This window comes from Streptomyces sp. NPDC104831, from assembly GCF_055583025.1.
This window is the reverse complement of sequence record NZ_JBVJOT010000029.1, coordinates 54785-111453: the sequence shown is the minus strand read 5'-3', so window position 1 is coordinate 111453 and position 56669 is coordinate 54785. Positions and strand designations below refer to the sequence as shown.

Sequence of the window (56669 nt, the reverse complement as noted above, 5' to 3'; positions counted from 1 at the left end):
TCCGCCCCTCTCGGGGGGGGCCCAGGGGTGCGCCCCCCCCTCCCCACCCCCCTTTGGGTCCCCCCCCCCCCCCCCCCCCCCCCCCCCCGCGGCAACCTCAACCGTCCTGATCCGGCAGGGAATCGACCGGAGCGGTCAGTCCTCGACCCATCCGTGGCCCTCGGCGGACTTCACCAGCGCGGCGCGGATCGCGAGGATCTGCTCGGCGGTCAGCGAGGGGCCGGCCTCCAGCAGGAGTTCCGTCACCTCGCGCCGGTACTCCGCGGCGCCGAGCACGTCGCACATCGGATGGCCGGACTCGTCCAGCACCACCGGCCGCGGCACCGGGGCCGGCCGCCGGGGCGGGGCGGGGTCGACCCCCTCGGCGAGCCGGATGTTCGACGCCTTCGGCCCCCGCTCGCCGTCCTCCACGTCGAACTCCACGACCAGACCCGAGCGCAGGTACTCCTCGGGGATCAGCGAATCGTTCACGTGCAGGAAGACGTCCTCTCCGCCGCCCTCCGGCGCGACGAACCCGTAACCACGCGCACTGTCGAACCGGACGACACGACCCGCGACCATGCGGAACCCCCAACTCCTCGACACCACAGACCACCCGGGACCCGTCCCCGGAAACACCGTACGGATGGTAGCCGCGTCCGGCCGCCGCGCGGTGGGTTTTTCCCGTCGGGCATGATCAGGGGCATGGCGCACGCACACCTGCCGACCACCGAGGCCGCCGTCGGCGCGATACGCGAGGTCGCGGAGGAGTACGGCCTGTCCCTGTCGGTCACCGACGAGATCGGAGCGGACCGGACGTCGCGTCGCACGTCGGCTGCGCCCTTCGCGGTGCTCGACCCCGACGGCTCCCTCCCGCACGAGGCGTTCGTCGACCTGGCGGGACCGCCGGCGGTGAGCGTGCGGCTCTTCCCCGAGGACGACGCGAAGATCACCGTGGAGGGCGTGGAGTTCCACGACGTGCCCCGCGACGCGGTCCCCCCGTTCCTCCGCTCCGTCTACGGCGGTCTGGCCTTCACCAGGGGCCGGCTGTTTCCCCCCGGCCACTGGCTGGTCGTGCCGCTGCCCGGCGACGAGACGTACAAGGAATTGGTCCCCGGCCCCGCCCTGACCCCCTGGCTGTCGGGCCGCATGCGTCGCTAGCGCGTCACCGCGCCGGTCCCCCTCCCCGCCGTCCCCGTTCAGGCCGTCGCGGTGAAGCCGTGGCGGGCGGCCAGGCGCCGGAGGGAGGCGATGCCGGGTATGCCGTCGGCGGCGGCGCCGGTGTAGGAGCCGCCGGCCTTGCTGCGCTGCCAGGCCGCGTACGCCGAGACCGTCTTGGAGCCGAAGGAACCGTCGGCGTACTTGCGGTGGAGGAGACCCTCGGCGACGAGGGCGTCCTCCAGGACGCGGACCTCGGCCCGGTAGGTGGTGCGTCCGTCCGGGGCCGGCACGTCCTTCCGCGCGGCGGCGACCAGGTGGGCGACGCTGACCTTCGGCCTGTCCGGCCCCGGCGGCCTGGGGCCGGACCGGTGCAGCACCTTGGCGGTGTCGATCGCCCCCGGATCGCCGTGGTCGTTGCCGGGGACGTCGACGTGCCCGAAGTGGCCGCCCTCGGACCGCCAGACGGACCGCGAGCGGGACTTGCCCGGCCCCGGGTACGCCGCCGGCCGTCCGGCCGGGAACACGTCCGGCACGCCCCAGGAGCGGACCGCGGCCAGGATCCTCCGCCAGCCCGGCTTCTGCGCCGGATCCCAGCCGGTGGTCCAGGGTGTGCGGGCGCGGCCGAGGACCTCGATCTGGACGCACACCCTGCCCTCGCGGTTGGTCCGCCGGGCACCGTCGTTGCGCAGGGCCCGGGCACTCAGGTGGAGCGGTCCGAACTGGCCGATCCGGTCGGTCACCGGGCAGTAGATCAGTTGCGGCTCGGCGGCCACGAGCATCAGGTACGACCCGACGGACTCCAGGTACCTGCCCCCGGCCGGGGACTCGGTGGTGTGGTGCACGACCCGGGGCGGATTGCCGGGGGTGTCCATCGCCCCGCCGATGACGCCGTCGCCGAGCCGGATCGCGCCGGGGACCCACCTGGTGCCGGCGAGGCCGTGCACCGGCTCGCCGGCGAGGGGCGGGTCGCCGGGGGCGGGGCGGCCGCCGCCGGGACGGGGCCGCGGGTCCGGGTCGCGGATGACGAACGGCTCGGCGCCCACCGGCTCGTACCAGTCGAGGTCGCCGTCCTCGCGCAGCACGAAGACCGACCCGGGGCGGCGCGGGTGCCGGACGGCGGCGCGCGGGGTGGTCTCCAGGGCGGCCGTGGCGAGGGCCTCGTCGACGTGTGCCCGGCTCACCTCGCCGCAGTAGGTGACGGATCCGCCGGGGTGGACGACGGCAGCGTGGAAGGCGGTCATGGCGCTCCTCGTGGGGCGTGGAGTCGTGGATGGCGTCGAGGTGCTCGCGCGGTACGAGGCGGGAGGGCGGGCGCCGGGGAAGGCCGCCCCCGGGAATACGCGGCCGCGGCACGAGGGTGTTCGAAAACGGCGTGGTGTTCGTGGTGCCGAAGGGTCACCCGGGGCCGCGGGCGCACACCTCGGGCGGGTGGGAAAAGCCGCGGGGACTAGGTGGGGAAGGGCTGAAGCCGCGGCTGTTCGGCGCGTCCGGTACGCAGGGGCACGAGGTCGCGCAGTGAGGAGGAGGGTTCCAGCCCCAATTCCTCCCGCAGGACACGGCGGCATTGTTCGAATTGGCGCAGTGCCGCGCCCCTATTACCGGCAGCCAAATGCGCCTTGATGAGCGCGCGGTGGGCGCTTTCCCGCAAGGGCTCGCTCCGTACGGCGGCGAGTCCGGCGGCGACGGCTTCGCCGTGGCGCCGAGCCGACGTCAGCCGCTCGGTCATCGCTTCCAGGGCGTAAAGCCGCAGCTGACGGTATTGCTCCTGCTCGATCATCATCCAGTCGTTTTCCGGCCATTCCGGCAGGAGGTCCACCGACAGGTCCGCCAGCGTCTGCATGGTGAGGATGTCGTCGCACGGGCGTGAGCTGTCGAGCAGCCGGTGCGCGCGGGCCACCGCCTCGTGCAGGTCAACGACGATGTGCTGGGAGAGGGCCAGCTCGCGCGCGGTCGCGTCGATGATGGGGTGGCCCGTGCGCGCCGCTCGCCACAGGGACGATCGCAGGCTCGCGTTGGCGCGTGACGCCGTGACGTCCGGCCAGAGGATTCCGGCCACATAGGCACGGGACCGCGGCATCCCCTGTAAAGCCAGGAATGCCACGAGGCGCTGGGTGCCGGAGCACACCGGAATGCGTGCATGGTCAACCGCGAGAGTGAAGCCCTTGAGCAGCCTCAACGTAATGAGATGTGATTGTCCGTTCATCGACGCCCCCGTACCGATGCGGGTGATCTTCATTCGGATCATCGGCTTCTCGAAGCTATGTTAAGGGGAAGTTATGACCGCAGGGTCGAGAATTATCAGGACGGCGTCTCCGAGGGAACAACGGAACGTCGCCAAAACGTCACCGCTCCTGTTCCAGCAGCTGATCGAGCCAGCTTCGCAGCGCCAGGAAGACGTCGGCGGTCTGGTCCGCCGCCGCGGGAGGCTGCTGCTCTCCGTCGACGATCCGGATGATGCGCGCGCGGAAGCCGTCCGGCCTGTCGCCTTCCACCCACACCCGGAGGATGAGGACGCCGGACCGCCTTGAAGGGGTCTCCATGGGAGACCGAGTGTTCCGCACAGGTGTCACCCCGGCGTCGTCACCGCGTGTCTGGCGGCGTCACGGTACGCGGCGAGGACGCGGGGGTGACGCCGCCGCGACGGGCGGATCGCGGACGGATCACAGGGCAGCCTGCATCGTTGCCGCACACAGGGGCGGCACGGACCGGGCCAAGGGGGGTTCCGCATGGGTGACTTCGGTGTGATCGCCGATGTCTCGTCGGTCGTCGTGAGCACGCTGACGACGGCCCTGCGCGGGCTCAGCCGGGTGGAACCGCCGATCGCGGAACTGAACGACCTCTCCGAGACGGTGCAGACACCGCCCCCCAAACTCACCGTGTTCCTCTACGAGATCGCCGAGGACCCCACCTCGCGCAACCGGCCACCGGTGCGCTCCCAGCCGCCCGAGGCGCCGGCCGTCCGCAAACCGCCGATGGCCTTGCTGCTGCGGTACCTGATCACACCCTGGGGCGGCGACCAGGCGACCCAGCAGCGGATGCTCGGACGCGCCCTGCAGACCTTCTACGACGACGCGATCCTGGACGGCGCACAGCTCTCCGGCGGCCTGGCCGGCGGCGTCGACTCGCTGCACCTCACCCTGACACCGCTCACCCTCGACCAGAAGTCCTGGGTCTGGTACGCGATCCAGAAGCCGTACCGGCTCTCGCTGAACTACGAGGTCCGCGTCGTCAACCTGGACTCCGCGGTGGAGACGGCGGTGCGGCCGGTGCGGAGCCGGACCGTCGAGGGGACGGCGACGCCATGAGCGCCTTCCTGCCCCTCGCCCGGTCGACGCTCTACAGCCCCGTCTGGCTGGTGCCGTACGACGACTACGCGCGACGGGTGCGCGCCGCGGGCGTGGACGTCCGCCTCGAACGGTTCGACGAGGCGGACGGCGGCTGGCTGCCGCTGGACGACAGGGTGGTGCGCACTCCCGGCGGATCCCTCGCCTTCCCGGGGCTCGGCAGGCGCGCCGAGCCGTGGGCGGCCCGGCCGGAGCGCCACCGGGCCCGCTTCGCGGCCGCCGGCTACCAGCCGCTGTACCCGGCCGACGGCCGGCCGTTCTCGGCGGACCTCCTGGGCGTCGAGTTCCTCGTCCACCCGTACGACGACACCCGTCCGCCCGCCGCGGAGGTCTCGCCGCGGCTGGTCCGGCTGCTGCCGGCGGCCTCCTTCCCGTACCCGCCGGGCACGCGCACCGTCCACGGCGTCGTGCGCGCCGCCGCCGGCCGGACGCCGGTCGCGAACGCGCTCGTCGAGGCCGCGGGGCGCACCGGCCAGGACCTGACACCGTGGCACGAACGCACGCTCACCGACGCCCGGGGGGCGTTCCGGCTCGCCCTGCGCTGGGAGGGCGAGAGAGCCGACGAGCACGCGGCCGAGGAGACGTTCCGCCTGAGGGCCACCGAGCGGCCGGGCCGGACCGGGTCGCTCCTGGTGCACCTGCCCCAGGACGCGGGGCGTCAGCACGTCATCGAGATCCGTGAGCAGTGAGGAGCCCATGTCATGGCCGAGTATCTGAGCCCCGGGGTCTACATCGAGGAGATCGACGCGGGGCCGCGGCCGATCGCGGGGGTGAGCACCAGCACCGCGGGGATGGTCGGGGTCACCGCTCGCGGACCGTACACCGGCAAGCCCAAACTGGTGACGAACTTCCTGGAGTTCCAGAACACCTTCGGCGGCTTCCTGCCCGAGCCGGAGGCGTCCGTGCGGGACGCGTGGGCGGACAACCCCTCCGAAGGCGGCCGCTGGTGGCTGTTCCCGCTGGCCGTCAAGGGCTTCTTCGACAACGGCGGCCGGCGGCTGTACGTCAAACGGGTCGCCGCCGCACAGGCGACGCCCGCCTCGGGTGTGCTCGGCCAGGGCCTGGTGAGCCCGATCGCCACCGACGCCGCGCGCGGCGCGACCAGCCTGCACCTGGGCCACCTGGTCGGCTTCACCGGCGTCGGACAGCAGATCCAGATCTTCCGCGGCGACGACCGGCAGGCCGTCCACACGGCCACCGTCTCCGGCTACGACATGGCCAAGCGCCGCATCACGCTGGGCGCCGCCCTGCCCGCCGAGGTCAGGACGGCCCGGGGCGACTACGTCCAGGTCGGGGAGCGCGGCACCGAGCAGACGCTGCGGCTGTCGGCCAACAGCCCCGGTGCCTGGGGCCGGGGGATCCAGGTGCGGGTCCAGCCGCAGGTCGGCGCCGCACTGCCGGTGCTGCCCGACCCTCAGGAAGGCCCGCTGTTCGTCACCCGGCTCGTCGCGGACGCGGCCGCCGACGGCCAGACGGTGGAGGTGGCCGCGGCGCCCGGCCTCGACCCGGACGACCTGCCCGCCGACGTCTGGGCCCAGATCGGCACCGACCGCTACAAGGTCGAGGTGGGCCGGCCCGCGGACGGCAAGGTCACCCTGACCCTCCCGGCGGGCACCGGCCACCCGGCGTGGGACACCGGGCTCACCGTGCGCCGGGTGCGCCGGGGCAACCTCGCGGCGGGGCGCACCCTCAGGATCGGCGGCGCGAGCCGGCTGTACGAGGGGGCGGTCGTCCAGCTCGACGACGGCACCGCCCTGACCGCCGTGAGCGTCGAGACGGTCGCCGGTGACGCCGTCACCCTCGACCGCGACGTGCCGGGGACCTTCTTCGAGACCGACCGGATCCACCTGATCGAGGCCGAGGTCAGCACCCGCCTCACCGACCCGGGCGGCGCCACCGTCACCGAGACGTTCCCGGGACTGCGGCTCACCGGCGACACCCCGGCGAACCTGGTGACCGCCCTGGCCGCCCGGTCGCAACTGGTCCGGGCCACCGCCCTGCCGGGCATCTCCACCGACCCCGCCAGGTTCCCGGTGCCCGCGATCGGTTCCTGGCTGACGCTGGCGGACGGCGACGACGCGTACGCGTCCCTGAGCGTCGCCGACTTCGTCGGCACCGACGGCGGCAGCGGGCGGCGCACGGGAATCGTCGCGCTGGAGGACATCGACGAGGTCGCGGTCTGCGCGGTGCCCGGCATGTGGTCCGGCACGGTCGAATCCAGCCTGGTCACCCACTGCGAACTGCTCAAGGACCGGTTCGCGATCCTCGACCCGCGCGACGGCCTCGACCTGGAGGGGATCCAGGCGTTCCGCGAGCCGTTCGACACCAGGTACGCGGCGCTGTACTACCCCTGGCTGGTCACCCGCGACCCGTCCACCGGCCGCGACGTGGCGGTTCCGCCGTCGGGCCACATGGCCGGCGTCTACGCCCGGGTGGACGTGGAGCGGGGCGTGCACAAGGCACCCGCCAACGTCGTCGTCCGGGGCATCCGGCAGACCGACGGATTCGCCCAGGACATCACTCGGCGCCACCAGGACCTGCTGAACCCCAGGGGGATCAACGCGCTGCGGTTCTTCCCGGGCCTCGGCCACCGGGTGTGGGGCGCGCGCACGCTCTCCTCGGACACCTCGTGGAAGTACGTCAACGTCCGGCGGCTCTTCCTCTACCTGGAGGAGTCGATCGACGAGGGCACCCAGTGGGTGGTCTTCGAACCCAACGACGAGTCGCTGTGGGCCCTGGTCCGCCAGACCATCACCAACTTCCTCACCACGGTGTGGCGCAGCGGCGCGCTCGCCGGGACCACCGCCGACGAGGCGTTCTTCGTCGCCTGCGACCGCACCACGATGACCGAGGACGACCTCGCCAACGGCCGTCTCATCTGCGTCGTCGGCGTCGCGCCGGTCTTCCCCGCCGAGTTCGTGATCTTCCGGATCCAGCAGAAGACCCGCGAGACCCAGCTCGCCTGAGCATCCGACCGAGGACCGAGGAGGGGCCGCCATGCCGCCCGTGACCAGGGACGATCCATACGCGTCCTACAACTTCCAGATCATCGTGACCAACGTCAGCGACGACGGCGTCGCGGTGAGCGGGTCCTTCACCGAGGCCAGCGGCCTGGAGCTGGAGATCCCGCCGATCGAGTACCGCAACGGGAGCGAGGACATCACCGTCCGCAAGATCCCGGGGCTCAAGAAGTACACCAACCTCACCTTCAAGCGCGGCATCACCGGCCATGCCGGCTTCTGGAACTGGGTGGTCGAGGCGCTCAACGGCAAGGTCCGGCGCACCTCCGGCTCGATCGTGCTCCTCGACGAGAACCGCCAGGAGGCCATGCGCTGGAACTTCGACCGAGGCTGGCCGACCAAGTACACCGGCCCGACCCTGAGCGCCACCAAGAACGAGATCGCCATGGAGACGCTCGTCCTCGCGGTCGAGAAGCTGGAGATCGACGTCTGACATGACCAGTGAAGCGCTTCCCGGCGTGTCCCTGACGTTCGCGCCGCGCGGGTCCGGTGTGGAGCCGCTGCGCACCGACGTGGCGGCGTTCCTCGGCCGGCTCCGCAGGGGACCGGTCGGTGCTCCGGTGCGGGTGGAGAGCTGGAACGACGTCCTGGGCGCCTTCGGTCCCCCCGCGGGGCCGCCGGGCAGGGGGGAACCGCCGGACGGCGCCTTCGCCACCCCGTACGCGCTGCGCGGTTTCTTCGAGAACGGCGGCCGCACGGCCTGGGTGCTCCGCGTGTCCGGGCCGGCCAGCACGGCGTGGACGCGGTGGACGGTCGGTCCGCTCGGCGGTTTCCCCGCCACGCGCTACCGGGTGGTCGCCACCAGCCCGGGCACCTGGGCCAACGGCGTACGGGTCGCCATCCGCCACCGCGCCAGCACGGTCGCCGGTCCGCCGACGGTCGCCGTACGGGTCACCGCGCCCGGTGAGCCGCCCGAGGCGTTCCCCGGCCTGCCGCCCGCCGAGGCGGCGGACCGGCTGACCGCGTCCCGCTTCGTCCGGCTGCTCCCGGACGGGCCCCCGCCGCCGCCCGGACGGCCCGGCCCGATCTCGACGTCCTGGGACCTGACACTCGCCGGCGGCACCGAATCCGCGCCGGCCCGCGACGCCTACGCGGACGCCGTGGCCGCGCAGGCCGACCTCCCGGAACCGGCGCTGGTGGCGCTGCCGGACCTCGGCACGGACCTGTCCGGGAGCGCGCACACCGACGTGGTGCTCGCACTGCTGCGCAGCGTCGCCCCGTCGCACGACCGGCTGGCCGTCCTGGACGTGCCGCCCCGGCTGACCTCCGTGGACGAGGTGGTCGGCTGGGTGGGATCGCTCACGGCGACGGGCGACGACGGGCTCCTCGACTGCGCGGCCGTCTACCACCCGGCGCTGCGCGTCCCCGACCGGCACGGGCCGCGCACCGTACCCGCCTCCGGGCACGTCCTCGGTGTCATCGCCCGCCTGGACGGCGAACGCGGAGCGCACCACACGCCCGCCAACGCCGTCGTCCTGGAGGCGGTCGACCTGGCGGACGAGTTCCCCGAGCCGCAGCAGGCGCGGCTGTTCGACGCGGGCGTCGACCTGGTGCGGTGCACCCGCGGGCGGGGTCTGACGGTGTGGGGCGGGCGCACCCTGTCCGCCGACCCCCGCACCCGGCACATCGCCCACCGCCGCCTCGTACACCTCCTGGTGCGCGCCATCCGCAGGGTGGCGAGCCCGCTGGTGTTCGACGTCGACTCCCCCGAGCTGCGGCTGACGCTGGTGCGGGCCGTCACCTCCGTGCTGCTGTCCGCCTTCCGGGCCGGGGCGCTGGCCGGGGCCCGGCCCGAGGAGGCGTTCCGGGTGGTGTGCGACGACACCGTCAACCCGCCCGAGCAGGACCCGGGGGAACTCGTCTGCGAGATCGAGGTCGCCCCGGCCGCCCCCATGGAGTTCATCCGGCTGCGCCTGGTGCTCGGCCAGGACCGAGGACTGGAGGTGATCGAGGCATGAACGAGGATCCGCTGCCGAAGTACCGGTTCCTGGTCACCCTCGACCCCGGCGACGCCTATCTGCCCCCCGCGCAGGCGCTGTTGCTGCCGCTGGTCGCGTCCGGTGCCTTCCAGGAGGTCACCGGTCTCGGGGCGCAGCTGGAGGTGACGAGCTATCCGGAGGGCGGCCGCAACGACTCGGTGCACCAGCTGCCGCTGCGCCACTCGTGGAACCGGATCACCCTCAAGCGGGGAGTGGTGCGCGATCCGGGCCTGTGGGCCTGGTACCAGGCCGGGCTCGCCGACTCGCTGGGCGCCCGCCGGGACGGCGCGGTGATCGTCCTCGGTCCGGACGGGGTGCCCGGCGCGGCCTGGGCGTTCCACGGCGGTCTCGCCGCCAAGTGGACGGGCCCGGATCTGCACGCGGAGCAGAACGCGATCGCCGTCGAGTCGCTGGAGATCGCCCACGAGGGACTGGACAAGGTCGTGCAGGACGCCGCGGCGAGCGGCTTGCCGCGGCCCAACCGAGGGAGGTGACCGTCGTGCCGAAGGTGACCATTCACCAGCTCGAAGTGCGGTTCCAGGTCGACGGTGACGACGGTGCCGTGTTCACCCGCCTGTTCAACCAGCACATCCAGGCGTGGTCGAGGCTGTACGAGGACGCCTGCGCCCGCGCCGCGCACACCCAGGCCGAACGCCGCTTCGGCGACGGGGAGGGCCCGGCATGAGCGTGACGCCCGTGTCCTTCGCCCGCCAGGGCGCGGCCCAGGCCCGGCTGGAGATCGTCCGGCCGGTGATCGCCGACGAGCGGCGGCGGCGGATCCCGCTGCGGTTCAACCCCACCGACTACAAGCTGAGCAAGAGCAACACCTTCGCCGAGATCACCATCCCGGGCCTGGAGACCCCGCCGCTGCAGTACGTGCGCGGCGGCACCGAGACCCTCACCGTCCAGGCGCTCGTCGACACCTCCGACACCCTGGAGAACGTACGCAAGCTCTACGTCGACGCGCTGCGCGACCTCCTGCGGCCGGACAGCCGCGAACACGCGCCGCCCGTCGTGCGGTTCGTGTGGGACGAGGAGGTCTTCACCGGCGTCGTGGAGAAGCTGGACGTCAACTACCAGATGTTCCGGCCGGACGGCGTGCCGCTGCGGGCCTTGCTGGACCTCTCGCTCAAGGAGTTCCGCACCGCCGCCGTGCAGGTCGCCGCCACCCCGCGCTCCTCGCCCACGGTGGAGAAGAGCTATGTGGTGCGCCGCGGCGACACGCTCAGCTCCATCGCCGGCGCGCTGTACCGGCGGCCCGACGCCTGGCGGGAGCTGGCGCGCGCCAACGGCATCACCGATCCACGGGACCTGCGGCCGGGCCGGGTGCTGACCGTGCCCCGGCTGCCGTGAGGAGCGCGCGATGAGCACCCCCACCCCCGAGACCGCCCCGCCCGACCGGTACGCGCCCGAGTTCGAGGTGCGCATCGAGGGCCTGGAGATGGACCCGTCCACCAAGAACGACATCATCGACATCAAGGTGAACCGGGACATCGACGAGATGTCCGGCTTCGACCTGACCCTCAACAACTGGGACGACGCGGGCCTGCGGTTCAAGCACAGCGACTCGCCGGCCTTCCGGCTCGGCGGCCGGGTCTCGGTGCGGCTCGGCTACGCCGACGAGCTGCTCACCGTCGCCACCGGGACCATCTCCACGCTCAGCCCGAAGTTCACCGACAGCGCCTCGCCCACCGTCCAGGTCAGCGGCGTGGACGGGCTGCTGCGGCTCAAGGACCGCAAACCCACCGGGGACGAGACCAAGATCTACCGCAATCAGCCCGACTGGCGGATCGCCGAGCAGATCGCCCAGCGCAACCACCTGCGGGCCGAGGTCACCCGGGAGGGGCCCACGCACGACCTGGTGGTGCAGAAGAACCAGGACGACGCGACGTTCCTGCTGGAGCGGGCCAAGCGGCTGGACTTCGACTGCTACATCCTGCCGGACCCGAGGACCGGCGAGGACACGCTCCACTTCATCAAGCCGACCGACGGCCGCGACGGACGCCCCGTCCGGGTGTACCGCCTGGCCTACGCGCCGGGGCTGTCCACCGGCCCCGCCGCCCAGCCCGCGGGACTCGTCCCCAACCTGCTGGAGTTCACCCCGACCCTGACCGTGTCCCAGCAGGTCAGCAAGGTCACCGTGCGCGGCTGGGACCCGCGTACCAAACAGCCCATCGCGTTCACCGCGACCGCGGAGAACCTGCCGGCCGGACAGAACACCGCCGACGGGCAGAGCGGGCCGCAGGTCGCCGAGTCCACCCTGCAGGGGCGCCAGGAGGTGCTGGTCGACGCGCCGGTCGGCAGCGACCAGGAGGCCCGCGAACTGGCGATCAGCCTGCTGCGCGAGCGGGCGTACGAGTTCATCACCGCCACCGGCAAGGTGGCGGGCCTGCCCGAGCTGCGGCCCGGCGACAACCTGGAGATCCACGGCCTCGGGCGCCGCTTCTCCGGCATGTACTTCGTCAAACGCGTCGAGCACACCCTCAACACCAGCGGGTTCTTCACCCAGTTCACCGGCCGGCGGATCCACCAGGGGGACCAGTGACCATCAGGACCACACCGCGGGCCCGCAGCACCGACAAGCGGTACTACGGCGTCGCCTCGGCGATCGTCGTGGAGAACGACGGCGACGACGAGGGCCGGGTCAAGGTGAGGTTCCCCTGGTTCGACGACGTCACGGTCACCGACTGGATCCGCGTCAGCCAGCCGTACGCGGGCAACGGCTACGGCTCGGTGTTCGTGCCCGAGAAGGGCGACGAGGTCCTGGTGGCCTTCGTCCACGGGGACATGCGGTACCCGATCGTGCTCGGCGGCCTCTACAACGGCGAGGACAAGCCGCCGGCCGCCCGTACCCAGGGCCGCGACCGGAAGACGATCCGCACCCGCCACGGGCACGAGGTGCTCTTCGACGACACGCCGGACCAGGCCGCCGTGCGGATCACCTCGGCCGCCGGGCACGTGGTGGAGCTGGACGACCGGGGCAAGGCGATCCGCATCACCGCCGCCGAGGGCGGCAGCGTCACCGTGACCGCGCAGGGGGAGGTCACGCTCAAGGCGCCCAGGGTGACCGTCGACTCGCCCTCCATCGACCTCGGCGGCGGCGCCACCGAGCCCCTGGTGCTGGGCAACGCGCTGCTCCAGGCGTTCAACACCCACACCCACCCGTCGCCCGCCGGGCCCACCGGCCCGCCGGCCCCGCCGCTCACCCCCGCCGTACTGGCCAGGAAGGCGAGGACGGCATGAGCGAGGAGTTCCTCGGCACCGGCTGGCGCTTTCCCATCCTGCCCGACGCCTCCGGACGCCTCGGGTACGCCGTCGGCGAGGAGAGCATCGAGCACTGCCTGCGGGCGCTGCTGCTCACCGGCACCGGCGAGCGGGTCATGCGGCCCGGCCTCGGCACCCGCGCCCACGAGCTGGTGTTCGCGCCCGGCAGCGTGCAGAACCTGCGCGACCTGGAGCATTCGATCGCCGCCGCCGTCCGCGACCACGAGCCGAGGGTGGAGCTGGACGAGGTCCGCGCCGAGACCGACCCGGCCGACGAGGGGCGCGTCACCGTCTCGGTCGTCTACCGCGTCCGGCGCAGCAACACCAAGGCGAACCTCGTGTTCCCGTTCTACGCCGGGCTCACCGGCCCCGCCGGCTCCCCGGGAGGGACCCCATGACCCTGCCCGCGCCCAAGCTGGACGACCTCACCTGGGCCGACATGATGGCGGCCGTCCGCCGCCGCATCCCCGCCGAGTCGGACGGCGGCTGGACACTCCACGCGCCCGTCGACCCCGGTGTCACCCTCCTCGAACTCTTCGCCTACCTCCTCGAACAGCGGCTGTACTGGCTCGACCAGGTGCCCGACGCGCTCGTGGTCGCCCTGCTGCGCCTGCTCGGCCTGGACCCCCCGCGCCCCGCCCGGCCCGCCGCCACCGTGCTGGGCGTCGCCGCCCGCCGGGACGGCACCGCCGTGCCGGTCGTCCCGGCCGGAACGACGCTCACCCGTGACCCGGCGGGGCGGATCGTCTTCACCCTCGACGACGACGTGGCCGTCTTCCCGCTCGCCGAGGACGGCCGGGTCACCGTGTGGACCGGCCGCGACCGCACCGCGGACCTGCACGCCCGCCAGGGCGTCCCGCTGCTCGCCGCCGACGGGACCCCGGCCGAGGCCCGGTTCACCCTGCCGCTCACCGGGGCGCACCCCGCGCCCGGCCCGCTGAGCCTGCTGCTCGAACTGGACGCGCCCGCCGCGTCCGGGCCGGCCTGGCTGCCCGACGCGGTCGCCGGCGTACCGCCGCCCGCCGAGCTGACCTGGTCCTGGTTCCGGCCCGGGACCGACGCCCGCGGTCCGTTCGAGAAGGTCGAGGACGGCACGGAGGGGCTCAGACGGTCCGGGATCGTGCGCCTGCACCCGCCCGCGGGCTGGACCACCCGGGACCACGGGATCCTCGTGCCCACCGCGGCCGCGACCCACGCCGCCCCGCCGCGCCTGCTCCAGCTCGCCGTCAACGTGTCCGCCGCGCGCCACCGCCGGCGGCACACGGCGAGCGGCGGCGAACTCCAGGAGCAGGTCGACGCCTGGCTCAAGCTGCCCGGCCGGCGCCTCGTGCTGCCCGGGGCCGCCGAACGCCTGCTGGAGGCGAGCCTGCGGCTCGGCGGACAGGAGTGGCGGGCCGCGCCCGACCTCACCTTCGGCGGACCCGCCGACCGGGTCTTCGTCCTCGACCGGACCGAGGGCTCGCTGGTGTTCGGCGACGGACTCACCGGCCGCATCCCCCACCCGGGCCAGGAGGCGAGCGCCGAGTACACGACCGGAGGCGGCCGGGACGGCAACGGCGGCATGACCGCGAACTGGGTACCGGCCGACGACTCCACGGCGGCGGTCACGGCCGCCAACCTGGTGCGCGCCGAAGGCGGCGCCGACCCCGAGACCGTCGCCGGGGCCCGGCAGCGCGCGGCCGCCTCCCTCGGCGAGGTGACCCGCGCGGTCACCGCGGACGACTTCACCACCCTCGCCCTGGCCACACCGGGCGTCGCCGTCGCCCGCGCCCACACCTCCCTCGGCGAGCACCCCGGCTTCCCCTGCACTCCGGTGCCCGGCGCCGTGACCGTGCATCTCGTGCCGGCCGTGCCCCGCGCGGACCCGGACCGCGAGGACTTCGTGGCCGCGCCGCGCCCCGACCCGGGCACGCTGTGCGCGGTCGCCGCCCACCTGGAGCGGGCGCGGCTGCTCACCTCCGAGATCTTCGTCCGCGCGCCCCGCTACCGCGACGTGGTGCTGCGCGCCGACCTGTCGGGCGACCCCGCCGACCGGGCCCGGGTCTCGGCCCGGCTCACCGAGGCGCTGCGCCGCTTCCTCGACCCGCTGACCGGAGGCGACGACCGGGACGGCTGGCCGTTCGGGCAGCCGCTGCGCCCCTCGGCCCTGCTGCGGGCCGCGCACCGCGCGCTGGGGGACCTCGCGGACGTCTCGGCCGTGGCGATCGGCCTGGACGGGGAGGACCCGGACGAGGACTGCCGGGAAGTGCCGCTCGGGCCCGGCGAACTACCCGTCCTGCGGGCGGTCCGCACGCGGCTCGTGACCGCCGTCCAACCGGGGGAGGGACTGGCATGACCGGCGACGTGTGGTGGGAGAAGGCGGCGCACGACCGGGAGGAACGGCTCGTACCCGGCCCGGGGCCCACGGGCGTCCAGCCCGAGCCGGCCGACGCCGGCCGGGAGGCGGTCCGGGCCGCGGTGCGCGGCCGGATCGCGGGCTACACCCCGGACTGGACCGGCCCCGACCGCCAGGACGCCGGAGTCGCGCTCGTCCGCCTCTTCGGCACCCAGACCGAACCCGTGCTCACGCGCGTCAACCGGCTGCCGGAGAAGGTGCTGGCCGAGCACCTGGCGCTGGCCGGCGTGCGACGGCGCCCGGCCGGGGCGGCGGCCGCACTCCTGGAGTTCACCGTGAACCCGCCGGACGGCACCTCCGTCCTGGTGCCCGCCGGATTCCGCAGCGCGGCGTCCGGCCCCGCCGGGCAGGTGGTGTACGAGACGGACCAGGACCTCTACGCCACCCCGGCGACCCTCGCCGCCCTCGCCGTACAGGAGGGCGGAACGCTGGAGAGCCTGCCGCTCGGACCGGCCGGGCCCGGCCGTCCCTTCGCGCCGTTCGGCCGGGACCCGGAGCCCGGCAACGGCCTGTGGATCGGGCTCGCAGGGACGGCCGCCCCCTACCCGTACCTCTCGCTGGGCTTCGTCGTGGTCGCCGCCCCGCCCGCACCCGCCGGCTCCGGGGGCCCGCTGCCGCTGCCGCTGCCGCCCGCGCCCCTGCTGCGCTGGGACGTGCTGGACGGCACCCGGCTGGTCCCCGCCGAGCTGGTGCGCGACGCGACGGCCGGGTTCCGGGCGAGCGGGACCGTCGAGCTGCGGGTGCCGCGCTCCTGGGCGCCGGGCAGCCCGCCCGGCGCCCGGCCGCGGCCCCCGCTGCGCTGGCTGCGGCTGCGGATCGCGCACGGCGCCTTCGACGGGACCGCCCCGGTGCTGTCGGGACTGCGGCTGAACATGGTCGCCGCCACCGCCGCCCGCACCATCAGGGACGAGCCGCTCCAGCCGATCGAGGACGGCGGGGAGAGCGGCCGGCGCCGCATGAGGCTCAGCCAGGTGCCCATCCTCACCCGGACCGTGGTCATCGAGGTCGACGACGATCCCGGCGCCGACGTGTTCGGCACCACGGCCGGCTCCGCCTCCCGCTGGCGGGAGGTGGAGAGCCTGGCCGGCCACGGCGCCGACGACCGGGTCTTCACCGTCGACCACGAGAGCGGCGAGGTGACCTTCGGCGACGGAGTCCAGGGTGCGGCCGTACCGCCCGGATTCCGCAACGTCCGCGCCGTCCGCTACCGCGTGGGCGGCGGCAGCGCCGGAGCCGTGCGCGCGGGCGCCGTCAGCTCGGTGGTGACCGCCCTGCCGTACGTCATCGGCGTCAACAACCCCTTCCCGGCCTCCGGAGGCACGGATGCCGAGCCGGACGCCGACGCGATCCGCCGGGGCGTGGGCGAACTGCGGGCCCGCGGCCGGGCCGTGGCCCCGGCCGACTACGGCCTGCTGGCCACCCGCGCGCCCGGCGCGTCGGTGGCCCGCGCCCACGGCGTGCCCGGCCTGCACCCCGACTACGCCGGGGCACCGATCCCCGGCGTCGTGGGGGTCCTCGTCGTACCGCCGGGCGACGACGACGCCCAGCCGCCGGTCCCCACCGCCGCGACGCTGCGGGCCGTCGCCGACCACCTGACCCGCGAGGCCGCCCCGGCCGGGGTCACCGTGGTCGCCGCGCCCGCGCGGTACCAGCGGGTCGCCGTCGAGTCATGGGTCGCCCTCGACCCGGATCTCGACCGCGCCGCGGTCCTGACCCGGGCGGGCGACGCGGTGCGCGGCTATCTGGACCCGCTGCGCGGCGGGGAGGACGGCGCGGGCTGGCCGTTCGGCGGCGCGCTGCGGCACACCGCGCTGGTCCGGCGCCTCCTCGCGGTCGACGGGGTGCTGGCCGTCGCCCGGCTCTCGCTCACCGTCGACGGCGTGCGACTGCCGCCCTGCACCGACCACGCGATCGGGCCGCACGACCTCGTCTGGCCGGAGCGCCCGCTGCTCATCCCGGTAGGAGACCGGCCATGACGTGCACCCCGCACCCCGCGACCTTCCGCCTCCTGGACGGCTACGTCGGCTGGGACCGGGACCCGGACGGAGGCGAGCCCGGCACGGGCGGCATCGTCGGGTTCGGCGAACCGGCCGGCGTCCGGCTCGCCTTCCGGGGCGGCGCCCCGGAAGGCCCCACCAGGCAACAGCTCCTGCCGTGGTTCCCCGACCCGCGCCTGGCACCGGGCTGCGGGCCGTGCGGCTGGTACCTGCTGGTCCCCGGGGAACGGCGGCTGCTCCGCCGCGGCGGGTGCGACGGCTCCTTCGGCCCCGCCGGGCCGCCCGTGCGCGACCCCGGCCCGCAGCGCCGGCCGGTCTCCGTCGCCGCGCGCGGACACCGCCTCGCCGTGGTGGAGTCCGACCGGGTGCTCGTGTGGCGCCGCGAGGGCGATCAGCTCGCCGGGGTGATCCGGGTGCGCCGGCCCGTCCTGGCCGCGCCGGGGCCCGGCGACGAGGTGCTGGTCGCCACGCGGGGCAGTACGGACCTGCGCCGGTTCGACTCGGCGGGCGGACGCAAAGGGGTGCTGCGCACCGGGGCGCGGGGCGAGGTCGTCGGCCTGCGCGTCGGGGACGACCGGACGGTCTGGCTGCTCACCGACGACGGCACCCGGCCGCGGATCCTGCGGGGCGGGCACGGCCGGCCCTTCCGCACCGCCACCGCGGCCGAACTGGCCGGGGCGCTGGCGCCGTCCACGCTCACCTCGGCCGACGAGGACGGGTTCCGCCTGGACGAGCAGGGCCCCGACGGGCCCGTGACCCACTGGTACACCTGGCGGGGCCTGCCCCGGGACCCCGTGCCACCGCGCACCGACACCTACCTGACCGGCGGCTCGTACCTCACCACCCTGATCGACAGCGGCACGTCACGCTGCCGCTGGCACCGGGTGCGCGTCGACGCCGAGGTGCCCGCGGGCACCTCGGTCTCCGTCGGGATCGTGGTGACCGAGGACGGCCGCTACGAGGACAGCGACTGGCAGGCGTCGGCGCCCGGGATCACGGACTTCCTCGTCGACCAGCCGCCCGGCCGCTTCCTGCGGCTGCGGCTGCGCCTCACGGGCGACGGCGGCGCGACCCCGCTCGTGCACCGGATCCGGCTGGACTTCCCCCGGGTCACCAGCGCCGACCTGCTGCCGCCCGCCTTCCGCCAGGACCCCGCGGCCGACGACTTCACCGAGCGCTTCCTCTCCCTGTTCGACGCCACGCTCGCCGATGTCGACCGGATCGTCGACCGGTATCCGGCGCTCCTGGACCCGGCCGGCGTACCGGACCGGGTGCTGCCGTGGCTCGCCGGACTGCTCGGCCTGTCGTTCGAGGCGGGCTGGGACGCGCGCACCCGGCGCGCGCTGCTCGCCGCGGCCCCGGAGCTGTACCGGCGCCGGGGCACGCCCTGGGCGCTGCGGGAAGCGGTGCGCATCGTGTTCGGGGTGACCCCGGTCATCGACGAACTGGCCGGGGACCGCCGGTGGGCACACCTGCGCGCGGCCGCCGGATGCGCGCCCCCGGGGCCCGTCCCGCCACCGGGGCAGGCCCAAGGGCTGGGTGCCGTACGGCTGTTCGGCCGCTCGGCGAGCCGCTTCCGGGCCGGCGGCTCGGCACTGGGCGCCGCACCGCTGCGCGCGTTCGGGGCGCCCGACAGCGATCCGCTGACCGCGCACGCGCACCGGTTCCGGGTGCTGCTGCCCGCCGGCTCGGCGGACGTCCGGGCACTGCGACGGCTGGTGGAGCGCCAGGCGCCCGCGCACACGGTGGGGTCGGTGCGCACCGGCGGCGCCGGCTTCGTGGTCGGCTCCCGGTCCACGGTCGGTGTGGACACCGCGTTCGTCCCGCTGCCGCCGCCCGTGCTCGGCGGCGGCAGCCCGCTGCGGCTCAACCGCGACGGGGTGCTCAGACCGGGACCCAGGGGAGCGCGCCGAGGGGTGGGTGTGGGAGTCGTCTCCGCCGTCGGTGTGCATACGCAAGTGTCGTGAGAGGACGGACGATGACGGAGACAGGCACATCAGGGGCCGCGGGGTTCGACGCGCCGCCGCTGCGCAGGCTGCGGTACTTCCACGGCCAGATGCTCGGCGCCAGGGACTTCCAGCGTGAACAGGAGTACTACCGGGAGAGGCTGAGGCTGCGCATGCGCTGCCTGCTCGGCTACGGAGTGGTGTGCGGCCTGTTCGTGGAGCCGGTGCCCGACGACGGCTGCACGACCGAAGCCGACGGGCACACGGAGGCCGACGGGCACACGGAGGCCGACGGGCACACGGAGGCCGACGGGCCGGACGCGACCGAGGGGCACAGCGACGGGCACACCGGGACGGAGCACGCCCGGCACCGGGCCAGGGTGCGCCTCACCCCCGGCCTCGCCGTGGACAGCGACGGCAACGAGGTCGTGGTGCGCGGCGGCTGCGACATCGACCTGTGGAAGGCGCTGCCCCCCGGCGAGCGGGACACCGACACGGTCTGGGTCGGCATCCGGTACGCCGAGCGGCCCGTGGAGCCCACCCGGGCCGTCTACCACGACGCCTGCGCGGACACCGCCGACTGCGAGTTCGGCTGGACGGAGGAGTGCCACAAGGTGGTCGTCACCGGTTGCGAACCACCGGTGGACGAGCGGTGCGACACCTGCTGCTCCCGCGGCGCGCACACCACGCTCTGGCTGGCCAGGATCGACCGCGCGGACCGGCGCCGGCCGGTGCGCCGGGACCAGATCCACATGAACGTGCGCCGCCCGTTCGGCCGCCACCTGCCCACGGTCGTCACGGGGGTCAACTGGATCCACGGACACACGTACACCATCGACGAGGCCAAGGCCCTCCTCGGCACCCAGGACGAGGACGGCGGGCTCGTGGTGCGGTTCTCCGCGGGCGTGCGCACCGACTGCCTGCGACCGGGCGTGGTGGAGATCCAGGTCATCGAGGGCGGCAGCGGCCGCAACGCCTCCACCTGGTACATGGGCGGCGCCTTCGCCGCACCCGGCGCCGGGTGCGGCGAGTTCACCGAGGAGTTCCGCTACCGCCAGACCACCCGCGAGACGCTGCAGGACGGCGACCGCGTACTGATCACCGTCCGCGCGGCGTTCCTCCTCGACCGCTGCTGCCGTCCGGTCGACGGCACCCACGTCGGCGGACGCGTGCCCACGATCGACGCCGGCCCGAACGCGCCGGCGGCGGCCCACGGGGGCTGCGGACTGCCGCCGTCCGGCATCGGTCCCTGGACGTCCGGAACCGGGGCGGGCGGGGACGTCTTCGAGAGCTGGTTCTTCGTTAAGGAGCGCTGATCATGCGAACAGACTGCGGATGCGGCTGCGGGGGTGACGCCACCCGGACCTCCGCCTTCGTACGGCCGCGCTTCTTCGCGGGCCAGCTGCTCACCGAGGACGACCTCGGTCTGCTGGTCGAGTACACGACCGCGAAGAGCAGGCTGCACAACCGGTCGCTGTTCGGACCGGGGGTCGTCTGCGGCCTCGGCGTCACCTGCGCCCCGTGCGGCGGCGGCACCGTGACGGTCCACCCCGGACACGCGCTGGACTGCGCGGGCAACGACATCGTGGTGCCCTGCACCGAACAGGTCGACGTACGGGCCCTGGTGCGCGAACAGCGGATCAGCGCCCTCGGCGTGGACTGCGGGGAGGACTGCGACGACGAGGGCGGCCGCGGCTACGGACTCTACGTGCGCTACCACGAGACGCCCGTCGAACCGGTCGCGCCGTACGCCACCGAGGAACCCTGCCCCTCGCCCGGCTGCGTGCCCTCCCGGATACAGGAGGGGTTCCGCTTCGTCGTGAAGTGCGACGACTTCGAGGACCACCGCCACAACCCCGGCACCCGGTTGCTCGCGAGCATCGGCGACCTTACCCGGGCCGACCGCGCCCGCACCCGCGACCGGCGCCTCGGGTACTACCGCGACGCGCTGACCGCCGCCTCGGCCGGCACCGGCCGGACGTTCCGCTTCGACGCGGCCGACGCCGAGCGGTACGCCACCGCCCTGGCCTGGCTGCGCCGGAACGCGGGGGGCGAGGGTCCGCCGCCACCGCCGGCCGCCCGCGAGATGACCGAACACGTCCGCGCGCTCGCCGCCGGCGTGGCCCGCTACGACACCCACGACGCCGCCGGACGGGAACGGCTCGAAGCGCGATACCCCGACCTCGCCACCGTCCAGGAGGCCCGCGGCGTCCTGGGCACGGCCTGCGGCCGGCTCCGCGAAGCCGACGCGGAGGCTGCCTGGCCCGACCCGCTGCACCGCGCCCTCGCCGGTGCGGTCGTCACCGAGACCGCGGCCCGGGTGGTGCCCGGGCGGGGCGACGCGGACGCGCCGCTGGAAGTGCGCATGGTGGCCCAGGGGACACCGCTGAGCCACGCGCTGCGGGTGGGGTTCCGCGCGGACCTCGGCCTGATCAGGGAGTGGCTGCTGGCCCGCCTGGACCAGGTGGGCGAGACCGGTGACTGCCGGCTGCGCACGGAGGTCGCCGCCGTCGACGTCCCGGCGCCGCTGCCGGCCCCGCCGCCGGACAGCGTGGAGAAGGCGGCCATCGCCGAGGTGCAGCGGATCGCCGAGGCGGCGGGCGCGCTCACCGTCGCGCTGCGGCGCTTCCTGACCGACGCGGCCTGCGCCACACTCAACCCGCCGTGCGGCGAGTGCGCCGACACCGACGTGCTCCTCGCCCGTCTGGAGCTGGACGGCTGCGACGTCGTACGGGTGTGCTCCGGGACCCGCGAACAGGTGCTGCCGGGCGGAGGGGCGTACGGCGAGTGGCTGCCCAAGCTCTACCGGCTCCGCGAACTGGCCGAGCGGGTGTGCCGCGACCCCCTGCCGCCCCCCGGGAAGCCGGCGCTCCCGCCGCAGGGCGACGTCGAACGTCCCTACGCCGACGGTCTGCTCGGCGACTGGCCGCGCACCGGGGACCTGGAGGAGATGCTGTCCCTGCTGCTCACCCCGGCACCCGGCGAGACACCGCCCAAGGCGCTGCACGAACAGGTCTACACCACTCCCAGTGAAGTGACCGACAGCATCCAGGAGCTGGCCGCCCTGCGCGCCCGAGTGGCCGAGCTGACGGCGGCCGTGTCCGGCCTCGGCGCCCAACTGGGCAGCGCGCAGGCACAGGTCGGCCGGCTGAGCGAGCGGGTCCCGGAAGACCTCGGGTCCCGCCTCGCACACCTCGAAGGCGGTGCCGGCGAGCCGTCCGGCGAGCCGGCCGCCCAGGAGGGGCCCGCCAAGCCCCCGGCGAAACGCACCCGCCCCTCCCGTGGCCCGAAGTCCGGGGAGACGTCGTGACGGGCCCGCTGCGCCCCGCCTTCCACGAGGGCCAGGTGCTGGCCGCCGCCGACCTGACGGCCACGGTCGAGTACGCGCGCGGCACGGCCGCCCGGCACGCGCGCCACCTGCACGACTGGGGCGTCGCCGAGGGGCTCGCCCTGGTCACCGGGGGCCGCACCGACCCGCTGACCAACGCCCGCTACGTCGAGGTGAGCGTGGCGCCGGGCATCGCCGTCGACGGCACCGGCCGCGAGGTCCTCCTGACCGAGCCGGTCGTGCTGCGCGAGAGCGACTTCCAGGAGGTCAACGGGGCCGACCAGCCGACGGACGAGCCCTACCCGGTCTTCCTCACCGCGGCCGACCGGGAGCCCGCCCGGGCCCCCGGGCCCCTCTCGTGCACCGGCGGCGCGACCAAGGCGCGCGTGGAGGAGTCGTACCAGATCCTCTTCGGGCGCCTCGGCGACGAGCGGCTGGCCGACGAGCAGCGCCCGCCCGCCACCGGCGCCCCGCCGGCCGATCCGCCCGCCCGCTGGCTCGTCCTGCTCGGCTACGTCCGCTGGACGGACGGCCACTTCAGCGGGGTGGAGGCCAAGGCGCGCGGAGTCGGGGTGCGCTTCGCCGGCGTCCGCGCGGACACCGTCTCGGCCGCCTCGGGCACGCTGACCCTGCGCACCGGCCCGACCGCCCAGGAGGGCGGGCCCGCCCTCGTCCTGTCCGGCGGGGACAAGCCGAGCCTGGTCTTCGGCCTCTACCAGGGCAGCGGCACGGTCGCCCCGCTGATGACCCTCGCGGCCAACGGCAACCTCACCATCGAGGGCAGCTTCAGCGGCCGGATGCCGGTCGGCAGCACCCTGGTGGCCTCCGGGACGGCAACCGACGGCATGCTGCTCCCGCTGCCGGCCGGCATCACCCCGGAGCAGATCGCCGACGGCCGGGTCGTCGTCCATGTGCACCTCACCCCGCGCATGCCGCCGACCGCCACCAGAACCACACTGGTCGGCGCCGTGGAGGCCACCGTGGACGACGACCGCCGGGTCAGGTGCCGGACACGGTCCTGCGACATCGCCGCGGCCAAGGTCGTCGAACGGCCCGGGGCCGTCGACTTCCTCGTCCTCGCGACGGTCGTGGCGACGAACGGAGGCGGATGACGATGACCCTCACCGTGGTGTACGCGGCGGGCACCGGCCATGTGGTGGGCGCGCTGGCCCTGACCGGCGCCGGCGCCCCGGCCGACGTGGGCGCGCTCGTCGGACGCGCGCTGCCGCTGCGCGTCCTCCTGGACGAAGGCCGCGTCGCGACGCTGCCACTGAACGCCAGGGACCTCGCCGTGGCGGCGGTGGACGACGAACCGGCGGCCCTCGCCGATCCGCTGGCGTTCGGGGTCGAGCTGAGCCCCGAGGGCAGGCCCCGGCCCACGCTGACGCGCCTGGCCACCTGGACCGGCGGCGCCGGCATCGCGCTGACGGCGACCGGGCTCACCCTCACCGTGCCGGTCGCCCCGGTCCGCACCGCCAGGGTGGTCGCCCTCGTCTCCGACGACCAGGACACCCACGTGCTCGCCGGGGAACTGCCCGCCGGGCAGCCCCGGGTGACCCTGCCGGTGAGCCTCGGCCCCGGCGGCAAGCACGGCGTACTGGTGCTGGCGGCCGGCTGGTCGGGCCTTCTGGAGGAGGCGAACGTGACGTGAACACACCCACCGCACCGGCCGCCGGTGCGGCCGGTGAGATCACCGTTCACCGGTGCACGGTGACCGTGGTCCGGCGCGGCGGGTGGAGCTGGGGGCCGGACCCGCGCGGACTGGTGCGGCACGTGATCGACTCGCTTCCGGAACTGCTGGCGGACCACTTCGCCGGCCGGCTGGCCGGTGACGGGCCGGACGTGGAGATCACCGAGCCGGTGACCGTCACCGTCCGGCTGGGCGGGACCGCAACGCCCGGCCGCGGCCCCGTGCCCGCCGACGTCCACTTCGCACCCGTCGCGATGGCCGGGGTGGTCGGCGGGACGCCCGCGGACGCCCCGTCGTTCGAGGCGTCCTTCCCCGCCGAGGCCACCGTCCGGGAGGCACCCTCGGCGGCCGCGCTCTTCGCCGAACTCGCCGAACGCGGTGAACTCGACGCCCTCCTCGCGCTGTTGCCCGGGCACACGCTCCAGGCGTACGCGCTCGCCCTGCTCGGCGACGACGACGCGATGGCCGCCCGGCTGCACACGGAACTCGCCGCACGCGCCCGCCCCGGCGGACCGGCCGGGCCGCCGCCCGAGCCGCTCCGCACCGCGGTCGCGGACGCCGGCGCCCCTGCGGGGCGCGACGAAGCGGCCGCGCCTGCGCGGCCACCGGGGCCGGGGCACGACCGGGCGGCCGAGGACGACCGGGCGGACGGGCGCACCCAGGCGGTCGGGACACCGCGTCCGCGAGCGGCGTCGCACGCCGTCACGGCCCGCACCGCCGAAGAGGTGCGCGTGCCGTCCGCCTTGCCGTTCCTGCTCGCCGGGCCCCTGGCCCGCATCGGGTACCTCGACGCGCTCGCCCCCGCGCTGGCCGGCGTCGAACTGGCCGACGAGACACCGCTGTTCGCCGCGGCCCTCGCGTACAAGGTGCTGGGCGCGACCGCGCGCGGCTGGCGCCGGGACGCAGCGGACCGCGAGGCGGCCGCCGCCTTCGCCGGGCTCGAACCGCCCGTCCCGGAGGAGCGGCTGACCGCGTTCGCGCGCGCGGTCCGGCCCGCGCTCCCGGTGCTCGACGGCGTCCTGGCGCTCGCGGTGTGCCGCGGCCACGACCCCGCCGACCCGCTCCTGCTCACCGGGACCGACGACGGCCTCCTCCTGGTCGACGCCCAGGGCATGTTCCCGATCGCCTGGGCGGCGTCCCCCGCGGCGCTGCTCCCGTACTGGCGGGCGTGCGGCCGGCCCCCCGTGCTGGTCTGCGGAGGCAGCCTGCCGCCCGGCTCGCTGCGCGAACTGGACGCGGCGGCCGTGCCGTTCCTCACCGCCGTGCGACCCCTGCGCGGCGACCCCGTCACCCGGCTGCCCTGGCGTACGCCCCTGTGGACCGGCACGGCGCGGGGACTGCCGGACCCTCGCCTCGCCATCGAACTCCCCGGCCACACCGGCCGGTTCACCGACCTGGTCACCGCTCTGGTCGCCGAGCGGCGCGCGGTGCCGCTCGCCCGGGACGGCGCGCTGGAGCGCTCCGTCACCCTCGCCGCCGCCCTGGGCCTCGCCACCGTCGCCTGGACGCTCTGGCGCGAGCGCGAGACCCCTGATCCGCTGGCCGCCCTGAGCCGCTTCGCCGACCTGGAGGCCACCGTCCGGTTCGAGCCGGCCGCCGTCCGGGTCCGCGTACCCCTGGGGCGGCGCCACGCGGACCTGCTGCGCGGCGGACTGCTCGCCGACGTGCCCGACGTGGTCTGGCTGGACGGCCGGACCCTGACCTTCTCGGGAGGCTGACCCGGATGGGCGAACCGGCGCTGGAACACCTGCGGATCCGCCTCGCGGACATCCACCGGGCGCTGCGCACGGCCGTCGAACGGCAGGCGCGGATCGCGGCCCGGCTCACCCGGCCGGACCTCACGCCGTACTGCGTCACCGACGAACAGGTCGACGTGCTGCTCGGCGAGGTGCACGCCTTCACCGACGCCATGGCGGGCCCGTACGCCCCCCGGCGGGCCGAGACGGACGGCGAACGGGAGCTGCGGCGCGGCGCGTCGGCCGAGGGCCGGACCCTCCCGCTGGACGCGCTCGCCACCCGGTTCGGCCTGTCCCGCGCCGAACAGGACGCGCTGCTGCTGGTGGCCGCGCCCGAACTGGACCGGGGCTACGAACGGATCTACGCCTACATCGTGGACAACCTGAACCGCCGACTGCCGAGCGTGGAACTGCTGCTCACCGTGGGGGCCTTGACCGGCTGCGAGGGCCAGGGCCCGCAGGGCGCCGCCGGGCCGCCGGACCCGGCCGCCCGCCTCGCCCTGCGCCGCTCGCTCGGCCCGGCCGGGCCGCTGCGCCGGTACGGACTGCTGCGCACCCACCAGGAAGCCGCGGTCGGACTGGCCCAGGAACTCCTCCTCGGCCCGGGCGTGCTGGACTTCCTGCTGGGCTGGGGCACGGACGTGGGACTGCTCGGGCACGACCCCGGCGAGGTCGTCCCGCCGGATCCGCAGGTGCCGCCCCCGCACCTGGCCTCCGAGCGGCTCACCCGTCTGGGCCGGGCGCTGGGCGCGGGCCACATCGACCTGGCCGGGCTGTGGGGCTGCGCGCCCGACGACCAGCCCGATGCCGCACAGGCCCTGGCCCGGGCGGCCGGAACGCCGCTGCGGACCCTCACCGGCGACCCCGAGGCCGATCTGCGCACGGCCGCCGCGCTGGGCGCGGTGCTGTGGATCCCCACCGACGACCTGCACGGCGAGCCCCAGCGGCAAGGCCATGCCGACCTCATCGCCGCCGCGCTGCTCCGCTCCCGCGCGCCGGTGTGCCTCACCGGCCTGAGACCGTGGCGTCCGGCGGCCCTGCTCGCCGCCCGCGCCTACGCCGAACTCACCGTGCCCGTACCGAAGCTCACCGACCGACGGGCGATGTGGTCGGCGGCGCTCCCGGACCTGACCGGCACCCTCCTGGAGGACCTCGCCGTCCGGTACCGCATGAGCGGCGGCGAACTGCGCGCCGTGGCGTCGGTCGCGGACGTGGGGGCCCGCCTGGCGGGCGGCGACCGTCCCGGACCGGTCGCCGACCATGTCGAACCCGCCATCGCCACCGTCACCCGCGGGCGCGGCGGAAGCGCGGTGCACGCGATCGTGCCCCGGCGCACCGCCGACGACCTGGTCCTGCCCGACGCCCAGTTCCACCAGATCCTGGAGATCGTCTCCGCCTTCCGCGCCTGGCCCCGGGTCGCCGAGACCTGGGGCTTCGCCCGCCGCTCGGCCCACGGCGGGGTCAAGGCGCTGTTCACCGGGGAACCGGGCACCGGCAAGACCCTGTCCGCCGAGATCGTCACCGGCATGCTCGGCCTGGAACTGCTCAAGGTGGACCTCGCCCAGGTCGTCTCCAAGTGGGTGGGGGAGACGGAGAAGAACATGGAGACCGCCTTCCGCCAGGCCGAGGAGAGCCACGCGGTGCTGCTCTTCGACGAGGCCGACGCCCTGTTCGGCAAGCGCGGCGAGGTCAAGCACGGCACCGACCGGTACGCCAACATGGAGGTCGGCTATCTGCTCCAGCGCCTGGAGGCCAGCGACGGCCTGGTGATCCTCACCAGCAACCTCAAGGACAACATCGACCCGGCGTTCACCCGGCGCTTCCACTTCGTCGTCCACTTCCCCCGCCCGGGCGCGACCGAGCGGCGCAGGCTGTGGCACCTCGCCTTCCCCGAGCAGGCCCCGCTCGCCGCGGACGTGGACCTGGACGCGCTGGCCCGCCTGGACATGACCGGCGCCGGCATCACGGCCGCGGCCCGCACCGCCGCCCTGACCGCGGCCGACGGCGGCGGCGACGCGATCCACATGCGGCACGTGGTACGCGGAGTGGCCCGCCAGTTCCAGCGCGAGGCCCGCCTCCTCCGCCCCGCCGAACTCGGCCCCCACGCCCACCTGCTCGACGCCACACCCAGGGAGTGACACCGATGCTGCCCACCGAACCCCCGCTCTCGCTGCACCGTCTCCTCGCGCCGGTGCCACCGGCCCGTGCCCAGGACACCGCGACAGCCGCCCGCCAGTCCCCACCGGCCACCGCCCCGGCAACGGTCAGGCCACCGGCTCTCGATCGCCTCCTGGCCGTGGGCCAGAACCAGGTGGGCAACGCGGCGGTGGCGGGCGCGGCGGCCCGGACGAGCCCGGACGCGTCGCCGGGGAGCACGCCGGCCGTACTGCGGACCTCGCCGCCGCTGCCGCAGCCGTATCGCGGTCAGTCCGTCACGTCGCCCTGACCGCTGGTCCCGCCTTCGGCCGGGGGTCCGGGCCGTCGTTCGCCGTGGCGTTCGGCGACCTGACGCCGCAGTTCCTCCACACGGTCCAGGGACTCGTACGCCCGGTCCAATTCATCGTCCACCGAACCGGAACCCCAGTTCCGGGGGGAGCGCTGCTCCTTCTCCAGTCTGCGGACGGCAGCCGCGTGCTCGGCGTGCAGGACTTCGAGCAGGGAGCCCCCGCAACCCAGAGCGTCCTCGGTGTCGGACGATGCGAAGAGACGGAAGACCGTCGAACGGCCGGCCCGGAGCTCACTGAGCCGGTAGCACACGATCCGGTCCTCCCTGCGGGGATCGGCGGTGGGGATGCGGACGAGCGGCATCAGGTCGGGGTCCCCGGCAAGGAACCGCAGCTCCATGTCGATCATGCCGCGGGGCATCGCGGCCGGGCCTCCCCGGTCGGGCGGCAGGGCCAGCTGCCAGGGCTGGTTCGTGAAGAGGGCCAGAAGGTGCAACCGCCACAGCCCCCCTTCCGCGATCACGAAGACCTCGTCCGGGAACATGACGCCATAGCACTCGTACAGCACCTCATGCGGGTCGAGTCCCCTCTCGTACAACGCTCTCGCCAGCCGGGCCATGGACGCGTAGTCGTCGCGTGCGGCCCCGGCACGCAGCCGGTCGACGCCGTCCGGGGTCACCGTCGGCCTCCCCGCCGGCCCTCAGAGCCCGACGCCTTCCTCGTGACGGCGTCCAGGGCCCGGGCGATGCGCTTCCAGAGCCCGCCGAGCTCCTGGGCGGTCATCGCCGAGACGATCTCGTGGGTGATCTCCTGAGCCTTCTCGACTGCCGAGCGCAGCGCCGGGTCGTCCGCCCCCTCCTGGAGCTTGTTCAACTCCCTGACCTCGGCGTCGAGTCGTTCCCGGAGCGCCTTGACGGCCGGGCTCCGCCCGGTCAGCCTCGGGTTGTCGGCCATCAGCATGGCGGCGTCCTCGACATAGGAGAAGATCCTGTCCTGCAACAGTTGCTGGGCCGTCGGGTCCAGCCCCGGGGTGGCGTGGGTGAACTCTCTGGCAAGGGTATGGGCGCTGGCGGTGGACTGGGACTGGATGATGAGCGCGTACATCCGGTGGGCGGTGCGCAGGACCTCCTCGCCGCCGCGCACGCGCATCCTGCCCTGCCCGGCCCGGCGGACGGAGACCGGGGTGACGGTGAGACCCCGGGCCTCGTCGGTGGGCAGCGGGCTCGTGCCGGTGCTCGCCTCGGGCGCGAAGGCCACGGAGAAGTCCGTGCCGAACGCTTTCGTCAGCGCGATCCGCATGGCGCGGCCCTCGGCGCCACGGACCCCGAAGAGGAGGCCCTGGACCTCCAGCAGGGCGAGGCCCCTGGCGTCCTGGAAAACCCCCATGACCCGCCCCTCTTCGTTGTCCCACGCCTTGATGAGCAGGTTCGGCTCGGTCGGGTACAGCATCTGCGGATACTTCCTGGCGATGGCCACACGGATGGCCCGGTCCAGCCGGTTGGCCAGCCGGGTCAGCTGCTTCGCCCGGCGGTCGGCCTTCCTGCCCCAGTCGAAGTCCTCGAAGTGGTAGCCGCCGATCGTGAGCAGCGGGTGCGCGCCCATCTCGGTGAGCACCTTCTCGTACGCCCTGAGGACACCCACGCCACTGATCGCCGCGATGCCGGTGTCCGCGTCCTGGCTGACGATGTGGACCTGACGATTCACGTCCTTGAGGATGTTCACCGCCTCCTGGGTGTACTCGGAGCGGATCACCTCGTCGCGGAACACCCCGTAGGGCAGCGAGCCCTTGTCGCGCAGGCCCTTCTCAATGGCCACGGCCCGCTTCTTGTTGGAGCCCTCGAGCTGCTGGTAGGCCGCGCGGACCTCCTCGATGTCCACCTTGCGCCTGCGCTTGCCCTTGACCCACCGCGGAGTCCAGACGAAACCGAATACCGCCATCAAGAGCTCGGGCTTTCGGCCGACGCTGTTGATGGCGTCCCTGACGGCGTCACCCTCCTGGGGGTCGAGCCGCTCGAAGGAGTTGATGCCGATGACGACGGCGGTCCGCGCGGCCGCCATGTCCGCGGCATGCCGGATCCCCGTGCCCCGCCACGCGTCGTCGAGGTAGCGGGTCGCGACGCGGGGGTTCTTCGTGATCTCGCCGGGAATCGCCGCCATGTTGACGACGAAGCCGATCCAGTGGTCGTTGCCCTCCATGGGCTGGTCGGGCGGGTTGAGCTGGACGACCTTGTGAGGGTGACGCGTGATCTTGAACTTCCCCTGCGCCCGGTCGATCCGGTACGGGAACAACTCCTTGTACGACGTGGTCTTCGAGGGATTGATGGCCACCGTCACGGAGAAGGTGTCGGCCCCCTTCTTGTTCAGCTCGATCCGGGTGAGGCGGTGACGGTTCTTGATGGCCGGGAGCCCCTCCCGTACGGACTCCTCGCTCGCGTCCGGCTCGCCGAGCAACCGCGTCGCCTCGCGCGAGGCGGCGTCCAGCGCCCGCTGCACCTCCATCGCGGACCGCCTGGCGGGACGCCTCTTCTTCGGGTCGGGCCCGCGCCCCCGCTTGCGCTTCCGCCGGTCGGGCCCGCGCCGGCGCCCCGGCCTGCCCGGCCGCTCCCGCTCCGGCTTGCGCTTCTTCGGGCTCTTCCCGCCCGGCTTCGGCTTCAGCTTGGCCCACAGCTTCTTCACCAAGCCGACGATCTTGTCGATGACCCAGTCCACCGCCCGGTTGACCGGGGCGGACAGGCGTTGGACGATCTGGCGGACCCGGCCGGCGATGCCGCCGACGCCCAGGACGGCGGCGAGGACGCCCAGCAGGACGGGGACGGAACGGGCCAGGGCGCGTTCGATCAGGGCGGGGACGCCGCCGCTGCCGCCCCCTGCGATGGCGATGACCGCGTCGAGCACCGCGTTGACGAACTCGAAGATCTGGCGGGCCTGGGTGACGACGAACCGGACGAAGTCGATGATCAGCTTGACGGCCCGCACGAACGCGGACGCCGGGTTGAGCAGCGAGATCACCCACATGATCCCGGCGACCACGATCGTGGGCGTGACATAGGCGATCACGTTGTCGAGCAACTGCTTTCGCAGGTCGCCGACGCGCGTCCGCAGGTCCTCCCACATCGCCGCCACACCCCGTCTGCGGACGTCGGCGAGGAGGGACACACCCGTCTCGGCCGCCGCGACGGCCGGTTCGGGGACCTTGCGGGTGATCCGGGCGCGGATGTTCTGCCACGTCAGGCCCAGCAGGCCGGCGACCATCCGCACCACGCCCTGGGTGTCGAACGTCGCCGGCAGCTCGATGCCCGCCTCGGCCGTCTTCCCCAGCAGCCACGACAGGATGCCCTGCTGGAGGTGGCGGCCGATGTTCCGGAGGAACAGCCGCAGACCGGCGCCCACGGCGGAGACCAGGCTGCGCAGGAAGCCGATCGGATCCTTGAGGATGAGCATGACCGCCTGGGCGGCCTTGGCGAGGACCGCCAGCAGCAGCCGCTTCAGCTCCAGGATCGTGTGGATCACGGCCTTCACCGCGTCCACGGCCTTGGCCACCAGCCCCTTGTTCTTCTCCTTCTCCGCGGCGATCTCGTCGTCCACCGACTTGAGCGCCTCGGTGTACTTGGTGGCCAGCGTGTCGACGAGCTGGGTGCCCTTGTCGTCCACGGCCTGGGCCAGCTCGTCGAACTTGTCGGTGAACTCGGCCGCCGCCTGCTGCCCGATGCTCCGCAGGTCCGCCGGGAGCCTGCGTACCGCGTCCCGCATCTCGGCGCGGCCCTGGGCGATGCGCCGCTTGGCCCGGTTCAGCTCCGCCCCGATGGTGTCGGCGACGTCGGAGATCACCTGCCGCATGCGGCGTACGTAGTTGGCGCGGGCCTCTTCGAAGATCCTGTCGGCCTCGGCCGGCAGCCCCGCGAACAGGTCCCGCACCCAGCGCAGTTTGCCCGTCGCGCCCGAGTACCGGCGGTCCTTGTAGTCGTCCATCTTCCGCCGGTGTTCGGCGGTGAACGCGTCCCGGGCCGCCTTCTCGCCCCGGCTGAACCGGTCGTCGACCAGCTTGTCCAGACCCTCCAGGATCGTCTCGACGTCCTTCTTCATCGTGTCGAAGACGCCTTGCAGGACCGCCGTGACCTGGGCCCGCTTCTCCTCGTCCCGGCTCTTCGTGCCCTTCTTGCCCGTGTCGACCTGCTGCCCGGTACGGGCCCGCTGCGCGCCCATCGCGCCCATGGCCGCGGTGCCGAGCCGCTTCGCCTGCGCGGTGGAGGCGCGCAGCTCGGCCGCCTCGTGCCTGCGCACCTGTCCGGGGGCGGTGCCGGAGTGCCGCTCGGCGGCCTTCTTCTCGCCCAGCGCCTTGGTGAACGCCGGTTCGTTGGACTTGCGCAACTGGCCCTCGGTGACCTGCGCGTCCGACATCCGGCGCTCGACCTCGGCCGGTCCGGCCGACATGTCGGTGGCCGACGGCGGCAGCCTGTCCGGTACGGCCTGTGCGGGGTCGGGCGCGCCCGGAACACCCGGCGGCCGGTCCGGGCTCATCGGCACGACCTTCTTGGGCACGGCCGCCGACGTGTCCGGCGGGGCGGCGGTCGTGGTGGCGATCTGCTCCGCCGAGTCCGACTTGCCCTCGCCGACCCTGCCGTGCACCTCCGCCCGGACCTCGTCGGCCTTCCCCGAGTCCGCGAACTTGTCCGCCTCGTCGAGGTTCTTGGGGGCCTTGTCCGCGATCGCCTTCTCGACCGCCCGGATGAACGCGTCCTTGTCGAACTCCTTCGGCTCGGCCTCGTTCATCTTCTCGGCGTTGGCGGCCTTGCCCTGCGCCACCTCGTCGTCCTTCGGCGGCAGCGCGGCGTCCTGCGCGCCCGCCGCCTCGGCACGCGGCGGCGGGTGCGACGCGGCCAGCGCCCGCTTCTTGCGGTGTACGTCCTTCTTCAGTGAGGCGAACTTGGGGTCCGCGTCCGGCCCCGGCCGGGCCTTCACCTCCGGACCGGCGCCGGAGGCCGCCTGCGCCTCCCCCTCCGCGGCCCGCACCGGAGCCGCGACGGCATCCGCCCCGGCGCGGCCGGCCGCCGCGACGGCGCCGTTGCCGACCATGTCCTGCGCGGCGAGCGCCGGCCGCCCGGGGTGGGGCGGGGCCGGCGCCGTTCGGCCCGCGCCCGCGAGGGCCGCCGTCACCTCCGCGTTGGACGCGGCGTGCGCCGGGGGCGGGGCGGAACCGGCCGTCTGCGGCCGCTGCTTCGCCGGCGCGGACACCGCGGACGACGCCGTCGGCCGCACCGCGAGAGCCTTCGGCACTGGCATGGGACCCGATCCCTCCCGGCAGGTCGGTGACGACAGGCGCCCGGCGCCCCGGGGACCCCCCGACGCAGTGTGCCGACACGGGTGTGACCAGTCCGTCACCCTTACGTCCCGCAAAGCGTCTCCGCACGCGGCGCAGGGGGGTGCCGTCGTCGTCGATCCGCGGGAGACCGCGCAAGAAGCCCTGAAAATGGAGTACGGCGGCCCGAGGCGAACTTCTCGTGCCGGGCGGACAAGCGTCGAATCAGACGGACGGCGTGTTCACCAGCCGCTGGGCCAGTTCCCCGACCTCCACGAGCAGTCCGGCGGGCTCCTGATCCAGGTCAAGGGCGTGTTGATGGATGACGGTGCCCGCGTGACGCACCTGATGCGCGGTGTGCGGGGCATTGCCCTTCGCGTACACGAGATGACCTTCGCGCAGACCGAGGGCTGTGCAGTACGCCAGCATCTGGTACAGGTCGGCATCGGGATAGCCGCCCCGTTTCTCCGCCTTGTACTTGGCGTCCACGACCGCGCACGGGGTGCCGTCGGGCCCGTACAGCACGAAGTCAGGTCTCATGCTGACAGCGGCGGCCTCATCGAGGTGGTGCGTGTCCTGAAGCCGGACGGTGTAACCCGGGCCCCTTGTCCGGATCGCCTCCCGCAGGGCAACCGTCACGAAGTCCTCGAAGAGTTTGTTCATGTCGAACAGGAACCCGTCGATGCGCAACCCGCCCGGCGAGTGCTCGGCGGAGATGCCGTCCGAGATCGCACGGGCGAGATGCAGGGCATGGTGGTACCGGGCGTTGAGACGGGTGGGGAGCCAGTCGGGGACCGGCTGCCCGCGTACGACCGCGGTCACATCGGCTAGCCGGGCGCGCTGGTGCAACAGCCTGCGACGTACGTCGCGCGGCACACCGGGCAGGCGGAGGAGACGTTCGACGGCCGTGCGCAGGATGCGGTTCTCCGCTATGTCGGTGGTGAACTCGTCGTACGCCACCTCCACCGGCACTGTCGCTCCGAAGCGACGCCGTATCTGCTCGGCTTCCCGCAGCCGTCCGCGCAGGACGAGGGCACTCCCCTCCGTGGCCTTGTACCCCTGCAGCAGTCCTTGCCGTAGCGCACGGTCCACTTGTCGCTCCACCGCGTGGGCGAGTGCGGGCACCAGATCACGGTGCTCAGCGACCTCGACTTCCCCGTCCCGCCACGTCCTATGGGGAGCAAGGCTGTAGCCGAGCAGGAAGAAGAGGCGGACGACGGGCACCTTGGGAGTCACGCGCACGGTGACCGGATCACCGCCCGGCACGGTCACAGCGACCGCCCCGACCTTGCTGCCCGCCCGCAGCGACCAGTGTCCCGGGGCGTACGGATCGGGGATCGCGTCCACGATCCCGGCGCCGGCGAGCGCGCGGCCGATGGGATCGGGAAGCGCACGGCGAACGGCCGGGGCGTGCTCCACCAGCTCCACGGACTCGCCAGGGCCCACGGTTCGCGCCGCAGAGGTCACCCCAGCGACTCCCGCAGCGCGGCCAGCCCGTACCGTCGCTCGACGTCCACGCCCTCTCCGTAGTGGTGCTCCTCCAACAGCGGAAGAATCTTCGTCCGCCAAGTCCGCTCCAGACCACCCTCCCGGTGGACGCCCTTCTTCATCAGATACGAAGGCCCGATACGGAAGTCCGCGTCGTCGATACGGGAGTTGAGCGCGTCAAGCAGATCGGCGGGCTCGGTGTCCTTGCCCTCTCTCTCCAGCCAGCGGCGCAGCAGACCGCTCGTCGGCTGGGTACGCGGCGACAGCTCCACGAACGCGAACCGGCGGCGCATCGCCGCGTCCACGAGGGCGATCGAGCGGTCGGCGGTGTTCATGGTGCCGATCACGAACAGGTTCGGCGGCAGCGCGAAGTCGTCGCCGGAGTAGGTGAGACGCACCGACTTGTTGCGGTACTCCAGCAGGAAGTACAGCTCGCCGAAGACCTTCGCCAGGTTGGCCCGGTTGATCTCGTCGATGATCAGGAAGTGCGGGATGTGCCGGTTTCCTTCGCGGGAGGCCAGGTCGGCCAGTTCGCGCAGCGGGCCCGCGGTGAGCCGGAAGGCGACCTCCTTGGTCCGCGGGTCCTCCTGGGGCCGGAAACCCTCGAAGAAGTCCTCATAGGCGTACGACGGATGGAACTGCACGAGCTTCACCTGCTCGGGTCCGCCGCCGAGGAACTCGGCCAACTTCAGGGCCAGGTACGTTTTGCCGGTGCCGGGCGGCCCGTACAGCACCAGCTGGCGGTCGTCCCAGAGCAGGTCCCGCACCTCGCGCAGCCACTGGGTGTCGTGCACGAGGAGTTCCTCGGCCAGCTCGTCGGTCGGCTCGGGCAGCTCGAGCTCGCGGCGGGCGATGATCGCCGGGATGTCCGTGCCGGGGTCCCGTTCCACGGCCTCCGCCTCCTCGACCAGCTCCTCGTCGGTCAGGCCGAGGCCCTCGACATGGGCCTGGACCGAGGTGAGGTCGACGACGTCGTGCTGGATGGACAGCTTCTGCTGGAGCTCCTCCGGAAGTTCGTCGTACGCGTGCCCGACGGGCTGCCACTCCACCGGTCGGCGCAGGTTGGAGCGCCGGTCCTCCGACTGGATCTGCTCCGCCTCACCGGTGATCTCACCGACGTACAGGTGTCCGCCGGAGATGGTGCACACGGTGTCGCCCGGCTTCATCCGGGACAGGAAGGCGTGGAGATCCTCGACGAGTTGCTGCTGCTGGCTGTATGTGGCCGTGGACTCGTAGTCCTCCTGCACCAGGGTGCGCAGCTCGTCCTTGCCGGCACCCTGCCGGACGCCCTGACGAAGACGGGAGGCGGCGAGGGTGACGAGTCCCTCCGGGAGCCACTGACGCCGGACCAGGTCGAGGCCCGAGACGTTCGAACCACGAATCAGCCACAAGCGGTTGGGTACGGCCGTGGACGTCCCGAAATGGTCGATGAGTGCGCGGCCGTCGGCGGACTTCCACACCCCCCACCCGTTGACACTGCAGCCCATGAGGATCTCGGCGGCGGCCGACGGCGAGGTGCACTCGATGTCCGACACGGTCTCCAGATATCCCCGCCAACGCTCGGACCTGCGGATCACGCCCGTGTCGATCAACCGCTGCCGCGTGTAGTACGACGGTGGTTTGCGCGCGGCGAACGAAGGCACGGTGTTGGCCCGGACCGGGGAACCCGCCAGGACGACGAACATCCGGCTGCCCTTCGCGCCCTTCTCCCGCAGCAGTTTCCCCCGGGCCACCATCTTCCCGTTCGGCAGCCTCAGCCGGAACTCGGGAAACTCGTCGGTCATGGATCCCCCCAGCACGCACCGCGTCCGATCTTGTCTGCAGCGTACCGGCCACCGCTGACAGCCCGGCTTCCCGGGCCCACGACCCGGCTTCCTAGGATGTCCTTTCGTATCCGGGAGGGGACCGCATGTCAGTGAGCGGTACGGACGGGCTGTGGGAGCAGGAGTTCCGGCAGCGGCGGGCGGACTGGCTGGAGATCAGGGCCGGGGACCTCGCCGCCGTGCTGGAGACCACCGGCCCTCAGTTGTACAAGCTGCTTCCTGCCGATCTCGGTGACCGGACGCTGGTCGCGGCGGTGACGGTCGCGCGGGTGGCCGCGGACGAGGCACGTGCCCAGCCCGTGGCGGAGACCGTCCGCTGGCTGGAGCGGCTGGTTGCGGGGGCGCACCTCCACGATCTGGAGGGAGCGGTGCGAGAACTCCGGTCCCGGCTCGCGATGAGCGGCGAACCGGCCCTGTGGTCCTGGAACGCCGAGGGCTGGGAGGAGATGCTGCTGTGGCGTTGGAGGCGGGCCCAGCCGCGAACCGGTGACACGGCCGCGGACTTCGCGGGGTGGCGGGCGCGTTGGTCGGCGGAGATCCCGTGGAACCATGAGATCGACCGCCCGGAGTCGATGCCACGCCGACACGGCCGCCAACTCCTCACCCTCGCCGAGTTCTTCGCCGGTGAGCCGGAGCCGCTGCGGCTTCTGGCGCAGGCCGTGCTGGACGCGCCCGGCACGGCTGCCGCGGTCCAGGACGCGGTGCTGCTGCGGGAGGAGCACCTCCAGGGCGGGGGGCACCTGGTGTGGCTGGCCGAGCAGCAGGCCTGCGTCGAACAGCTGGAGACGTGGCGCCGCACCCATCAGGCCACGGCATCGGAGGCCGGCCGGGCGTTCCTCGCGGAGCTGTCCGAAGCGGTCAAGCGATACATGTCGCTCGTCCTCCAGCCCGTCGTCGACGCCCTCTCCACGTGTGAGCGGACCCTCCTCAACGACAGCAGGTCCGGTGCGGGGCGCTCTGCCGCCGATTACCTGGACGCGTTCCTCGACGCGCAGGAACAGCCAGGCGAGGACGCCTGGTGGGACGAGCGGCTCGGCGCGCACGTCGAGCAGCTGGCGCGGGAGCGTCATGACCGGGGCGAGCTCACCTGGCACGGCATGCTCGGCACGGTCCCCGTCTGGTACCGAGTCGTCACCTCCCGGGAGGAGCGGGCAGCCGCGCTGGCCTACTCCGGGAGGCCGTCGACGTCCGTCGTGCGTGTCAGGACCGGCGCGGCGCCCCAGAGCCAGCTGTCCGACCTGTTCGGTTTCGGGGGCTTGGGGGACGAGTACGAGGAGTGGTACCCGGAACCCGGCATCGAGATCGGCTACGCCCCGGACAACGCGTTCGACATGTGCGCACTGCTGGCGGTCGCCCGACTCGGTCACGCGCGGCTGGAGTTCCTGGTGCGGCGCGCCGACGGGAGTTTCCGGCGTCTTCGTACGGTGCGGGCGCAGGTCCGTGGAGACGACTCCGTCGCCTGGCGGCACCGGGCGCTCAAGGCGCTGGCGGAGCTGGTCCCGGACCCGGAGGACCTGGCGGACCTCATCGCCCGGGAGGGCGTCGACGGCACGGACGAGAGCGATGCGGTGGACGCCCGGACGCGCGTCGACGGCCGCATGAAGCCCGACTCCGACACCTCCGGGTCGGGAGCCGGGCCCGCGCGCGACGGACTGCCCGAGGCACTGCTCGGCAAGGTCAGGGCGCTGCTGCGGAAGTCGGAGAACCCGGCGGCCACCGATGACGAGGCCCGCGTCTACCTGGACAAGGCCTACCAACTCATGGCCAAGTACGGCATCGAGCAGGCCATGCTCGACGACGTGACCGAGCCGGAGCGGCCGGTGGACCGGACCGTCGATCTGCACCCGCCCTACGTCAAGGAGGGGCGTCGGCTGCTCGCCAGGATCGGCTATGAGATGCGCTGCCGATCGGTATACCCCGGCGGGAAGGACAACCGTCACCGCGTACACCTCTTCGGTTTCGAGGCCGACATCCAAGCCACCGAAGTACTGTTCGCGAGCCTGCGTCTGCAGATGCTGGAGGGCGCGGACCGCGCGGACCGCGTGCACCGCCCCGAGGGCGAGGACGCCCGTGCCTACAAGCGCTCCTGGATGCTCGGCTTCATCCGGGAGGTGACCGCGCGGATCGGTGCCGCCCAGCGGAGCGCCGGCGCCGCGGCCGAGGCGGAGAGCAAAACGAGCGGGACGGGCGGCCGCAGTGTCGCTCTGGTCCTCGCGGACCGGACGACGGTGGTGGAGGCACGACTCGCCGCTCAGTACCCGAAGCTCGGCAAGACGCGTCCGACGAAGTTCAAGGGCACCGGCTACTGGCAAGGGGTGACCGACGGACGGGACGCGGACATCGGTGGTCCGGCCTTTGACGGGCCGGCCTTCGACGAGTAGGCCGTGACCAGGGTGGTCGTCCGGCCGTCTCCGTCAGGTCCGCGACGCGACGGCGTCCGGACCGCCTGCCCTGCCCTGCCCGCATGAGGACGGGCTCGACGCCACGGCGCCGGGATCCGATACCGGCCCGGCTCCCGGCCGACGCCTGTGCCGGCGAGTCCTGGAAGACCCACGGAAAGCCACCCGGGCTCAAGACGCGTTGTAAGGTAGGGCTACGCCCTTGACCTGCAAAAACGCAGGCAGGGAGCCTATTTCGGGAGTATTTCGATGCTTCGTACCATGTTCAAATCCAAGATCCACCGCGCCACCGTCACCCAGGCCGACCTGCACTACGTGGGATCCGTGACGATCGACGCCGACCTCCTCGACGCCGCCGACCTGTTGCCCGGGGAACTGGTGCACATCGTCGACGTCACCAACGGGGCCCGGCTGGAGACGTACGTCATCGAGGGGGAGCGCGGGTCCGGGGTCGTCGGGATCAACGGGGCCGCCGCCCATCTCGTGCACCCCGGTGACCTGGTGATCATCATCAGCTACGCTCAGGTCACCGACGCGGAGGCCCGTGAGCTGCGGCCCCGCGTCGTGCATGTCGACGCCGGCAACCGGATCGTGTCGCTCGGCGCCGACCCGTCCGAGCCCGTGCCCGGTTCGGACCAGCAGCGCAGCCCGCAGGCCGTAGGGGCCTGACCGGCTGACCGGTGGACTAGGAGCGTGCGTGACCATGAGCGAGACCGAGATCCGCGACGACCGGGCGGCGGGCCGTCTGGAGGCCGTCGGCGACGGTGAGGTGGTCGGCCGCATCGAGTACTTCGTGCTGGAGTCGCCCGCGCGCGCCCTGGTCCCCGTCCACACCATCGTCGAGCCCGCCCACGAGGGCAAGGGCATCGCCGGATCGCTCGCCCGCGAGCTGTACGCCCTCGCCGAGCGCGAGGGCGTCCCGGTGGCCCCGCTGTGCCCGTACGTCGTCAAGTGGGCCGAACGCCACCCGGAGACCGCCCCGCCGGCCGACCCCGCGCTCCTGTCCGCCGCCAAGGACTGGCTGCGCGCCCACCCCGGGCGGTTCTGAGCGGGAGCGGATCGTCGTACCGCGTGCCGGAGACCACCCGCGCGGAGTCGTCCCGGTGGTGCCGTCGAGTGCCCTCGGGCGCCTCGGGTGAGTGGCCGCGCGGGCTCCGGGTAGGCGGGGGAGTAGTCCAGAGGCGACGTCCCGTGACAGCGCGGAGGGCATCATGACCAACCCGCATCCCGACCCGGTCCCGCCCGCTCCGGCCCCGGGCCCCGGCCCGAGCCCGACTCCGCCGGATCCCTATCCGAGCCCGGTCCCGGAGCCGGAGCCGGTCCCGGCGCCGGCCCCGGTCCCGCCGGGCCCCGACCCCACGCCGCCCCCGGCGCCGCCCCACCCGGGCCCGCCAGGGCCGTCCCCGTCCCCCATCCCGCCGGGTCCGGAACCGGTCCCGAGCCCCGAACCAGGCCCTCCCCTCACCTGAGCGCCCGGACACCGGCACACCAAGCGGCGCCCGCCGGCACAGGAGCGCGGACCACCGCGCGCCGAGCCATCGCGGACCCGCCGGATGCCCCGGGCGCCCCGGCCGAGCCCGCGCGCCACGTGCCCGTGACGCCCGGGCCGGCCGTGACGCGACCGCCCTCCGGCGGCGCGCCCGGACCGGCCGGGCCGTGCCACAGTGCTTGCCGGCCGTCCAGGCGATGGTCGCGCCGCGCGGATCGCCGCCGTCCCGAGAGGGTCTACCACTCCCTGCACCGCGGCCCGGCTCCCGCGACTCCCCGCCCCGGCATCGCGGCCGTGGTCCCTTGATCCCCCCCCGCACCCCGCACCGCGGCCGTGGTCCCGCGACTCCCCGCCCCCGCACCGCGGCCGTGCCGGAACTGCTCCCCGCGGCGTACGGCCGAGCAGCGGACGAAGACCCCGGCCGCGCGGGTAGTGGCCCCTCGCCCGCGGGTGGTGGCCTGTCGTCCGCGGGCGGCCGGGCGGCCGGGCGCACGGTCCACGCCGAGACCGCACCCCGGCCCCCGGCAGGCGGTCCCGGTCCGCTACGCCGTGACCTCGTCCCGCTCCCCGCCCCACAGCGTGTGGAACGTGCCCTCGCGGTCCACCCTGCGGTACGTGTGCGCGCCGAAGAAGTCGCGCTGGCCCTGGGTCAGGGCCGCGGGCAGCCGCGGGGAGCGCAGGCCGTCGTAGTAGGCCAGGGCCGCCGCGAAACCGGGCGTCGGCACTCCCTGCCGTACCGCCGCGATCTGCACCTCGCGCCAGTCGTCCTGCGCGTCGGCGATCTCGCGGGCGAACGTCTCGTCCGACAGCAGGCTCGGCAGGTCGGGGCGGGCGTCGTAGGCCTCGCGGATGCGGTCCAGGAACGCGGCGCGGATGATGCAGCCGCCCCGCCAGATGGAGGCCACCGCGCCGAGGTCGATGTCCCAGCCGTACTCCTCGCTGCCCGCCGCGATCTCGTGGAAGCCCTGGGTGTACGACACGATCTTGGACGCGTACAGCGCCTGCTCCACCCGGTCGGCGAAGGCCGCCGCCTCCGACTCGCTCAGCGCGGACGGCTTCGGACCGGCCAGGTCCCGGGACGCGGCCCGCAGCTCCGCGTGCCCGGACAGGGACCGGGCGAAGACCGCCTCGGCGATGCCGGACACCGGGACGCCCAGGTCCAGCGCGATCTGCACGGTCCAGCGGCCGGTGCCCTTCTGCTCGGCCTGGTCCACCACCACGTCCACGAACGGCTTGCCGGTGGCCGCGTCCACGTGGGACAGCACCTCGGCGGTGATCTCGATCAGATAGGAGTCCAGCCGGCCCGTGTTCCAGGTGCGGAAGATGTCCGCGATCTGCGCGGGGGAGTACCCGGCGACGTCGCGCAGCAGCTGGTACGCCTCCCCGATCAGCTGCATGTCGGCGTACTCGATGCCGTTGTGGACCATCTTCACGAAGTGCCCGGCACCGTCGGGACCCACGTGCGTCACGCACGGCGCGCCGTCGGCCGCCTTCGCGGAGATCTTCTCCAGCATGGGGCCCAGCGACTCGTACGACTCCACGGACCCGCCCGGCATGATGCTCGGCCCGTGCAGCGCGCCCTCCTCGCCGCCGGAGATGCCCGCGCCGACGAAGTGGATGCCCCGCTCGCGCAGCTCCCGCTCCCGGCGCCGGGTGTCCGCGAAGTGCGCGTTGCCACCGTCGATGATCATGTCACCGGGCTCCAGCAGCGGTGCGAACTCCTTGATCACCGCGTCCGTCGGCTCACCCGCCTTGACCATGACGACCAGGCGGCGCGGGCGCTCGAGCGCCGCCACGAACTCCTCGGCGGTCTCGGCCGCGACGAAGTCGCCCTCGTGCCCGAACTCGTCCACCAGTGTCTTCGTGCGCGACACCGTACGGTTGTGCACGGCGACCGTGTAGCCGTTGCGCGCGAAGTTACGGGCGAGGTTGCGGCCCATCACCGCGAGGCCCGTGACACCGATCTGCGCTGAAGTGCTCATACCGCCTGCTCCCTGGTTGCCTCATGTCTACGGCTCCGTCGGTACGGGACCATGCCCATCCTGACGTGCCCCGACAGGGAGCGCACGGCCGACCCGCCCACACGGTCGCGCGGCCGGAGTGGCCTGCGTCTCGCCACCGGCCGGCACCCGGCTCAACGAGGGGGTGTTCCCGGCCACTTGGGCGGTCCGGCAGGCCGATTCCCCGTCTTGTCATGGCCTGTTCGCGGCGCTTACCTTTGCCCCTCCTGACGCATGCCGAGGGGAATTCGGACATGGCCGTACGCGGCCGGCACCGCCGGTACCAGCCGAACAGGATCAACCGCGCCTCACTCACCGTCACCGCGAGCGGCGCCGGCCTCGCCATCCCGCTGGTCGCCGCCGGCACCGCGCACGCCGCCGACGCGGCCACCTGGAACAAGGTCGCCGCCTGCGAGTCCAGCGGCAACTGGAGCGTCAACACCGGCAACGGCTACTACGGCGGGCTGCAGTTCACCCAGTCCACCTGGGCGGCGTACGGCGGCACCCGCTACGCGCCGCGCGCCGACCTGGCGAGCCGGGACCAGCAGATCGCCGTCGCCGAGAAGGTCCTGGACGGGCAGGGGCCCGGCGCCTGGCCGGCGTGCTCGCCCCGCGCCGGGCTCGCCCGGGGCGGCACCGGGTCCGACGTCCACCCCGGCTCCGCGGGCGCGCGCCCGGTGTCCTCCCTCAAGGACGCGCAGCCGCAGACCACCCCGCAGTCCCGCGCGGGCCGGGCCCGGATGTACACCGTGGTGCACGGGGACACCCTCTCCGGCATCGCCGGCGAGCAGCGCGTCCCGGGCGGCTGGCGGTCGCTGTTCGCGGCCAACCGCGCCACGATCGGCTCCGATCCCGACCTGATCATGCCGGGGCAGAGACTCGGCCTGAACGGCACCCCCACCAGGCCCGCGCCCCCCAAGTCCCCGCAGCGCAAAGCTCCTTCGCAGCACCCCGGTACGCACCACACCCCGTCCCCGGCCCGGCACGCGCGCGTCGCCCCGGTGAGCGCGTCCGTCGGCACCGGCTACCACGTGGCCGGTTCGCACTGGTCGAAGGGCTATCACACCGGCGTCGACTTCCTCGTCCCGACCGGCACCTCCGTGAAGGCGGTGGCGGCCGGCCACGTGGTGTCCGCGGGCTGGGGCGGATCGTACGGCTACCAGGTGGTGCTGCGGCACGCCGACGGCCGCTACACGCAGTACGCCCACCTGTCCGCCATCTCCGTGCGGGCCGGTCAGGACGTCACCGCGGGCCGGCCCATCGGCCGCTCCGGCTCCACGGGCAACGTCACGGGCCCGCACCTGCACTTCGAGGTGCGGACGGGGCCCGGTTTCGGTTCGGACGTCGACCCGCTCGCCTACCTCCGGGCCGGCGGCGTCAGCATCTGACGCGGACACGGTGCCGGCAGCGGGACCGGCACCGGAACCGGCAGCGCGACCGGGACGTGGAAGCGCACGGACAGCGGGATGTACGGCGCGGGGGACGCGCCACCGCCCGCCGGCGCGTACGGCACCGGGGGAGCGTCCTCGTCCGCGGGGACGTACGGCGCCGGGAGCGCGTCCACGCTCGCCGGGGCGTACGGCGCCGAGGGCAGCCCGTCGGCCGGCCCAGCGGCGCCGCCGGCCCCCGCGCCGCCGTCGGCTTCGGCCCCGCGCCCGGTCTCCGGCCCCGGCCCGCCGTCGGCCGTGCCCGGCACGCGCGGCTCGCGCAGCACCGTCCCGGCCGCCTCGGTCCCGGCGGCCGCCCGGCCGGCTCCCTGCGTCCCGGCGCCGCTCGTGGGGCGCCCGGACCGGTCCGCTCCCCTCCGCGCGACCCTGCCCGCCCCCGCGTCCACCGCCCCGCGCTGCCGTGGCACCCCGGGGCACGCCTTCCCGGCGGCACGGACCGGCCGGGCGGCGTCCGGCGACGCGTGCACGGACGCCGCGGCGGGGGCGGTCGAGGCAACAGCCGGCGCGGGAGCGACCGGCGAAGACGCCGCCGGGACCGCCGGCTCGGGAGCGGCCGGTGACGCGTGCGCCGTGGCGGCCGGCCGGACGCCCGTCCGGCTCCCGCCCGGGTTCTCCGCCCGGGCTTCGCCCCGGCCCTCGGTGCTCTTAGCGGTCTGCGTGTTCTCCAGCCGTTCCGTCGTCAGCATGATCAGGCCCCCCGCCGCCACGACCCCGCAGCCGAGGGCGAGCAGCGTGCCCTCCGTGCCGTGGCGGAAGGTCTCGCCGAACATCAGGACGCCGACCGCGGCGGCCAGCACCGGATTGACCACCGTCAGCGTGGCCAGCGGGGCGGCGAGGCCGCCGTGCCGGTAGGACAGCTGGGACAGCAGGACGCCGGCTGCCGAGAACGCGGCGATCACCCCGAGCGAGGGCAGGTCGCCGAGGCCGATGCCGTGGGTCCAGTCCACGGCCACGGTCTTGGTGAACACCGAGGACATGCCGAAGGCGACACCGGAGGCGGTGGCGAGCAGCACGCTGCGCACCGCCGGGTGCCGGTGCACGGCCAGCCCGGCGAAGGCCAGCGCCGCCACCGCCGCGCCGGTGACCAGCGCGACGGCCAGCCGCTGCCCGGCGGCCAGGGAGTGCGTGGCGGAGGAGCCGACCAGGGACAGCACTCCGGCGAGGCCCGCCGTGGCCATGAGGGCGCCGCGCCAGGCGGTCGCCCCGGCCCGGCGGCCGACGCACAGCGCCGCCATGGGCAGGGCGAAGACGATGGTCAGCGCGCCGAGCGGCTGGACCAGGCTGAGCGGCCCGCAGGCCAGCGCCACGACGTGCAGCACGCCGCCGAGACCGTTGAGCGCGAGCGCCCCCCACCAGCCGGGCCGGCGCAGCGGGACGCCGCCGGTGGACGACACCGCCACCCGCTCCTGCGCGATCGCTCCGCCCGCGTAGGCGAGGGCGGAGACGACCGACAGCAGCACGGACAGCGCCAGGGCGCTCATCGGCGTCTCCTCGGGGGGCGGTGGGCGTCCTGGGCCCGTATGCGATCGGCTTCCATGGTCACCACTCTGCCCGCCCGTGATCTTCCCGTCGTCGTACCTGAGCGCAATGCCTCCTACTGCTTTTGGAGTACACCGGAGCGCCGATCACTTGTTGGCGGGCCGGTTCCCGGCGGACACCGCCCGCCGTACCGGCCGGACGGACACCCGCCGTCCCGGCCCGGCGGCACGCCTGGTAGGAGTGCCTGTCGTGCACCTCGATCCCGCTCTCGCCGCGCTCCGCCCGCTGGGCGGCTTCTTCGTCCTGCGCACGCCCGCCGACCCGCCCGGCGGCACGGCCCCGCACCGGCTGCCGGCCCTCGCGGACGGCTACGCGCGGCAGACGCCGTGCGACCGGGATCCGGTGGCCGCGCGGGTCGCCGTCGTCGCGGAGCGGCTGCGGACCTTCGAGCCGCGGGTGGCCGCCTCCCTCGCCCAGCAGGGGCTGGCCGCCCGGCTGTGGTCGGCGGCCCTGGGCTGCGCCGTCCTGTACGGCGAGCTGCCCGACCTGGACCCCCGCCTGCTGCGCTGGGACGTGCACGCCAGCGCCCCCGACGACCTGTGGCTCACCGAGGTGCGCCCCCTGCCCGGGGACGCGCCCACCCTCGCCGACACCGTGCTGCACGGCCATCTGGAGCCCTTGGCCGCGGTGCTGCGGACCCGCTACGGCGTCGCGGCCGGCCTGCTGTGGGGCAACGCGGGCTCCGCGCTGGCCGCGACCGCCCGGGAACTGGGCCGCAAGGCCCGTGCCCACGGCCGCGGCGACGTGGCGGCCCGCACCCGTGCCCTCACCGCCGAGCTGTTCGCCCATCCGCTGCTCCAGGCCAGTGGGGTGCGCGCCGGCACGTCGTTCCGGCGCCGCAGCTGCTGCCTGTACTACCGGGTGCCGGGCGGCGGCCTGTGCGGCGACTGCTGTCTCACCCGCCCCCCGCGCCCCGCCCCGCCCGCGAGCTGACCCGCCCGGCTCCGCATCCGCCGGGCGCCCGAGCCGCGGAGGGCCGTACCGCTCCACAGGGCCGCGCGCGACGCGTTCCACGTCAATCGCTCGGAATGCCCGGGTTCGCGCCGCGCGCCCCTCAGGATGCAGGCAACGATGTCCAACCCGCGGAGGTCATCCGACATGAGAGGGACCCGGCGCACGCGCTGGTGCATGGCCGGGGTGATGGCAGCGTCCGCGCTGATCGCCACCCCCGCCGCACGGGCCGAGGAGCGGATCGACGGCCGCCTCACCGAGCAGGTCAACCCGTTCATCGGGAGCCGGAACGAGGGCAACACCTTCCCCGGCGCCGCCGTGCCCTTCGGCATGGTGCAGCTCTCCCCGGACACCGGGCACAGCACCGGCTACGACTACGCGCAGAACCGTATCCGCGGCTTCTCCCTGGTCCATCTCTCCGGCGTCGGCTGCCGCGTCGGCGGCGACCTGCCCGTGCTGCCCACCACCGGTGACGTCACCCGGACGGACTACGCGCAGTACGCGGCGGCCTTCTCGCACGACGACGAGGAGGCGAGCCCCGGCTACTACCGGGTCGGCCTCGGCTCCGGCATCCGCGCCGAGCTGACCGCCACCGCCCGCACCGGCGTGCAGCGCTACACCTTCCCGGCCACGCGGAAGGCCAACGTCCTGCTGAACGCGGCCCAGGCGCTGCACAAGCCGGTGGGCAGCGCGGTGGAGATCCTGGACGACCACACCGTGCGCACCGAGATCACCGGCCACGGCTTCTGCCGGGACACCGGCCCCTACACCGTCCACACGATCACCCGCTTCAGCCGGCCCTTCACCGCCCACGGCACCTGGTCCGGCCCCACCATCACCCCCGGCGCCCGCACCGGGACCGGCGGCGCCTACCTCCGCTTCGACACCACCCGGGACCGCACGGTCGAGGCGACCACCGCGCTGTCGTACGTGGACGCGCGCGGCGCCGCGGCCAACCTGCGCGCCGAGGGCGGCCGGTCCTTCGACGCCGTGCGCCACCGGGCCCGCGAGGAGTGGGAGCGCCGGCTCTCCGCCGTCCGGGTGCGGGGCGGCACGCCCGCGCTGCGCCGGACCTTCTACTCGTCGCTGTACCGCGCCCACCTCGCGCCCAACGTCGGCGGCGACGCCGACGGCCGCTACCTCGGCTGGGACCGCCGGGTCCACCGCGCCCGGGGCTTCACCTACTACCAGAACTGGTCGCTGTGGGACACCTACCGCACCCAGGCCCAGCTGCTGGCCCTGCTCGCGCCGCGCGAGGCCCGGGACATGGCCCGGTCCGTGGTCGCCGTCGACGAGGACGGCGGCTGGCTGCCCAAGTGGGGCTACGGCCCGGTCGAGACCAACATCATGACCGGCGACCCGGTCACCCCCTTCCTGACCACCGCCTACCACTCCGGCCTGCTGAAGGGCTTCGAGGAGCGGGCCTACCGGGCGCTGCGCAAGAACGCCGACGGCGTCCCGCCGGCCGCGTACCCGGGCGTCGGCCGGGAGGCCAACGCCGAGTACATCGCCAAGGGTTTCGCCCCCTACGTCAAGGGCCGGCCGTACGCCAAGGCGGGCGACTCCGACTACCACTACGGCGCCTCGGCCACCCTGGAGTACGCGCTCGCCGACGCCATGCTGGCGCAGATGGCCCGCGGCCTCGGGCATCACGCGGACGCCGCCCGCTACGCCGCCCGCTCGCGCGCCTACCGGAACATCTTCGACCCCGCCACCGGCTTCTTCCGCGCCCGGGACGCCTCCGGCGCCTTCGCCGGCCCGCCCGACCCGGCCCGCGGCACCGGCTTCCACGAGGGCACGGCCTGGCAGTACCAGTGGCTCGTCCCGCAGGACCTCCCCGGCCTGACGGCGCTGCTCGGCGGCGCCCGCGCGGCCGAGGCCCGCCTGGACTCCTTCTTCGCCTACGACCGGCTGCTCGCCGACCCGGAGCGGACCGCGCGCGAGGTGTGGGTGCACGGCGACCCGTACGCCTACTACAACGCCGCCGTCTACAACCCGATGAACGAGCCGGACCTCATCGCGCCGTACACCTACCTCTCCACCGGCCACCCCTGGAAGACCACGGACGTGGTGCACGCGGCGCTGACCCTGTTCACCGACAGCCCCGAGGGTCTGACCGGCAACGACGACCTGGGCACCATGTCCGCCTGGCACGTGCTGTCGGCCATCGGGCTGTTCCCGGTCCAGCCCGGTTACGGCACCTGGGGCCTGACCACCCCGGTGTTCGACCGGACCGACCTGACCCTGGACCGCCGCTGGTGGCCGGGCGGCCGGCTCACCGTGACCGCGCCCGGCACCTCGGCCGCCCACCGCTACGTCCAGGCCGTACGCACCGACGGGACACCGCACGCACGGACCTATCTGACGACCGGCGCGCTGCGCTCCCTCGGCTCCCTCGCGTTCACCGTGGGCCCGCGCCCGTCCGCCTGGGGCACCTCGCCCGGGGCGGCGCCGCCCGTCCTCGGGTGACCGTGCCGCACCGCCGATCCACCCGTCGCCGACGTGTGAGGCAAGCCCGTGACGTCCGACCTGCTCGCTCCCCTCGACCTGGCCTTCTGGAACATGGAGTCCGACCGGCACCCGATGCACCTCGGCGCGCTCGGGGTCTTCGGCGCGCTCTCGCCCACCGCCGGCGCGCACGCCGCGGACCTGCTCGCCGCGCGCGCCGCCGCCGTGCCCGGTCTGCGCCTGCGCATCCGCGACCTGTGGCAGCCGCACGCCTTCGGCGGCGCCGCCCGTGAGGCCGCCCCGGACTTCGACCCGCTCGACCACGTCCGGCTGCACGCCCCCGCCGACGACTTCCACGCGGTCGCCGGACGGCTCCTGGAGCGCCCGCTGGAACGCGGCCGGCCGCCGTGGGAGGCGCATGTGCTGCCCGGCGCCGACGGGGTGTCCTTCGCGGTGCTCTTCAAGTTCCACCACGCCCTCGCCGACGGGCTGCGCGCGCTCGAACTCGCCGCCGGCGTCCTGGACCCGTTGGGGCTGCCCGAGCGCGCGCCCCGCGCCGCCGGACCGCGGCGCCGCCCGCTGCCCGACGCGCGCGGGCTGCCCGCCCGGGTCCCCGGACTGGTCCGGGGCGCGCTCTGCGATCTCGGCCGGACCCTGGACATCGGCGCCTCGCTGGCCCGCTCCACCCTCGGCATGCGCCCCTGCCCCGCGCTCACCTCCGTGCCCAGCGGCACCCGCCGCACCGCCGGGGTCGTCCTCGACATCGACGACGTGCACCGGGTGCGCAAGAGCGCCGGCGGCACGGTGAACGACGTCCTCGTCGCCGTCGTCGCCGGGGCCCTGCGCCGCTGGCTGGACGAGCGCGGCGACGGCAGCGCGGGCGTGGCGCCGCGCGCCCTGATCCCCGTCTCCCGGCGCCGTCCGCACGCCGCCCAGCCGCAGGGCAACCGGCTCTCCGGCTACCTGGTGCGGCTTCCGGTGCACGAGGGCGACCCGCTCGGCCGGCTGCACACCGTGCGCACCGCGATGGCCCGCAACAAGGACGCGGGACCCGACCGGGGCGCCGGCGCCGTGGCCCTGCTCGCCGACCACGTCCCGGCGCTCGGCCACCGGCTCGGCGGGCCGCTGGTCGGCCAGGCCGCCCGGCTGTGGTTCGACATCCTCGTCACCAGCGTGCCGCTGCCCGGCTTCGGGCTGCGGCTCGGCGGCCAGGAGCTGACCGAGGTCTATCCGCTGGCCCCGCTGCCGCCCGGCCAGGCACTGGCGGTCGCGATCTCCACGTATCGCGGGCGCGTGCACTACGGGCTGGTCGCCGACGCGCGGGCCGTACCGGACCTGGACCGGCTCGCGCGAGCGGTGCCGGCGGAGCTGACGGCACTGCTGACGGCCTGCGACCACTGAGAACCGGTCCAGGTCCGGCGTCGGGCACCGTCCGGTTCGCGCCGCGAAGGCCCGCCCGCGGGGGCGGCTGCGGCTCGTGGCCGAGGGGAGGGGCGGCTTCCCCCGGCGCCGGGGAAGCCGGCCGGGGCGTGCCCGCACCGTCCGGGCGGCCCCCGGCGGGCGCGTCCCGGCCAAACGGCCGGCTCCCGGGGTGCCGCCCGCGCCGTCTTGTGCGATGCGCGCCGGGTGGGGACCGGGCCTGCGGCGGACCCCGGTTCCCGCCCGTATCCGGTGTGCGGGGGGCGGGCCGGCGGCGTTCCGCGGGAGCGGATCCGGCCGCGGTTTGGCCGACCGGCCCGGCGCTCCGTAAAATTCGCTGTTCGAAGGCGGGCGCGAGTCGGAGCGCTGCGCGGGTGACCAGGGAAACGGCAGCGCGATGACGGTGACAGAGGACGGCTCGGCGTCCATGGACGAGATGGTCTACGGGCCCGGGATCGACCCGGAGCGGCTCGCCGTCTGCCTGAGCGTGCTGGAGGAACTGGACCGGCTCGACGTCGACCACCCCGACGCGATCAAGGTGCGCCGGGCCACCTCGCACGTCTACCGCGTGGTCAAGCAGCGCCGCCGCCAGGAACGCCGGGCCGCCAAGACCGCCCACGACCGCGCCGTCACCGAGGCCACCGCCACCGGCTCGGCCGAGCGCATCGACGACGAGACGGAAGGCATCCTGCCCTCCTCGAAGGTGGAGGCCGGCAACATCGCGGGCATACTCCAGCGCCCGCGCTCCTGCTACACCTGCAAGACCCGGTACGTGGAAGTCGACTACTTCTACCACCAGCTCTGTCCCGACTGCGCCCGGCTCAACCGCGCCAAGCGCGACGCCCGCGCCGACCTCACCGGCAAGCGCGCCCTGCTCACCGGCGGACGGGCCAAGATCGGCATGTACATCGCGCTGCGGCTGCTGCGTGACGGCGCCCACACGACCGTCACGACCCGCTTCCCCAAGGACGCCATCCGCCGCTTCAAGGCGATGGAGGACTCGGCGGACTGGCTGCACCGGCTGGAGGTCGTCGGCATCGACCTGCGCGACCCGGCCCAGGCCGTCGCGCTGGCCGAGCAGGTCGCCGAGGCCGGCCCGCTGGACATCCTGATCAACAACGCCACGCAGACCGTGCGCCGCCTGCCCTCCGCCTACGCCGCCCTGGTCGACGGCGAGAGCGCCCCGCTGCCCGCCGGCGAGCTGCCCGCCCACCACGTCATCGGCGCCTTCAACTCCGGCGCGGTGGACGGCCTGGCCGCGCTGCCCGTCGGCACCAGCGGCCTGGACGCGCAGAAGGTGGCCGACCTCGCGCTCGTCGCGGGCAACGCCAGCGTCGCCCGGCACCTCGACGGCACCGCCATCGACGCGGGCGGCCTGCTCCCCGACGTGGTGGAGAGCAACACCTGGGTGCAGACCATCGACCAGATCTCCCCGGTGGAGCTGCTGGAAACCCAGCTGTGCAACTACACGTCCCCGTTCATCCTGATCAGCAAGCTCCGCCCGGCCATGGCGGCAGCCGCCGGGAAGGCCGCGAGCGGACGGGCGTACGTCGTGAACGTCTCGGCCATGGAAGGCGTCTTCAGCCGTGGCTACAAGGGCGCGGGCCACCCCAACACCAACGCCGCCAAGGCCGCGATGAACATGGTGACGCGCACCAGCGCCCAGGAGATGTTCGAGTCCGACCGGATCCTGATGACCTCCGTCGACACCGGCTGGATCACCGACGAGCGCCCCCACTACGACAAGCTGCGCCTCGCCGAGGCCGGCTTCCACGCCCCGCTCGACCTGATCGACGGCGCCGCCCGCGTCTACGACCCGGTCGTGCGCGGCGAGGCGGGCGAGGACCTGTACGGCGTCTTCCTGAAGGACTACGAGCCCGGCAAGTGGTAGGCGCGGGGCGGGCGTCGGCCTGAGCGGCGGCGGCCGGGCGGACCTCGGCCGAACCGGCTTCAGCCCGCTGTGTCCCCGCCGCCCGCCGCGTCCCGGCCGTCGTGCCCCGGCCGCCGCGCCTCAGTCGACCGCGCCGAGCCGGGTCCGGTGGGCCGCCACCAGTTCCAGCACGGTGCGCCAGTCCTCCAGCACTCCCGCGTCGAAACCGGGCGTGCGGCCCTCCTCCTCGGCCTGGCGCAGCCGCACCACATCGTCGTCGGCCGCCTCCGCGTCCGCGCGGACCAGCCGGGACACCCGCTCCCCGAGCAGGGCGCGCACCGCGTCGGCGGCGCGACCGGCCCGGGCCGCCTCGTCGCCCGGGCTCAGCACCGGCCCGATGCCCCGCACCAGAGCGGCCACCTGCAACTCCTTGTCGGCGGGACGGCCGCGGCGCAGCAGCGCGGCGGCCCGCAGCGCGTGCCGGTGCGGGCCGGCGTACAGCAGGTCCATCAGCTCCTCGACGCTGCGCAGCTCCATGCGTCAGTCCTTCCGCGAGACAGCCGTTGCCGCGTCAGCAGATCATGACCGGCTTTCCGTCCGGCCAACGGCACTTGAACTGCGCCCGGTCGGCTGGCCACCCTCAACTTATTTCGAAGAGGCGTTCGTTCGCGTCCGCCGTCCGGGTGATTTCGGATGTCGTACGAGTGAGCATCTTGTGTGAAAAGGCCCCATATTGGGGGTGATTGGGCGGCCGCCCGAAGCACAGCGGTTACAGCTTGTTTGCATTCCCTATCGAGCGGATGCCCGCTCATTTGGTTAACCTGGATGCGGCGGACAACAGTACGGGGTCTCACCCACACCCACCGTCCGTCCTGGGGCACGCCGGCCACAACGGCCCGCTCCGGCACAGTGGAACCGGCGCCACCGCGTCCGAACCCGGCCTTCCATCCAGACCCGAGCGGGCGTCCAGCGCCGTGGCGCAGACTGTCCGGTACGCCCCGAGGGTGACCCGACACATAAGGAGTGCGCGGTGACACCGGAGAAGACGAATCGCGAACAGCGCCCCGAGGAACGCGCGGAGCGCAGGGGCCGCCGCCCCGGAGAACTCGGCAGCCTGGAGGTGTGGGCCCGCTCCGCCCCGATCCGCCTCGCCGGGTACGAGGAAGACCTGGCCGAGCCGCACATCCTGCCGAGCGTGGACTGACCCCCGGCCGGGCCCGCCGCGATCACCGCCCGCATGGGCGTGACACACTCGCGCCCATGCTGATCAGAGAAGCCACGGCCGGGGACTGGCCGCGGATCTGGCCTTTCTGGCACCGGATCGTCGCCGCCGCCGAGACCTACGCCTGGGACCCCGGCACCACGGAGGAAGCGGCCCGCGCGCTGTGGATGAGCCCGGCCAAGCGGGTCTACGTCGCGGAGGACGAGGGCGGGGGCGTGGTCGGCTCGGCCTACCTCACCCCCAACTACGGCGGACCGGCGGCCCGTGTCGCGAACGCCGGCTTCATGGCCGACCCGGACCACTCCGGCCGCGGCATCGGCCGCGCCCTCGCCACCCGTGTGCTGGCCGAGGCCCGTACGCACGGCTACCGCGCCATGGTCTTCAACGCCGTGGTCGAGACGAACCCCGCCGTCGCCCTGTGGACGTCTCTCGGCTTCACCGTGCTCGGCACGGTCCCGGAGGCGTTCGACCACCCCCGCCACGGCAGGGTGGGGCTGCACATCATGTACCGGGCGCTGGACTAGCGACGGTTCGACCGCCACCGGTGCTCCGCCACCGGCGCCGTCCGCCGCCAGGGGATCAGCTCCTCCAACTCCTCGGCCACGCCCAGCAGTACGGACTCCGTGCCCGGCCGGCCCACCAGCTGCACGGCACAGGGCGCGCCCGAGGGCAGCGTGCCCACCGGGACGGACATCGCCGGCCAGCCGGTCAGGTTCCACGGCGGAGTGAACGGCGAGTAGGCGGAGTCGGCGAGGACGTTGCGCAGCCAGCCGCGCTCGTGCCACGGCCCGGCCTGCGGGGAACGGCGGGCCAGCGCCGGGGTGAGCAGCACGTCGTGCTCGGTGAAGAACGGCGTCAGCCGGGCGCGCAGCCGCTCCCGGGCCGCGCCGCCCCCGACCGCGCGCGTGAAGCGGCGGCCCACGGCCGCGTGCACCCGGGTCCGGCGGGCCAGCCGGGCCGGGTCCATGCCCTCCGCGTCCACCGCCGTCCCGGCCGTCCAGTGCCCGAGCGCGGTCACACCGAGGGACAGCGGGTACGGCGGCTCGGCGCGCCGCACCCGGTGCCCGGACCGCGCCAGCGCCCCGGCCGCCCGCCGGACCGCGTTCGTATACGGTCGGCTCACTGGCACCCCGGCGAGCGGGCTGCGCAGCGCGACGGCGATCCCGTGCGGACCGCGCTCCTCGCGCCGTACGGTCTCCGGGCCGGCGAGGACGCCCAGCATCAGCCGCAGATCCTCCACCGTCGTGGCCAGCGGCCCGTTCTCCGCCATCCCGAACCAGTCGCCGTGCCCGATCCCGGCCGGCACCACGTCCGGCCCCGGCTTCAGCGTGACCAGCCCGCAGTTCGCGGCCGGGATGCGCAGCGAGCCCATCCCGTCGTTGCCCAGCGCCAGCGGCACCAGGCCCGCGGCCACCGCCGCCGCGCTGCCGCCGGAGGAGCCCCCCGCCGTGCGGGACGGGTCCCACGGGTTGCGGGCGATGCCGTACGGGCCCTCGGTGGTGGCGAAGACGCACAGCTCCGGCACGTTCGTCACCCCGACCACCACCGCGCCCGCCGCGCGCAGCCGGGCCACCGTCACGTGGTCCTCGGCGGCCGGGGTGTCCGGGGTGGCGGCGGAGCCGTTGCGGCACGACTCGCCGCGCACCGGCAGGTTGTCCTTGACCGCCACCGGCACGCCCGCGAGCGGCAGCCCGGCCAGATCCGTGCGGGCGGCCACCTCGTCGGCCTCGGCGAGCGCCGCCCGCTCCCGGACCTTCCGGAACGCCCCGATCCGGCCGTCGAACCGCTCGATCCGCGCGAGGTGTTCGGCCACCACCTCCCGGGGTGTGACCCGCTTCTCGCGGACGGCGGCGGCGATCTCGGCGGCACTCCGGCCGGCCCAGCTGCTCACGGACACTCCTCGGCTGGTCGTCGACTGCGCGCCCCATCGGTTACCCGTCGGTACGAGGGCGCGTAGGGAGAACTGTGCACCGCCGGGGCCGGTACGTCGAGGGGACGTTACGCCGGGAGGCCGTCGGACCGGGGCGGCCGGTCACGCGGCCCGGGCGGGGCGGGCCGGCCGGACGGTTCGAAGTGCGCGCCGTGGGGGAGCACTACAACGCCCCGGACCCCGTCATCGTCACCGACCCCTGGTAACCGCCCCCGGTCATCACCCCGGAAACCCACAGGGAGCACCCCGCATGCATGACGACCGCACGCTGGTGGAAGCCCGCCTCAGGCGCGTGCTCGACGAACGTATCCGCCCTGCCGTGTACCCCGATTCCGTCCCGCTCCGGGTCGCGGTGTGGCACGCGCCCGGCGAACCCGTGCCGGTCGCCGAGGGACTCGCCGCCGAGCCCGAGCCGATCGAGGTGGGCGCCCGCTGGGGCGCTCCCTGGGGCACCAGCTGGTTCCGGGTCACCGGGACCGTGCCCGAGGCGTGGGCCGGCCGGACCGTCGAGGCCCTGCTCGACCTGGGCTTCGACGAGAACATGCCCGGCTTCCAGTGCGAGGGCCTGGTCTACCGGCCCGACGGCACCCCGGTGAAGGGCCTCAACCCGCGCAACCAGTGGGTGCGGATCGGCGCGCCCGTCGCGGGCGGCGAGGAGGTGCGGCTGCACGTCGAGGCCGCCTCCAACCCGGTCATCTTCGGCCACCACCCCTTCCGGCCGACCCGGCTCGGCGACAAGGGCACCGCCGGGGACGACCCGCAGTACACCCTCGCCCGCATGGACCTCGCCGTGTTCGACGAGACCGTGTGGCAGCTGGTCATGGACCTGGAGGTGCTGGGCGAGCTGATGGCCGAGCTGCCCGTGGACTCCCCACGCCGCTGGGACATCCTGCGCGCGGTCGACCGGGCCCTGGACCTCGTCGACCTCCAGGACGTGAACGCCACCGCCGGCCGGGCCCGCCGGCAGCTCACCGGCGTGCTCTCGGCCCCCGCCGTGCCCTCCGCGCACCGGCTCGGCGCCGTCGGGCACGCGCACATCGACTCCGCCTGGCTGTGGCCGCTCA

Annotated in this window: 45 protein-coding genes (1 of these 45 cut by a window edge); 33 read left to right on the top strand and 12 right to left on the bottom strand. The window is 74.2% G+C overall.

Annotated features, from left to right (window positions below):
• Positions 1-135: 135 nt before the first annotated feature.
• Positions 136-561 carry a cold-shock protein gene (locus ACZ63H_RS21025; protein ID WP_469867140.1) on the bottom strand — a complete coding sequence of 142 codons (426 nt, stop codon included), beginning with the start codon at positions 559-561 and terminating at the stop codon, positions 136-138.
• Positions 562-684: 123 nt separating this feature from the next.
• Between ACZ63H_RS21025 and ACZ63H_RS21020 the strand changes: the two genes are divergently transcribed.
• Complete coding sequence (locus tag ACZ63H_RS21020) at positions 685-1140, top strand: hypothetical protein (RefSeq protein ID WP_469867138.1); 456 nt, start codon at positions 685-687, stop codon at positions 1138-1140.
• A 38-nt stretch (positions 1141-1178) separates the two neighbouring features.
• Here ACZ63H_RS21020 and ACZ63H_RS21015 read toward each other — a convergent pair whose 3' ends face one another.
• The 3 genes from ACZ63H_RS21015 to ACZ63H_RS21005 form a co-directional block, all read right to left on the bottom strand.
• Positions 1179-2381, bottom strand: a complete 1203-nt coding sequence (locus tag ACZ63H_RS21015; RefSeq protein WP_469867136.1) for a peptidoglycan-binding protein LysM — start codon at positions 2379-2381, stop codon at positions 1179-1181.
• A gap of 206 nt (positions 2382-2587) precedes the next feature.
• Positions 2588-3376 (bottom strand): AfsR/SARP family transcriptional regulator, encoded by a 789-nt coding sequence (locus ACZ63H_RS21010; RefSeq protein WP_469867134.1) that lies wholly within the window; start codon positions 3374-3376, stop codon positions 2588-2590.
• Between the two features lie 106 nt (positions 3377-3482).
• Positions 3483-3680 carry a hypothetical protein gene (locus ACZ63H_RS21005; protein WP_469867132.1) on the bottom strand — a complete coding sequence of 66 codons (198 nt, stop codon included), beginning with the start codon at positions 3678-3680 and terminating at the stop codon, positions 3483-3485.
• Between the two features lie 186 nt (positions 3681-3866).
• Between ACZ63H_RS21005 and ACZ63H_RS21000 the strand changes: the two genes are divergently transcribed.
• Genes ACZ63H_RS21000 through ACZ63H_RS20900 form a run of 21 tightly spaced genes read left to right on the top strand, consistent with a single transcriptional unit; the run spans position 3867 to position 28285 of the window.
• On the top strand, positions 3867-4445 hold the full coding sequence (locus tag ACZ63H_RS21000; protein WP_469867130.1) for a Pvc16 family protein: 579 nt from the start codon (positions 3867-3869) through the stop codon (positions 4443-4445).
• Positions 4442-5173 carry a protein-tyrosine phosphatase family protein gene (locus tag ACZ63H_RS20995; protein ID WP_469867128.1) on the top strand — a complete coding sequence of 244 codons (732 nt, stop codon included), beginning with the start codon at positions 4442-4444 and terminating at the stop codon, positions 5171-5173. Before ACZ63H_RS21000 ends, ACZ63H_RS20995 begins: the two co-directional genes overlap by 4 nt.
• A gap of 12 nt (positions 5174-5185) precedes the next feature.
• A complete protein-coding gene (locus tag ACZ63H_RS20990; RefSeq protein WP_469867126.1) occupies positions 5186-7450 on the top strand; it encodes a phage tail sheath C-terminal domain-containing protein in 2265 nt (754 codons plus the stop codon).
• 31 nt (positions 7451-7481) lie between these two features.
• Positions 7482-7937, top strand: coding sequence for a phage tail protein (locus ACZ63H_RS20985; RefSeq protein ID WP_318200135.1), 456 nt, complete (start codon positions 7482-7484; stop codon positions 7935-7937).
• Between the two features lies 1 nt (position 7938).
• The gene (locus ACZ63H_RS20980) at positions 7939-9462 is read left to right on the top strand and encodes a phage tail sheath family protein (protein WP_469867124.1); all 1524 of its coding nucleotides are present in this window, start codon (positions 7939-7941) and stop codon (positions 9460-9462) included.
• Positions 9459-9977 (top strand): phage tail protein, encoded by a 519-nt coding sequence (locus tag ACZ63H_RS20975; protein ID WP_469867122.1) that lies wholly within the window; start codon positions 9459-9461, stop codon positions 9975-9977. Before ACZ63H_RS20980 ends, ACZ63H_RS20975 begins: the two co-directional genes overlap by 4 nt.
• Positions 9974-10168 (top strand): putative phage tail protein, encoded by a 195-nt coding sequence (locus tag ACZ63H_RS20970; protein WP_469867121.1) that lies wholly within the window; start codon positions 9974-9976, stop codon positions 10166-10168. Before ACZ63H_RS20975 ends, ACZ63H_RS20970 begins: the two co-directional genes overlap by 4 nt.
• Positions 10165-10836: a CIS tube protein gene (locus ACZ63H_RS20965; RefSeq protein ID WP_469867120.1), complete on the top strand. Its 672-nt coding sequence runs from the start codon at positions 10165-10167 to the stop codon at positions 10834-10836. Before ACZ63H_RS20970 ends, ACZ63H_RS20965 begins: the two co-directional genes overlap by 4 nt.
• 10 nt (positions 10837-10846) lie before the next feature.
• On the top strand, positions 10847-12028 hold the full coding sequence (locus ACZ63H_RS20960) for a phage late control D family protein (RefSeq protein WP_469867118.1): 1182 nt from the start codon (positions 10847-10849) through the stop codon (positions 12026-12028).
• Positions 12025-12726: a phage baseplate assembly protein V gene (locus tag ACZ63H_RS20955; RefSeq protein ID WP_469867116.1), complete on the top strand. Its 702-nt coding sequence runs from the start codon at positions 12025-12027 to the stop codon at positions 12724-12726. Before ACZ63H_RS20960 ends, ACZ63H_RS20955 begins: the two co-directional genes overlap by 4 nt.
• Positions 12723-13145 carry a GPW/gp25 family protein gene (locus ACZ63H_RS20950; protein ID WP_469867114.1) on the top strand — a complete coding sequence of 141 codons (423 nt, stop codon included), beginning with the start codon at positions 12723-12725 and terminating at the stop codon, positions 13143-13145. Before ACZ63H_RS20955 ends, ACZ63H_RS20950 begins: the two co-directional genes overlap by 4 nt.
• A complete protein-coding gene (locus ACZ63H_RS20945) occupies positions 13142-15082 on the top strand; it encodes a putative baseplate assembly protein (RefSeq protein ID WP_469867112.1) in 1941 nt (646 codons plus the stop codon). The genes ACZ63H_RS20950 and ACZ63H_RS20945 overlap by 4 nt, the downstream gene beginning before the upstream one ends.
• Positions 15079-17118, top strand: a complete 2040-nt coding sequence (locus ACZ63H_RS20940) for a putative baseplate assembly protein (protein WP_469867110.1) — start codon at positions 15079-15081, stop codon at positions 17116-17118. The genes ACZ63H_RS20945 and ACZ63H_RS20940 overlap by 4 nt, the downstream gene beginning before the upstream one ends.
• Positions 17115-19106 carry a phage tail protein I gene (locus tag ACZ63H_RS20935; RefSeq protein ID WP_469867109.1) on the top strand — a complete coding sequence of 664 codons (1992 nt, stop codon included), beginning with the start codon at positions 17115-17117 and terminating at the stop codon, positions 19104-19106. The genes ACZ63H_RS20940 and ACZ63H_RS20935 overlap by 4 nt, the downstream gene beginning before the upstream one ends.
• A gap of 11 nt (positions 19107-19117) precedes the next feature.
• A complete protein-coding gene (locus tag ACZ63H_RS20930; RefSeq protein ID WP_469867107.1) occupies positions 19118-20401 on the top strand; it encodes a hypothetical protein in 1284 nt (427 codons plus the stop codon).
• Between the two features lie 2 nt (positions 20402-20403).
• Entirely contained in the window at positions 20404-22395 is a 1992-nt protein-coding gene (locus ACZ63H_RS20925) for a hypothetical protein (protein ID WP_469867105.1), read from the top strand.
• Entirely contained in the window at positions 22392-23525 is a 1134-nt protein-coding gene (locus tag ACZ63H_RS20920) for a hypothetical protein (RefSeq protein WP_469867103.1), read from the top strand. The genes ACZ63H_RS20925 and ACZ63H_RS20920 overlap by 4 nt, the downstream gene beginning before the upstream one ends.
• Positions 23522-24064: a hypothetical protein gene (locus ACZ63H_RS20915; RefSeq protein ID WP_469867102.1), complete on the top strand. Its 543-nt coding sequence runs from the start codon at positions 23522-23524 to the stop codon at positions 24062-24064. Before ACZ63H_RS20920 ends, ACZ63H_RS20915 begins: the two co-directional genes overlap by 4 nt.
• Complete coding sequence (locus tag ACZ63H_RS20910) at positions 24061-25821, top strand: hypothetical protein (protein WP_469867100.1); 1761 nt, start codon at positions 24061-24063, stop codon at positions 25819-25821. The genes ACZ63H_RS20915 and ACZ63H_RS20910 overlap by 4 nt, the downstream gene beginning before the upstream one ends.
• Positions 25822-25826: 5 nt before the next feature.
• Entirely contained in the window at positions 25827-27977 is a 2151-nt protein-coding gene (locus tag ACZ63H_RS20905) for an ATP-binding protein (RefSeq protein ID WP_469867098.1), read from the top strand.
• A 5-nt stretch (positions 27978-27982) separates the two neighbouring features.
• Positions 27983-28285 carry a hypothetical protein gene (locus ACZ63H_RS20900; protein WP_469867096.1) on the top strand — a complete coding sequence of 101 codons (303 nt, stop codon included), beginning with the start codon at positions 27983-27985 and terminating at the stop codon, positions 28283-28285.
• Here ACZ63H_RS20900 and ACZ63H_RS20895 read toward each other — a convergent pair.
• The 4 genes from ACZ63H_RS20895 to ACZ63H_RS20880 all read right to left on the bottom strand — a co-directional run bounded on the left by ACZ63H_RS20895 (position 28264) and on the right by ACZ63H_RS20880 (position 36851).
• Positions 28264-28962, bottom strand: coding sequence for a hypothetical protein (locus tag ACZ63H_RS20895; RefSeq protein ID WP_469867094.1), 699 nt, complete (start codon positions 28960-28962; stop codon positions 28264-28266). The genes ACZ63H_RS20900 and ACZ63H_RS20895 overlap by 22 nt on opposite strands.
• On the bottom strand, positions 28959-33563 hold the full coding sequence (locus ACZ63H_RS20890; RefSeq protein ID WP_469867092.1) for a hypothetical protein: 4605 nt from the start codon (positions 33561-33563) through the stop codon (positions 28959-28961). The genes ACZ63H_RS20895 and ACZ63H_RS20890 overlap by 4 nt, the downstream gene beginning before the upstream one ends.
• Before the next feature lie 241 nt (positions 33564-33804).
• Entirely contained in the window at positions 33805-35046 is a 1242-nt protein-coding gene (locus ACZ63H_RS20885; protein ID WP_469867090.1) for an McrC family protein, read from the bottom strand.
• Complete coding sequence (locus ACZ63H_RS20880; protein WP_469867088.1) at positions 35043-36851, bottom strand: DUF4357 domain-containing protein; 1809 nt, start codon at positions 36849-36851, stop codon at positions 35043-35045. The genes ACZ63H_RS20885 and ACZ63H_RS20880 overlap by 4 nt, the downstream gene beginning before the upstream one ends.
• A gap of 125 nt (positions 36852-36976) precedes the next feature.
• Here ACZ63H_RS20880 and ACZ63H_RS20875 point away from each other — a divergent pair, with 125 nt between their 5' ends.
• The 3 genes from ACZ63H_RS20875 to ACZ63H_RS20865 all read left to right on the top strand — a co-directional run bounded on the left by ACZ63H_RS20875 (position 36977) and on the right by ACZ63H_RS20865 (position 40337).
• Positions 36977-39271 (top strand): DUF2786 domain-containing protein, encoded by a 2295-nt coding sequence (locus tag ACZ63H_RS20875; RefSeq protein ID WP_469867087.1) that lies wholly within the window; start codon positions 36977-36979, stop codon positions 39269-39271.
• A 267-nt stretch (positions 39272-39538) separates the two neighbouring features.
• On the top strand, positions 39539-39958 hold the full coding sequence (gene panD / locus ACZ63H_RS20870) for an aspartate 1-decarboxylase (protein WP_469867085.1): 420 nt from the start codon (positions 39539-39541) through the stop codon (positions 39956-39958).
• Positions 39959-39992: 34 nt separating this feature from the next.
• Positions 39993-40337 carry a GNAT family N-acetyltransferase gene (locus ACZ63H_RS20865; protein WP_469867083.1) on the top strand — a complete coding sequence of 115 codons (345 nt, stop codon included), beginning with the start codon at positions 39993-39995 and terminating at the stop codon, positions 40335-40337.
• Positions 40338-41320: 983 nt separating this feature from the next.
• Here ACZ63H_RS20865 and gndA read toward each other — a convergent pair.
• Positions 41321-42760 carry an NADP-dependent phosphogluconate dehydrogenase gene (gene gndA / locus ACZ63H_RS20860; protein ID WP_469867081.1) on the bottom strand — a complete coding sequence of 480 codons (1440 nt, stop codon included), beginning with the start codon at positions 42758-42760 and terminating at the stop codon, positions 41321-41323.
• 272 nt (positions 42761-43032) lie between these two features.
• Here gndA and ACZ63H_RS20855 point away from each other — a divergent pair, with 272 nt between their 5' ends.
• Complete coding sequence (locus ACZ63H_RS20855; protein WP_469867079.1) at positions 43033-44166, top strand: transglycosylase family protein; 1134 nt, start codon at positions 43033-43035, stop codon at positions 44164-44166.
• Here ACZ63H_RS20855 and ACZ63H_RS20850 read toward each other — a convergent pair.
• On the bottom strand, positions 44136-45707 hold the full coding sequence (locus tag ACZ63H_RS20850) for a DMT family transporter (RefSeq protein WP_469867077.1): 1572 nt from the start codon (positions 45705-45707) through the stop codon (positions 44136-44138). The two genes, ACZ63H_RS20855 and ACZ63H_RS20850, sit on opposite strands and share 31 nt — an antisense overlap.
• Positions 45708-45954: 247 nt before the next feature.
• Here ACZ63H_RS20850 and ACZ63H_RS20845 point away from each other — a divergent pair, with 247 nt between their 5' ends.
• The 4 genes from ACZ63H_RS20845 (at position 45955) to ACZ63H_RS20830 (ending at position 52474) form a co-directional block, all read left to right on the top strand.
• On the top strand, positions 45955-46698 hold the full coding sequence (locus ACZ63H_RS20845) for a (2Fe-2S)-binding protein (protein WP_469867075.1): 744 nt from the start codon (positions 45955-45957) through the stop codon (positions 46696-46698).
• Positions 46699-46863: 165 nt separating this feature from the next.
• Entirely contained in the window at positions 46864-49185 is a 2322-nt protein-coding gene (locus tag ACZ63H_RS20840; RefSeq protein WP_469867074.1) for a GH92 family glycosyl hydrolase, read from the top strand.
• Between the two features lie 48 nt (positions 49186-49233).
• Positions 49234-50565: a wax ester/triacylglycerol synthase family O-acyltransferase gene (locus ACZ63H_RS20835; RefSeq protein WP_469867072.1), complete on the top strand. Its 1332-nt coding sequence runs from the start codon at positions 49234-49236 to the stop codon at positions 50563-50565.
• Between the two features lie 415 nt (positions 50566-50980).
• On the top strand, positions 50981-52474 hold the full coding sequence (locus ACZ63H_RS20830) for an SDR family NAD(P)-dependent oxidoreductase (RefSeq protein WP_469867070.1): 1494 nt from the start codon (positions 50981-50983) through the stop codon (positions 52472-52474).
• Between the two features lie 120 nt (positions 52475-52594).
• Here ACZ63H_RS20830 and ACZ63H_RS20825 read toward each other — a convergent pair whose 3' ends face one another.
• Complete coding sequence (locus ACZ63H_RS20825) at positions 52595-52990, bottom strand: hypothetical protein (protein ID WP_469867069.1); 396 nt, start codon at positions 52988-52990, stop codon at positions 52595-52597.
• A gap of 493 nt (positions 52991-53483) precedes the next feature.
• Between ACZ63H_RS20825 and ACZ63H_RS20820 the strand changes: the two genes are divergently transcribed.
• A complete protein-coding gene (locus ACZ63H_RS20820) occupies positions 53484-53657 on the top strand; it encodes a hypothetical protein (protein ID WP_318200099.1) in 174 nt (57 codons plus the stop codon).
• A 56-nt stretch (positions 53658-53713) separates the two neighbouring features.
• Positions 53714-54199 (top strand): GNAT family N-acetyltransferase, encoded by a 486-nt coding sequence (locus ACZ63H_RS20815; protein ID WP_469867067.1) that lies wholly within the window; start codon positions 53714-53716, stop codon positions 54197-54199.
• On the opposite strand, the gene ACZ63H_RS20810 is transcribed toward ACZ63H_RS20815, so the two are convergent.
• Positions 54196-55566, bottom strand: coding sequence for an amidase (locus tag ACZ63H_RS20810; RefSeq protein WP_469867065.1), 1371 nt, complete (start codon positions 55564-55566; stop codon positions 54196-54198). The genes ACZ63H_RS20815 and ACZ63H_RS20810 overlap by 4 nt on opposite strands.
• A 289-nt stretch (positions 55567-55855) precedes the next feature.
• On the opposite strand from ACZ63H_RS20810, the gene ACZ63H_RS20805 reads away from it, so the two are divergent.
• A protein-coding gene (locus tag ACZ63H_RS20805) for an alpha-mannosidase (protein WP_469867064.1) crosses the window boundary here: on the top strand, positions 55856-56669 show its 5' portion. The gene runs 2207 nt beyond the window's last position; only the first 814 of its 3021 coding nucleotides appear in the window; the start codon lies at positions 55856-55858; its stop codon lies off the right edge, out of view.

Bases quoted from the DNA above. Each gene is read 5' to 3' on its own strand.
- ACZ63H_RS21025 (WP_469867140.1), bottom strand. From the start codon at position 561: ATGGTCGCGGGTCGTGTCGTCCGGTTCGACAGTGCGCGTGGTTACGGG.
- ACZ63H_RS21020 (WP_469867138.1), top strand. From the start codon at position 685: ATGGCGCACGCACACCTGCCGACCACCGAGGCCGCCGTCGGCGCGATA.
- ACZ63H_RS21015 (WP_469867136.1), bottom strand. From the start codon at position 2,381: ATGACCGCCTTCCACGCTGCCGTCGTCCACCCCGGCGGATCCGTCACC.
- ACZ63H_RS21010 (WP_469867134.1), bottom strand. From the start codon at position 3,376: ATGAAGATCACCCGCATCGGTACGGGGGCGTCGATGAACGGACAATCA.
- ACZ63H_RS21005 (WP_469867132.1), bottom strand. From the start codon at position 3,680: ATGGAGACCCCTTCAAGGCGGTCCGGCGTCCTCATCCTCCGGGTGTGG.
- ACZ63H_RS21000 (WP_469867130.1), top strand. From the start codon at position 3,867: ATGGGTGACTTCGGTGTGATCGCCGATGTCTCGTCGGTCGTCGTGAGC.
- ACZ63H_RS20995 (WP_469867128.1), top strand. From the start codon at position 4,442: ATGAGCGCCTTCCTGCCCCTCGCCCGGTCGACGCTCTACAGCCCCGTC.
- ACZ63H_RS20990 (WP_469867126.1), top strand. From the start codon at position 5,186: ATGGCCGAGTATCTGAGCCCCGGGGTCTACATCGAGGAGATCGACGCG.
- ACZ63H_RS20985 (WP_318200135.1), top strand. From the start codon at position 7,482: ATGCCGCCCGTGACCAGGGACGATCCATACGCGTCCTACAACTTCCAG.
- ACZ63H_RS20980 (WP_469867124.1), top strand. From the start codon at position 7,939: ATGACCAGTGAAGCGCTTCCCGGCGTGTCCCTGACGTTCGCGCCGCGC.
- ACZ63H_RS20975 (WP_469867122.1), top strand. From the start codon at position 9,459: ATGAACGAGGATCCGCTGCCGAAGTACCGGTTCCTGGTCACCCTCGAC.
- ACZ63H_RS20965 (WP_469867120.1), top strand. From the start codon at position 10,165: ATGAGCGTGACGCCCGTGTCCTTCGCCCGCCAGGGCGCGGCCCAGGCC.
- ACZ63H_RS20960 (WP_469867118.1), top strand. From the start codon at position 10,847: ATGAGCACCCCCACCCCCGAGACCGCCCCGCCCGACCGGTACGCGCCC.
- ACZ63H_RS20950 (WP_469867114.1), top strand. From the start codon at position 12,723: ATGAGCGAGGAGTTCCTCGGCACCGGCTGGCGCTTTCCCATCCTGCCC.
- ACZ63H_RS20945 (WP_469867112.1), top strand. From the start codon at position 13,142: ATGACCCTGCCCGCGCCCAAGCTGGACGACCTCACCTGGGCCGACATG.
- ACZ63H_RS20940 (WP_469867110.1), top strand. From the start codon at position 15,079: ATGACCGGCGACGTGTGGTGGGAGAAGGCGGCGCACGACCGGGAGGAA.
- ACZ63H_RS20935 (WP_469867109.1), top strand. From the start codon at position 17,115: ATGACGTGCACCCCGCACCCCGCGACCTTCCGCCTCCTGGACGGCTAC.
- ACZ63H_RS20930 (WP_469867107.1), top strand. From the start codon at position 19,118: ATGACGGAGACAGGCACATCAGGGGCCGCGGGGTTCGACGCGCCGCCG.
- ACZ63H_RS20925 (WP_469867105.1), top strand. From the start codon at position 20,404: ATGCGAACAGACTGCGGATGCGGCTGCGGGGGTGACGCCACCCGGACC.
- ACZ63H_RS20915 (WP_469867102.1), top strand. From the start codon at position 23,522: ATGACGATGACCCTCACCGTGGTGTACGCGGCGGGCACCGGCCATGTG.
- ACZ63H_RS20905 (WP_469867098.1), top strand. From the start codon at position 25,827: ATGGGCGAACCGGCGCTGGAACACCTGCGGATCCGCCTCGCGGACATC.
- ACZ63H_RS20900 (WP_469867096.1), top strand. From the start codon at position 27,983: ATGCTGCCCACCGAACCCCCGCTCTCGCTGCACCGTCTCCTCGCGCCG.
- ACZ63H_RS20890 (WP_469867092.1), bottom strand. From the start codon at position 33,563: ATGCCAGTGCCGAAGGCTCTCGCGGTGCGGCCGACGGCGTCGTCCGCG.
- ACZ63H_RS20880 (WP_469867088.1), bottom strand. From the start codon at position 36,851: ATGACCGACGAGTTTCCCGAGTTCCGGCTGAGGCTGCCGAACGGGAAG.
- ACZ63H_RS20875 (WP_469867087.1), top strand. From the start codon at position 36,977: ATGTCAGTGAGCGGTACGGACGGGCTGTGGGAGCAGGAGTTCCGGCAG.
- panD (WP_469867085.1), top strand. From the start codon at position 39,539: ATGCTTCGTACCATGTTCAAATCCAAGATCCACCGCGCCACCGTCACC.
- ACZ63H_RS20865 (WP_469867083.1), top strand. From the start codon at position 39,993: ATGAGCGAGACCGAGATCCGCGACGACCGGGCGGCGGGCCGTCTGGAG.
- gndA (WP_469867081.1), bottom strand. From the start codon at position 42,760: ATGAGCACTTCAGCGCAGATCGGTGTCACGGGCCTCGCGGTGATGGGC.
- ACZ63H_RS20855 (WP_469867079.1), top strand. From the start codon at position 43,033: ATGGCCGTACGCGGCCGGCACCGCCGGTACCAGCCGAACAGGATCAAC.
- ACZ63H_RS20850 (WP_469867077.1), bottom strand. From the start codon at position 45,707: ATGAGCGCCCTGGCGCTGTCCGTGCTGCTGTCGGTCGTCTCCGCCCTC.
- ACZ63H_RS20840 (WP_469867074.1), top strand. From the start codon at position 46,864: ATGAGAGGGACCCGGCGCACGCGCTGGTGCATGGCCGGGGTGATGGCA.
- ACZ63H_RS20830 (WP_469867070.1), top strand. From the start codon at position 50,981: ATGACGGTGACAGAGGACGGCTCGGCGTCCATGGACGAGATGGTCTAC.
- ACZ63H_RS20825 (WP_469867069.1), bottom strand. From the start codon at position 52,990: ATGGAGCTGCGCAGCGTCGAGGAGCTGATGGACCTGCTGTACGCCGGC.
- ACZ63H_RS20815 (WP_469867067.1), top strand. From the start codon at position 53,714: ATGCTGATCAGAGAAGCCACGGCCGGGGACTGGCCGCGGATCTGGCCT.